This is a genomic window from Actinophytocola sp. KF-1, from assembly GCF_054661535.1.
In genome coordinates, this window is sequence record NZ_BAAFVK010000016.1 from 126348 (window position 1) to 183286 (window position 56939).

55 protein-coding genes (1 of these 55 only partly in view) are annotated in these 56939 nt (G+C 71.3%); 29 read left to right on the forward strand and 26 right to left on the reverse strand.

Features of this window, described 5'->3' with window-relative positions:
* Positions 1-296 precede the first annotated feature (296 nt).
* The gene (locus tag ACYQ77_RS38315; protein ID WP_459720936.1) at positions 297-995 is read left to right on the forward strand and encodes a 4'-phosphopantetheinyl transferase family protein; all 699 of its coding nucleotides are present in this window, start codon (positions 297-299) and stop codon (positions 993-995) included.
* Here ACYQ77_RS38315 and ACYQ77_RS38320 read toward each other — a convergent pair.
* On the reverse strand, positions 992-2119 hold the full coding sequence (locus ACYQ77_RS38320; protein WP_459720939.1) for an isochorismate synthase: 1128 nt from the start codon (positions 2117-2119) through the stop codon (positions 992-994). The genes ACYQ77_RS38315 and ACYQ77_RS38320 overlap by 4 nt on opposite strands.
* Before the next feature lie 109 nt (positions 2120-2228).
* A complete protein-coding gene (gene mihF, locus ACYQ77_RS38325; RefSeq protein ID WP_396107899.1) occupies positions 2229-2540 on the reverse strand; it encodes an integration host factor, actinobacterial type in 312 nt (103 codons plus the stop codon).
* A 267-nt stretch (positions 2541-2807) separates the two neighbouring features.
* On the opposite strand from mihF, the gene ACYQ77_RS38330 reads away from it, so the two are divergent.
* The 7 genes from ACYQ77_RS38330 to ACYQ77_RS38360 all read left to right on the forward strand — a co-directional run bounded on the left by ACYQ77_RS38330 (position 2808) and on the right by ACYQ77_RS38360 (position 9541).
* Complete coding sequence (locus tag ACYQ77_RS38330) at positions 2808-4445, forward strand: long-chain fatty acid--CoA ligase (RefSeq protein ID WP_459720942.1); 1638 nt, start codon at positions 2808-2810, stop codon at positions 4443-4445.
* Positions 4442-4831, forward strand: a complete 390-nt coding sequence (locus ACYQ77_RS38335; protein WP_459720945.1) for a PaaI family thioesterase — start codon at positions 4442-4444, stop codon at positions 4829-4831. The genes ACYQ77_RS38330 and ACYQ77_RS38335 overlap by 4 nt, the downstream gene beginning before the upstream one ends.
* A 63-nt stretch (positions 4832-4894) precedes the next feature.
* The gene (locus ACYQ77_RS38340) at positions 4895-5446 is read left to right on the forward strand and encodes a PadR family transcriptional regulator (protein ID WP_459720947.1); all 552 of its coding nucleotides are present in this window, start codon (positions 4895-4897) and stop codon (positions 5444-5446) included.
* Positions 5447-6140: 694 nt separating this feature from the next.
* A complete protein-coding gene (locus ACYQ77_RS38345) occupies positions 6141-7346 on the forward strand; it encodes a C39 family peptidase (protein ID WP_459720950.1) in 1206 nt (401 codons plus the stop codon).
* Between the two features lie 12 nt (positions 7347-7358).
* The gene (locus ACYQ77_RS38350) at positions 7359-8417 is read left to right on the forward strand and encodes a gamma-glutamylcyclotransferase family protein (protein WP_459720953.1); all 1059 of its coding nucleotides are present in this window, start codon (positions 7359-7361) and stop codon (positions 8415-8417) included.
* A gap of 4 nt (positions 8418-8421) precedes the next feature.
* Positions 8422-9039 (forward strand): DUF4232 domain-containing protein, encoded by a 618-nt coding sequence (locus tag ACYQ77_RS38355; RefSeq protein ID WP_459720955.1) that lies wholly within the window; start codon positions 8422-8424, stop codon positions 9037-9039.
* Positions 9040-9097: 58 nt separating this feature from the next.
* Positions 9098-9541, forward strand: coding sequence for a hypothetical protein (locus ACYQ77_RS38360; protein WP_459720957.1), 444 nt, complete (start codon positions 9098-9100; stop codon positions 9539-9541).
* On the opposite strand, the gene ACYQ77_RS38365 is transcribed toward ACYQ77_RS38360, so the two are convergent.
* Positions 9516-11156, reverse strand: coding sequence for an FAD-binding oxidoreductase (locus tag ACYQ77_RS38365; RefSeq protein WP_459720960.1), 1641 nt, complete (start codon positions 11154-11156; stop codon positions 9516-9518). The genes ACYQ77_RS38360 and ACYQ77_RS38365 overlap by 26 nt on opposite strands.
* 17 nt (positions 11157-11173) lie before the next feature.
* On the opposite strand from ACYQ77_RS38365, the gene ACYQ77_RS38370 reads away from it, so the two are divergent.
* Positions 11174-11773, forward strand: coding sequence for a TetR/AcrR family transcriptional regulator (locus tag ACYQ77_RS38370; protein ID WP_459720963.1), 600 nt, complete (start codon positions 11174-11176; stop codon positions 11771-11773).
* Positions 11770-13305 carry a glycerol-3-phosphate dehydrogenase/oxidase gene (locus ACYQ77_RS38375; protein ID WP_459720966.1) on the forward strand — a complete coding sequence of 512 codons (1536 nt, stop codon included), beginning with the start codon at positions 11770-11772 and terminating at the stop codon, positions 13303-13305. Before ACYQ77_RS38370 ends, ACYQ77_RS38375 begins: the two co-directional genes overlap by 4 nt.
* A 106-nt stretch (positions 13306-13411) precedes the next feature.
* Here the strand turns inward: ACYQ77_RS38375 and ACYQ77_RS38380 are convergent, their stop codons facing one another.
* Genes ACYQ77_RS38380 through ACYQ77_RS38390 form a run of 3 tightly spaced genes read right to left on the reverse strand, consistent with a single transcriptional unit; the run spans position 13412 to position 15619 of the window.
* Positions 13412-14833 (reverse strand): M15 family metallopeptidase, encoded by a 1422-nt coding sequence (locus ACYQ77_RS38380; RefSeq protein ID WP_459720969.1) that lies wholly within the window; start codon positions 14831-14833, stop codon positions 13412-13414.
* Positions 14830-15150, reverse strand: a complete 321-nt coding sequence (locus ACYQ77_RS38385; protein ID WP_459720971.1) for a type VII secretion target — start codon at positions 15148-15150, stop codon at positions 14830-14832. Before ACYQ77_RS38385 ends, ACYQ77_RS38380 begins: the two co-directional genes overlap by 4 nt.
* 31 nt (positions 15151-15181) lie before the next feature.
* Positions 15182-15619: a YbaB/EbfC family nucleoid-associated protein gene (locus tag ACYQ77_RS38390; RefSeq protein WP_459720973.1), complete on the reverse strand. Its 438-nt coding sequence runs from the start codon at positions 15617-15619 to the stop codon at positions 15182-15184.
* 188 nt (positions 15620-15807) lie between these two features.
* Here ACYQ77_RS38390 and ACYQ77_RS38395 point away from each other — a divergent pair, with 188 nt between their 5' ends.
* Positions 15808-16662, forward strand: a complete 855-nt coding sequence (locus ACYQ77_RS38395; protein WP_459720975.1) for an ABC transporter ATP-binding protein — start codon at positions 15808-15810, stop codon at positions 16660-16662.
* Positions 16659-17813, forward strand: coding sequence for an ABC transporter permease (locus ACYQ77_RS38400; protein WP_459720977.1), 1155 nt, complete (start codon positions 16659-16661; stop codon positions 17811-17813). Before ACYQ77_RS38395 ends, ACYQ77_RS38400 begins: the two co-directional genes overlap by 4 nt.
* A 557-nt stretch (positions 17814-18370) precedes the next feature.
* Here the strand turns inward: ACYQ77_RS38400 and ACYQ77_RS38405 are convergent.
* Positions 18371-19684, reverse strand: coding sequence for a citrate synthase (locus ACYQ77_RS38405; protein ID WP_459720979.1), 1314 nt, complete (start codon positions 19682-19684; stop codon positions 18371-18373).
* 91 nt (positions 19685-19775) lie between these two features.
* Positions 19776-20714, reverse strand: a complete 939-nt coding sequence (locus tag ACYQ77_RS38410) for a carbohydrate kinase family protein (RefSeq protein WP_459720981.1) — start codon at positions 20712-20714, stop codon at positions 19776-19778.
* An 83-nt stretch (positions 20715-20797) separates the two neighbouring features.
* Here ACYQ77_RS38410 and ACYQ77_RS38415 point away from each other — a divergent pair, with 83 nt between their 5' ends.
* On the forward strand, positions 20798-21943 hold the full coding sequence (locus ACYQ77_RS38415) for an acyl-CoA dehydrogenase family protein (RefSeq protein ID WP_459720984.1): 1146 nt from the start codon (positions 20798-20800) through the stop codon (positions 21941-21943).
* A gap of 136 nt (positions 21944-22079) precedes the next feature.
* Here the strand turns inward: ACYQ77_RS38415 and ACYQ77_RS38420 are convergent, their stop codons facing one another.
* From ACYQ77_RS38420 to ACYQ77_RS38445, 6 genes are all read right to left on the reverse strand, one after another.
* Entirely contained in the window at positions 22080-23297 is a 1218-nt protein-coding gene (locus ACYQ77_RS38420) for an amidohydrolase (RefSeq protein ID WP_459720985.1), read from the reverse strand.
* 11 nt (positions 23298-23308) lie between these two features.
* Positions 23309-24208, reverse strand: coding sequence for an aldose 1-epimerase family protein (locus tag ACYQ77_RS38425; protein ID WP_459720988.1), 900 nt, complete (start codon positions 24206-24208; stop codon positions 23309-23311).
* Between the two features lie 17 nt (positions 24209-24225).
* Positions 24226-25647, reverse strand: coding sequence for an APC family permease (locus ACYQ77_RS38430; RefSeq protein ID WP_459720991.1), 1422 nt, complete (start codon positions 25645-25647; stop codon positions 24226-24228).
* A 49-nt stretch (positions 25648-25696) separates the two neighbouring features.
* Positions 25697-26950 (reverse strand): MFS transporter, encoded by a 1254-nt coding sequence (locus ACYQ77_RS38435; RefSeq protein ID WP_459720993.1) that lies wholly within the window; start codon positions 26948-26950, stop codon positions 25697-25699.
* Positions 26951-27069: 119 nt separating this feature from the next.
* Positions 27070-27744: a pyridoxamine 5'-phosphate oxidase gene (gene pdxH / locus ACYQ77_RS38440; RefSeq protein ID WP_459720996.1), complete on the reverse strand. Its 675-nt coding sequence runs from the start codon at positions 27742-27744 to the stop codon at positions 27070-27072.
* A 129-nt stretch (positions 27745-27873) separates the two neighbouring features.
* The gene (locus ACYQ77_RS38445; protein WP_459720999.1) at positions 27874-28515 is read right to left on the reverse strand and encodes a TetR/AcrR family transcriptional regulator; all 642 of its coding nucleotides are present in this window, start codon (positions 28513-28515) and stop codon (positions 27874-27876) included.
* A gap of 236 nt (positions 28516-28751) precedes the next feature.
* Here ACYQ77_RS38445 and ACYQ77_RS38450 point away from each other — a divergent pair, with 236 nt between their 5' ends.
* Positions 28752-29333: a Uma2 family endonuclease gene (locus ACYQ77_RS38450; RefSeq protein ID WP_459721002.1), complete on the forward strand. Its 582-nt coding sequence runs from the start codon at positions 28752-28754 to the stop codon at positions 29331-29333.
* Positions 29334-29360: 27 nt separating this feature from the next.
* Here ACYQ77_RS38450 and ACYQ77_RS38455 read toward each other — a convergent pair whose 3' ends face one another.
* Genes ACYQ77_RS38455 through ACYQ77_RS38480 form a run of 6 tightly spaced genes read right to left on the reverse strand, consistent with a single transcriptional unit; the run spans position 29361 to position 33730 of the window.
* A complete protein-coding gene (locus tag ACYQ77_RS38455) occupies positions 29361-30044 on the reverse strand; it encodes an urease accessory protein UreD (RefSeq protein WP_459721005.1) in 684 nt (227 codons plus the stop codon).
* A complete protein-coding gene (ureG, locus tag ACYQ77_RS38460) occupies positions 30041-30727 on the reverse strand; it encodes an urease accessory protein UreG (protein WP_459721008.1) in 687 nt (228 codons plus the stop codon). Before ureG ends, ACYQ77_RS38455 begins: the two co-directional genes overlap by 4 nt.
* Positions 30717-31424, reverse strand: a complete 708-nt coding sequence (locus tag ACYQ77_RS38465; RefSeq protein ID WP_459721011.1) for an urease accessory protein UreF — start codon at positions 31422-31424, stop codon at positions 30717-30719. The genes ureG and ACYQ77_RS38465 overlap by 11 nt, the downstream gene beginning before the upstream one ends.
* Entirely contained in the window at positions 31424-33133 is a 1710-nt protein-coding gene (locus tag ACYQ77_RS38470) for an urease subunit alpha (RefSeq protein ID WP_459721014.1), read from the reverse strand. Before ACYQ77_RS38470 ends, ACYQ77_RS38465 begins: the two co-directional genes overlap by 1 nt.
* Positions 33130-33414 (reverse strand): urease subunit beta, encoded by a 285-nt coding sequence (locus tag ACYQ77_RS38475; protein ID WP_459721017.1) that lies wholly within the window; start codon positions 33412-33414, stop codon positions 33130-33132. Before ACYQ77_RS38475 ends, ACYQ77_RS38470 begins: the two co-directional genes overlap by 4 nt.
* On the reverse strand, positions 33401-33730 hold the full coding sequence (locus ACYQ77_RS38480) for an urease subunit gamma (RefSeq protein WP_459721020.1): 330 nt from the start codon (positions 33728-33730) through the stop codon (positions 33401-33403). The genes ACYQ77_RS38475 and ACYQ77_RS38480 overlap by 14 nt, the downstream gene beginning before the upstream one ends.
* A 234-nt stretch (positions 33731-33964) precedes the next feature.
* Between ACYQ77_RS38480 and ACYQ77_RS38485 the strand changes: the two genes are divergently transcribed.
* The 7 genes from ACYQ77_RS38485 to ACYQ77_RS38515 all read left to right on the forward strand — a co-directional run bounded on the left by ACYQ77_RS38485 (position 33965) and on the right by ACYQ77_RS38515 (position 42140).
* Positions 33965-35119 (forward strand): citrate synthase 2, encoded by a 1155-nt coding sequence (locus tag ACYQ77_RS38485; protein ID WP_459721022.1) that lies wholly within the window; start codon positions 33965-33967, stop codon positions 35117-35119.
* An 806-nt stretch (positions 35120-35925) separates the two neighbouring features.
* A complete protein-coding gene (locus ACYQ77_RS38490; RefSeq protein ID WP_459721025.1) occupies positions 35926-36759 on the forward strand; it encodes an ABC transporter ATP-binding protein in 834 nt (277 codons plus the stop codon).
* Positions 36756-37565, forward strand: a complete 810-nt coding sequence (locus ACYQ77_RS38495; RefSeq protein ID WP_459721027.1) for an ABC transporter permease — start codon at positions 36756-36758, stop codon at positions 37563-37565. Before ACYQ77_RS38490 ends, ACYQ77_RS38495 begins: the two co-directional genes overlap by 4 nt.
* Before the next feature lie 14 nt (positions 37566-37579).
* Positions 37580-38722, forward strand: coding sequence for a sensor histidine kinase (locus ACYQ77_RS38500; protein ID WP_459721030.1), 1143 nt, complete (start codon positions 37580-37582; stop codon positions 38720-38722).
* Positions 38719-39339 carry a response regulator gene (locus tag ACYQ77_RS38505; protein ID WP_459721033.1) on the forward strand — a complete coding sequence of 207 codons (621 nt, stop codon included), beginning with the start codon at positions 38719-38721 and terminating at the stop codon, positions 39337-39339. Before ACYQ77_RS38500 ends, ACYQ77_RS38505 begins: the two co-directional genes overlap by 4 nt.
* 81 nt (positions 39340-39420) lie before the next feature.
* A complete protein-coding gene (locus ACYQ77_RS38510) occupies positions 39421-40779 on the forward strand; it encodes a serine hydrolase domain-containing protein (RefSeq protein WP_459721036.1) in 1359 nt (452 codons plus the stop codon).
* A 188-nt stretch (positions 40780-40967) separates the two neighbouring features.
* Entirely contained in the window at positions 40968-42140 is a 1173-nt protein-coding gene (locus ACYQ77_RS38515; protein WP_459721039.1) for a Cys-Gln thioester bond-forming surface protein, read from the forward strand.
* A gap of 55 nt (positions 42141-42195) precedes the next feature.
* On the opposite strand, the gene ACYQ77_RS38520 is transcribed toward ACYQ77_RS38515, so the two are convergent.
* The 4 genes from ACYQ77_RS38520 to ACYQ77_RS38535 all read right to left on the reverse strand — a co-directional run bounded on the left by ACYQ77_RS38520 (position 42196) and on the right by ACYQ77_RS38535 (position 45663).
* Complete coding sequence (locus ACYQ77_RS38520) at positions 42196-43311, reverse strand: ABC transporter permease (RefSeq protein ID WP_459721194.1); 1116 nt, start codon at positions 43309-43311, stop codon at positions 42196-42198.
* A 65-nt stretch (positions 43312-43376) separates the two neighbouring features.
* Positions 43377-44051, reverse strand: a complete 675-nt coding sequence (locus tag ACYQ77_RS38525) for an ABC transporter ATP-binding protein (protein ID WP_459721042.1) — start codon at positions 44049-44051, stop codon at positions 43377-43379.
* Positions 44048-45112, reverse strand: a complete 1065-nt coding sequence (locus tag ACYQ77_RS38530) for a peptidoglycan-binding protein (protein ID WP_459721045.1) — start codon at positions 45110-45112, stop codon at positions 44048-44050. Before ACYQ77_RS38530 ends, ACYQ77_RS38525 begins: the two co-directional genes overlap by 4 nt.
* A complete protein-coding gene (locus ACYQ77_RS38535; protein ID WP_459721047.1) occupies positions 45109-45663 on the reverse strand; it encodes a hypothetical protein in 555 nt (184 codons plus the stop codon). Before ACYQ77_RS38535 ends, ACYQ77_RS38530 begins: the two co-directional genes overlap by 4 nt.
* Before the next feature lie 111 nt (positions 45664-45774).
* On the opposite strand from ACYQ77_RS38535, the gene ACYQ77_RS38540 reads away from it, so the two are divergent.
* The 5 genes from ACYQ77_RS38540 to sepH all read left to right on the forward strand — a co-directional run bounded on the left by ACYQ77_RS38540 (position 45775) and on the right by sepH (position 51571).
* Positions 45775-46443, forward strand: a complete 669-nt coding sequence (locus ACYQ77_RS38540; protein ID WP_459721049.1) for a response regulator transcription factor — start codon at positions 45775-45777, stop codon at positions 46441-46443.
* Positions 46443-47606, forward strand: a complete 1164-nt coding sequence (locus ACYQ77_RS38545) for a sensor histidine kinase (RefSeq protein WP_459721052.1) — start codon at positions 46443-46445, stop codon at positions 47604-47606. Before ACYQ77_RS38540 ends, ACYQ77_RS38545 begins: the two co-directional genes overlap by 1 nt.
* Positions 47607-47660: 54 nt before the next feature.
* Positions 47661-48785 carry a phosphoserine transaminase gene (gene serC, locus ACYQ77_RS38550; protein ID WP_459721054.1) on the forward strand — a complete coding sequence of 375 codons (1125 nt, stop codon included), beginning with the start codon at positions 47661-47663 and terminating at the stop codon, positions 48783-48785.
* 2 nt (positions 48786-48787) lie between these two features.
* Positions 48788-49624: a phosphoribosylaminoimidazolesuccinocarboxamide synthase gene (locus ACYQ77_RS38555; protein WP_459721057.1), complete on the forward strand. Its 837-nt coding sequence runs from the start codon at positions 48788-48790 to the stop codon at positions 49622-49624.
* Between the two features lie 129 nt (positions 49625-49753).
* Positions 49754-51571, forward strand: a complete 1818-nt coding sequence (gene sepH, locus ACYQ77_RS38560; RefSeq protein ID WP_459721197.1) for a septation protein SepH — start codon at positions 49754-49756, stop codon at positions 51569-51571.
* A 135-nt stretch (positions 51572-51706) separates the two neighbouring features.
* Here the strand turns inward: sepH and ACYQ77_RS38565 are convergent, their stop codons facing one another.
* Positions 51707-51952 carry a hypothetical protein gene (locus tag ACYQ77_RS38565; protein WP_459721059.1) on the reverse strand — a complete coding sequence of 82 codons (246 nt, stop codon included), beginning with the start codon at positions 51950-51952 and terminating at the stop codon, positions 51707-51709.
* 155 nt (positions 51953-52107) lie between these two features.
* Between ACYQ77_RS38565 and ACYQ77_RS38570 the strand changes: the two genes are divergently transcribed.
* The 3 genes from ACYQ77_RS38570 (at position 52108) to ACYQ77_RS38580 (ending at position 56900) form a co-directional block, all read left to right on the forward strand.
* Positions 52108-53892 (forward strand): ABC transporter ATP-binding protein, encoded by a 1785-nt coding sequence (locus ACYQ77_RS38570; RefSeq protein WP_459721062.1) that lies wholly within the window; start codon positions 52108-52110, stop codon positions 53890-53892.
* Positions 53893-53965: 73 nt separating this feature from the next.
* Positions 53966-55804, forward strand: a complete 1839-nt coding sequence (locus ACYQ77_RS38575) for an ABC transporter ATP-binding protein (RefSeq protein WP_459721064.1) — start codon at positions 53966-53968, stop codon at positions 55802-55804.
* Positions 55805-56483: 679 nt separating this feature from the next.
* Entirely contained in the window at positions 56484-56900 is a 417-nt protein-coding gene (locus tag ACYQ77_RS38580) for a DUF5959 family protein (RefSeq protein ID WP_459721067.1), read from the forward strand.
* On the opposite strand, the gene ACYQ77_RS38585 is transcribed toward ACYQ77_RS38580, so the two are convergent.
* Positions 56897-56939 carry the 3' portion of a DUF2537 domain-containing protein gene (locus ACYQ77_RS38585; RefSeq protein ID WP_459721199.1) on the reverse strand. The gene runs 536 nt beyond the window's last position, so only the last 43 of its 579 coding nucleotides appear in the window; the start codon falls outside the window, past its right edge; it ends in the stop codon at positions 56897-56899. The two genes, ACYQ77_RS38580 and ACYQ77_RS38585, sit on opposite strands and share 4 nt — an antisense overlap.

A 56939-nucleotide genomic window follows, 5' to 3' on the forward strand; every position in this document is an offset into this window, starting at 1 on the left:
CCAACCCCTCCCGGACCACGACCCAACGCGGGTGACCCACCAGCAAACAATCCCGGCCACAACCCCCGATCAGGCAACCGCACCCGCGACCCGATGACCCGGATGGCGGCATCCCCCGCGCGGCCCTCCCCGGGGCCCGCCATCCCCGGCTCCGACCCCACGCAGACGACCCACCCGCAAACCGATCCCGCCACAACCACCAATCAGGGAGTGCTCTGTTCCCCACGTGCGATCCCCATGCGGCGGGCTGACCGGACGCGAGTCAATGTCCAGCAGGGTTGCGGCATGATCGGGGTATGCGATGCGACGTGTGGTGGGCGCGCCCGGCCGCGGTGACCCCCGGTCTCCTCAACCTCCTCGACGACGTCGAGCAGACGCGCTTCGAGGGCTACCGCCGGGACGTCGACAAGCAGCGGTTCCTCACCGGCCGCGCGCTCATCCGCGGGGTCGCCGCCGCTGAGCTGGGGGTCTCGCCGAAGGACGTCCTCATCGACGCTTCCTGTTTCGACTGCGGCAAACCGCACGGCAAGCCGAAGGTCGCGGGGCTCGAGGTGTCGATCTCGCACTCCGGTGACTGGGTCGCGCTGGCGCTCACCGAGGCCACCCCGGTCGGTGTGGACGTCGAGGAGGTGCGGGACGCCGACGTCGACGGACTCGCCGGGATCGCCTTCTCCCCCGCCGAGCTGACCGCGTTCGAGAAGGTGCCGCCCGCCGACAAGAAGGGCGCCTTCTTCACCTACTGGTCCCGCAAGGAAGCTGTCGTCAAGGCCACCGGCAAGGGGATGTCCGTCGCGATGAGCAAGTTGACGCTCAGCGCGCACGACGACGTGCCCCGCGTCGTCGCGTCCAACGCGTCCGAGGTCGATCCTGCCGCCGTGCGCATGGCGGACCTCGATGCCGGCGTGGGCTACCGCGCGTGTGTGGCCGTCTTCGGCGCCGAGGAACCCAAGGTCACCGAGCGGGACGCGACCGAGCTGCTCCGCGGCCTCGGCTAACCCTCGAGGTGCAGGCCCATCGCGCGCAGCAGCGTCTGGAACTTCGCCGAGGTCTCCCTGACCTCCAGCTCCGGCACGGACGCGGGCATGATCCCCGCCCCCGAGTACAGCGTCATGACCGGTGGCCCGGACACCGGCTCGGTCAGCTCGCCGCAGCGGATGCCGACCACCCACTCACCGTCGCCGTCGGCGTCGCACCAGCCGATGGCGCCCGCGTAGAAGCCGCGGTCGAACGGTTCCAGCGCGGTGATCGTCGAGCGGGCCGCGCCGGCCGGCGTCCCGCAGACGGCCGGGGTCGGGTGCAGGGCGCTGGCCAGCCGCAACGACGTGATGCCGGGATCGCGCAGCTCGCCCTCGATGCGGGTGGACAGGTGCCACACCGCGTTCGTCTTGATCAGCGACGGCTCCGCGGGCACGTCGAGGGTGCGGCAGAACGGGCGCAGCCCGGCCGCCACGGCCTCCACGACCACGCGGTGCTCGTCGCGGTCCTTGGCCGACGCGAGCAGCGACGCACCGGCCGCGCGGTCGGCCTCGGGGTCCTTCTCGCGCGCGATCGACCCGGCCAGCGGGTTCGCGACGACGGTCGTGCCCGTGCGGGACAGCAGCATCTCGGGTGTCGCGCCCACGAGCGTCCGCCGCCCGGACGCACACGGCAGGTCGACGGCGTAGGTGAAGCCGGCGGCGTTGTCGGAGACGAGGTTGCCGAGCAGCGTGCGCAGGTCGACGGGGGCCGCCATGGTCAGCCGCAACGCTCGCGCCAGCACCACTTTCCGCAGCTCACCGGCCTGGAGCGACTCGACGGCCGCGGCCACCGCCTTCGCGTAGCCCGCCCGCGAGGGCACCGGCTCGACCGAGGCGGCGGCGCCGACGGGCCGTCGTGGCCGGGCGGCGAGCGGGCCGGACCAGCGGGCCGCGTCCGGCAGGACCACGTGCGGGGCGGCCTCGGTGTCGAAGGGGAGCGCGCCGACCGCGACCGGCACGTCCGAGTCGACGAGGAGCTTCGTGACCCGCTTGGCCAGCTCGTCCGGGTCGGTCTCGGTGACGACCTGCCGTTCGCCGGTCGCCAGCAGGGCCCGCTGCGGGGACGTCAGGAGGAACGAGCCGGGGCGGTAGTCCTCGATCACCCCTCCATCATGCCCGCGCGAACCGTCCCCAAACTCCCTCTCGGGTAGGATTTTGAACACGTTCAGTGCCCGCGGGCGCCAAACCCGCGGGCACTGAGGAAACCCTGTGTCAGTTGAGCGCTTCGATGAGCGCTGAGCGCTGGCGCTCGCCGAGGCCGGCGGCGCGGCGGTCCGGGTCGATACCGGTCTGCTCGAGCAGCGCGGCGACCTTGACGGCGCCGAGGCCCGGGACGGCCTTGAGCAGGGCTGCGACCTTGGTCTTGCCGATCGTCTTGTCTTCCTTGGCCTTGCCGAGCACCGACGCGATGGTCCGCTCGCCGGACTTGATCGACGCCAAGAGCTCGGAGCGCGCCTTGCGCGCCTCCGCCGCCTTGGCCAGCGCCTCAGCGCGCTGCTCTGGAGTCAACGTGGGCAGAGCCACCGTGGTGTTCCTTCCTAATCCGACTGCTGGCGGGTCCCGCGCAGGCCGACGACCAGGTGGTTCCTGGACCGCTCCCCCGCGGCGCCGCTGCCAGTAAACACATCTACGTCTCGCAACATACGCGCGACACGCGAAGACTTCTCGCTGAAACCGCAGGTAACCCACCTTCTGGGGGTCCGACACACTGCGTTACCCGTATTCACAGGGGCCGTTCCGGCACTACTGTTCGCCGTGACGTACCCACCAGTACACAGGAGCTGAACAGCGATGTTGGGCACCATGCAGGACGGGCAGCTGTCCATTGCGAACCTTCTTCGCCACGGCAGCCGCGTCCACGCGAGCGCCGAGGTCGTGACCTGGACCGGGACCGAAGCCCGCAGGTCGACGTACGCGGAGGTCGGCAGGGAGGCGGCGCGGCTCGCGCACGCGCTGCGCGGCCTCGGCGTCACGTCCGACCAGCGCGTCGGCACGTTCATGTGGAACAACACCGAGCACCTCGTCGCCTACCTGGCGGTGCCCGCGATGGGTGCGGTGCTGCACACGCTCAACATCCGCCTGTTCCCCGAGCAGCTGACCTACGTCGCGAACCACGCCGAGGACCACGTCGTGCTGGTCGACGGCACGCTGGTGCCGCTGCTCGCGAAGGTGCTGCCGACCTTCGAGACGGTCAGGCACGTCGTGGTGGTCAACGGCGACGCGGCGGCACTGCAGGCGCCCGAGGGCGTGACCGTGCACTCGTACGCGGAGTTGCTCGCGGACCAGCCGGACGAGTTCGAGTGGCCGGTCGTGGACGAGAACGCCGCGGCCGCGATGTGCTACACGTCCGGCACGACCGGTGACCCGAAGGGCGTCGTCTACACGCACCGGTCGATCTGGCTGCACTCCATGCAGGTCTGCATGACCGACTCCATGGCGTTGTCGCAGGCAGACCGGGCTCTGGTGATCGTCCCGCAGTTCCACGCGATGTCGTGGGGCCTGCCGTACGCGGCGCTCATGGTGGGTGCGTCGCTGATCATGCCCGACCGGTTCCTGCAGCCGGAGCCGCTGGCCGCGATGATCGCCGCGGAGAAGCCGACGATGGCGGGCGCCGTGCCGACGATCTGGCAGGGCCTGCTCGCGCTCCTGGACCAGAAACCGCAGGACCTGGCGCCGCTGGAGCGGGCCGTGGTGGGTGGCTCGGCGTGCCCGCCGTCGCTGATGGCGGCGTTCGACAAGCTCGGCGTGACGATCATCCACGCGTGGGGCATGACGGAGACCTCGCCGCTCGGTTCCGTGTCGCGGCCGCCGGCCGGCCTGTCGCCGGAGGACGCGTGGGAGTACCGGATCCTGCAGGGCCGGTTCCCGGCGTCGGTGCGCGCGCGGCTGATGGACGACGACGGCAACGAGCTGCCGTGGGACAACGAGGCGGTCGGCGAGCTGGAGGTCGCGGGCCCGTGGGTCGCGGCGTCGTACTACCGGGTCGAGCCTGGTCAGGAGGGTTCGGAGAAGTTCTCGCCGGACGGCTGGCTGCGCACGGGCGACGTCGGCGCGATCACCCCGGACGGCTTCCTGCGGCTCACGGACCGTTCGAAGGACATCATCAAGTCCGGCGGCGAGTGGATCTCGTCGGTGGACCTGGAGAACGCGGTGATGGCGCACCCGGCGGTGGCGGAGGCGGCGGTCATCGGCGTGCCGGACGAGAAGTGGTCCGAGCGCCCGCTGGTGGCGGTGGTGCTGCGGGAGGGCCAGTCGGCGACGCCGGAGGAGCTGAAGGACTTCCTCGGCGACAAGGTCGCGAAGTGGCAGCTGCCGGAGAACTGGACGTTCATCGACGAGGTGCCGAAGACCAGCGTCGGCAAGTTCGACAAGAAGCGGCTGCGCGCGGCGGCGTCGGACGGCTCGCTGGACATCACGCACCTGTCATGACCGCGGTCGACCTGGGCAAAGCGGTTCCGTTCGCGGCGCACCTCGGCATCGAGGTGCTCACCGCGGACAAGGCGGAGGTGCGGGGCAGGGTGGCGTACGCCCCCGAGCTGTGCACCTCCGGCGGGGCCCTCAACGGCGGGGTGCTCATGGCGCTGGCGGACAACGTCGGCGCCCTGTGCGCGTTCCTGAACCTGCCGGAGGGCGCGGCGGGCACGACGACGATCGAGTCGAAGACCAACTTCCTGCGCGCGGTGCGATCGGGTCACGCGACCGCGATAGCCCGTCCGCTCCACGTCGGGCGGCGGATCATCGTAGTCGAATCCGACGTTGTGGATGACGAGGAACGGCTGGTAGCCAGAGTCACACAGAGCCAAGCGGTGCTGTGATGCCCCATACGGGGTAGGCCAAATGGTCGGCATCGACCGTCGGCGGTAGGTATCGTCGGCCCCGTGCCGGAACCTCGCACCCGGAAGTTGACCGCGACGTCGTACGTCGTGCTCGGCATGCTGAGCTACTCGCCGGCGACGAGCTACGACCTGAAACAGTGGGTCGCGAACACCATCGGCAACTTCTGGGCGTTCGCCCACTCCCAGTTGTACGACGAACCGGCACGCCTGGTGGCGGACGGCTACGTGGCGGAGGAGGTCGAGGAGGGCGGCAGGCGACGCCGCACCTACTCGATCCTGCCCGCGGGCCGAGAAGCCCTGCGCGAATGGCTGTCCTCCCCGACGACCGACCAGACCGAGGTGCGGGACCTGGGGCTGCTGAAGCTGTTCTTCCTGAACTTCGGCACCCGCAAGGACCTGCTCCAACTGGCCCGCGACCGCCACGAGTCCCACCGCGCACGAGCCGACGCGTACGAGGAGCAGCGCGCGGAAATCGTCGACTACGCGGACCGGTGGCAGGTCAAGACCATCGAGCTGGGCATCCGCTACGAACGCTGCGTAGAACAGTTCTGGTCCGACTTCCTGAAGGAACTGGAAGAAGAAGACCAGGCCTGACCGCCGCCGAGAGCCGGTGCCCCCGCCTTTCATGACACTGCCGGAAGCCGGGCGCGAAGCGCCCGGCCCGCGAAGCGGGCTTCGCCCGCCCAAGCCGAGCGCAGCTCACCAAGGGGCTGCTGCCTGCCATCCCGTCGACCTGGCGAAGCCCGATCACACCGTGTCAAGGGGGCCCGAAGCACGACCCAACCCCATGCCCAAAGCCGCCGGGCCCCCTTGACGCGGTGTGATAGCCCGTGGGAGGTCGACGGGATGGCAGGCCGCCACGGACACCAGTCCTTGCCAACCCAAACCCGTGCCCGACCCGCCGCCATCCCGGAGACCAGCCCGTCCGGCGAGGACCCCCCGGAGGGAAAACCCAGGCAAGGCACACCACAAAACCCGGGAACACGAACCGCCACAACAGCGCTGACCTGCGAAAACACGTCCCCCCAGTACATACGGGCAGCCCCCGCCACTCCCGGGGGCACCCCGCTGTCCAGTCTACCGGGGTCCACCGACAGGGGGACGGAAGTCGATCTTGGCTGTGGACAACCACCCCACCTGTGGACAACCCCCATCACCACCATGCAACCGGGATCTGTTTACATGATCTAGCGCGCACTGGAAAATCGTTCGCATGCGCGCACACCCGTTACGTCTTGCCGCCGGGCTTGGAGTCGCTCTGGTCATGTCGTTGTCCTCTGTTCCGGCGATGGCCGAGCCAGCCGCGGACGACGCGCCCGTCGACTTCCACCAGTGGCGATCCACCTCCGACTTCCTCAAGGGCCGCTCCGAAGGCCTCCTCCCCACCCCGGGCGGCCTGGTCATCGCCCGCCCGGTCGGCACGGTCGAGCACACCGAGCCCGACCTCGGCACCACCCGCACCTACGAGTACGGCCGCTGGACCTCCCCGGCGTACCGGCAGGGCTTCGACGCCACGCAGCTCGTGGCCTCGTGGAACGCGAACACGCCCAAGAACACCTGGCTGACCGTCGAGATGCGGGGCACGACCGGCAACGGCACCACGAGCGGCTGGTACACGATGGGCCGCTGGGCGCTCGGCGACACCGACATCGTCCGCACGACGATCCCCGACCAGGAGGACGCCGTCGGGTACATCGACGTCGACACGTTCGTCGCCGAGCAGCCGATCGCGAGCTACCAGCTCCGCGTGACGCTCTACCGCGAGCGCGGCACCCGGGCGACGCCGAAGCTGTCCATGGTCGGTGCCATGACCTCGAACATCCCCGACCGCTTCACCGTCCCCGCGGGCCCGTCCGCGGGTGCGTGGGGCATCGAGCTGCCGGTGCCGCGCTACTCGCAGAACGTCCACGCGGGCGAGTACCCGGAGTACGGCGGTGGCGGCGAGGCCTGGTGCAGTCCGACCTCGACGGAGATGGTGGTCGAGTACTGGGGCAAGCAGCCCAGCGCCGGGGACCTGGAGTGGGTCGACCCGGAGATCGCGGACCCGACGGTCCCGCACGCCGCCCGCTTCACCTACGACCACGACTACGACGGCACCGGCAACTGGCCGTTCAACACCGCCTACGCCGCGTCGTTCGGGCTGAACGGGCACATCACGCGCCTGTCCTCGCTGACCGACATCGAGAAGTTCATCAAGGCGGGCATCCCGGTGATCACGTCGCAGTCGTTCCTCGCGAGCGAGCTGGACGGCGCAGGCTACGGCACGGCGGGTCACATCATGGTGGTCGTCGGGTTCACGGAGAACGGCGACGTCATCGCCAACGACCCGGCCTCGAGCAGCAACGACGCGGTCCGCAACGTCTACAAGCGCGACCAGTTCGCCAACATCTGGCTGCGCACGAAGCGCTACAACGCGTCAGGCGGCATCTCCGGCGGCCCGGGTGGCGTCGCTTACATCATCGCTCCGCCGTGGAAGAAGCTGCCGCGTCTCTGACACGGTAGGGGCGTGAGCTTCGCCGACGAGGAGTACCCGGCGGTGCCCTACCCGGGTCGCCGCCCGCCCTTCTCCTTCGTGCACGACGACGCCACCGGGTGGGAGCTGACCCCCGACCCGGTGGCGCCGTCGTGCTGGCGGGTCGACGACGCCGACCTCGACGAATGGCTCGCCGACCGGGACGGGCGCCCGCTCGCCGAGCGGGTGCCCGTGCTCTGCTACGGCTCCAACGCCTGCCCGTCCAAGATCACCTGGCTGCGGGACGCGCTCGGGCTCCCGGGCCCGGCCGTCCTGCTCGCCGCGCGCTGCACGGACCTCGCCGCGGTGTGGGCCGGCGGCCTGCGGGTGGTCGACGACCAGCGGCCCGCCACGCTGACCGCGATGCCCGGCAACGTCGAGGACCACGCGGTCTGGCTGACGACGCGGGAGCAGGTCGCCGTGCTCGACCGGTGCGAGGGCCGTGGTGAGCGGTACCGGCTCGCCCGGGTCGACACCGGCGAGGTCCGGCTGCGGGACGGGACGGTGGTCGACGGCCCGCTCGCGTACGTCGCCGCCGCGTCCCGCAGGCTGCCGCTGCTGGTGGACGGGAAACCCGTGCGCTGTCTCGACGTGCCGCAGTCCGGCGCCGCCGCGCTCACCGGCGAACCCGCGGACACGGACGGGCTCGCCGTGCGGGAGACAACGGGCGCGCCGGAACCGGCGGACTTCCCCGGCCGCGTGTTCGTCTACGGCACGCTCCAGCCGGGCGCGTCCGACTGGTGGCGGCTCGAGCCGCACGCGGCGGGCGAACCCCGCGCGGCGGCGCTGCCCGGCACGTTGTTCGACACCGGGCTCGGCTACCCCGCGCTACGACTGGGCGACGGGCCCGGCGTGTCCGGCTGGGTGGTCGACCTGGCAAGACCCGCCGCTGCACTGTCTATTTTGGATGAATACGAAGGTGCGGAGTACCGCCGCGTGCGCGTTGCGTTACCGGGTGGGGAACTCTGCTGGACATACGTGTGGGCGGGAAGTTTCGCAGGATTACGTATGCTGACGGCCCCGTGGGCGACCGCGGATCCGTCTCGGAGGTGAGGGCGTGGCCCGGCATGACCGACTCTGCGCGATCGCGGTGCTCGCGACCGTGCTGGTGAGCGGGTGCGGTGCCCGGCCGATCGCGGCGGGTGACTCGGCGACGAGGTTGACCAGCACCACGACCGAATCCCCGGCGCCGACCACGTCGTCACCGGCGCCGCCACCGCGGTTGACCGGCGGCGTGTCGTCGCCGCCCGCGCAGGAAAACCGCTGTACGGCGGCCATGTTGACGGGCACCGTCGAGACCAGGGACGCGGAAGCGGGCAGCAGGCGCGCGACCCTGGTGGTGCGCAACAAGAGTCAGCAGGTGTGCACGCTCTGGGGTTACGGCCGCCTCGACCTGCTGGACGCCGAGAAGAACTCCCTGCCGACCAACGCGGAGCGCAACCTCAACCCCGTGCCGACGCTCGTCCGGCTGCGACCGGGTGCGTCGGCCGCGAAAACCCTGCACTGGAGCGTGGTCGCGGCGGCCGACGAGCCCGCCGACGGCGAGTGCCAGCCCGCGGCGGCCAGCATCAAGGTGATCCCGCCGGACGAGGAGGCGTCGTTCGAGGTGGACTTCGCGTTCGGCCCGGTGTGCGACCACGGCAGGCTCGACACCAGCGCCTACTACCCGAAGTAGATCGCCTTTTTCACCCGTTTCCCTGGTCACGCGCACGTCGAACGGGCAGGCTTGCGCCATGAACACCGAGCCCGACCTCGCGACCCAGCAGACGGTGCGGCAACCGGTGCCCACCACCGTGGCGGAGCCCGTGCCGCAGGAACCGGCCGATCCGCTCGCGAAAATCATGATCACACCGCGCATGTTCGCGGCGGTGCTCGCGGTCGCCGCGCTGCTGCTCGGCCTGCTGCTCGCGTTGCTGCCCGTGCGGGTGGCGAACGCGGACCCGGCGAACCCGGGCCAGGTCACCTGCGGCAACACGATCGGCGGCGTCGAGACCGGACCGCTGGGCGCACAGCTGGACGAACCGGGCGACGAGGTGCTCGCGACGTACGTGAACACCTGCGAGAGCGCGATCGCCACCCGGCTCGCCTACTCGTGGCCGATGTTCTTCGCCGGCGCGCTCGCGATCGTGTGGTCGGGGGTCGTGCGCAGGCCTACCGCACCAGCTTCCCTGGGTTGAGCACGCCGTCGGGGTCGAGCGTGCGCTTGACGGCGGCGAGCACGTCGAGCCCCAGCTCGCCCACTTCCCTGCCCAGGTACGGCGCGTGGTCGACGCCGACCGCGTGGTGGTGCGAGATCGTCCCGAGTGAACCGTCCGAAATGGCCTCGCACGCGGCCGCTTTCGCGCGCTGCCACTGACCTTCCGGGTCGTCGGTGTCGCGCGGCACGATCGTCGTGAAGTACAGCGAGGCGCCGGTCTCGTACGCGTGCGAGATGTGGCACGCCACGATCGGCGTGCGGCCCGGCGCGGACAGCGACCCGGCGAGCGCCGAGCGGACCTCGTTGCGCAACGCGCTCAGCTTCGACCAGTAGGTGGCGGTCTCCAGCGTCTCGACGCAGACCCCCTTGTCCATCAAGGCGTCCCGCTGCCGGGGGCCGGCGAACCGGCCGTGCCGCCACGACTCCCCCGCCGGCGTGCCGAGCGACACCACGCGGTCGCGGCGCAGCACCCGCAGCGTCGCGCGGCGGCGGTGCGCGAGGTCCTCTGTGGACGTGGCCTCCCAGCCCAGGATCAGCAGGCAGGGTTCGAGGATTCCCCGTGCCCGCAGGTACTTCCGCACCAGCGCGGTCTTCCAGCCGCCGGAGAGCGTCAGCGCGACCTCCGTCTCCTGTGGATCGGAGAGCCGGGTGACGTCGGCGAGCACGCGTGCCTGCGCGAGCCCGCGCACGGCGGCGGCGCCGGCTTCCCAGCCGTCCACGACGAAACCCTCGTAGCGGCGCACCGTCGGCAGCTCGCGCACCCGCACGGTCACCTCGGTGATCACGCCGAACGCGCCTTCGCTGCCGACGACGAGCTGGCGCAGGTCGGGCCCGGCCGCCGACGCGGGCGCCACGCCGAGCCGCCACTCGCCGCGCGGTGTCGCGACCCGCACGCCCTCGACCATGTCCTCGAACCGCCCGTAGCCGGACGACGCCTGCCCGGACGACCGGGTGGCGGCGAACCCGCCGATCGTTGCGCGTTCGAACGACTGCGGCACGTGGCCCAGCGTCAGCCCGTGCTCGGCGAGCAGCCGCTCAGCCGCCGGCGCCACGACCCCGGCCTGGAACACGGCGAGCCGCGACACCGGGTCCACGGACACGAGCTTGTCCAGCCGCACCAGGTCGAGCACGACGACCGCGGGCTTGTCGCCGCGCAGCGCGGCGACCCCGCCGACCACCGACGTGCCGCCGCCGAACGGCACGAGCCCGATCCCGTGCGCCGCGCACACCTCGACGACCTGTTGTACCTCGGCCGGGTCCGCGGGCACCACGACCGCGTCCGGCACGGCGAGCGGCCCGGATCCCCTGTGCCGCAACAGGTCCAGATAGGACAGTCCGCCCGCGCGGCCGAGCCGGTCGGCCCGCCCGGTGAGCACGTGCCGGTCCCCGACCACCGCGCTGAGCGCCTTGTGCGCCTGCTCCGGCAGTGCGGACTCGGCGACGGTGAGGGCGGAGTCCGGCGCGGCGGGCGTCGGACGGGCGTCGAGGCCGGTGCGCGCCGCTAGCCACCGGGTGGCGTGAGGGGGCAGGATGGCGTCCTGCCCGCCGGCCGGCGTCCACCCGCCGCGAACGAGGTGGTCACTGTTGTTGGTCACGGAGTATAGTGTGACACATGACGTCTATCCGTCACACTCCGTCACCCAACCGTGTCGCTGACGATCTGCTGCTCGACGCGGCCATGGAGTGTGTGCTCGCCGTCGGCGTACGCCGGACCACGCTGAGCGATGTCGCGCGGACCGCCGGCGTGAGCAGGATGACGCTCTACCGCCGTTTCCCCGACGTGCGCGGGATGCTGTCGGCGCTGATCACCCGCGAGTTCGGCAAGATCCTGGCCGAGGCGAACGAGGCGGCGGCCGCCGAGCCGACGGCACGCGACCGCCTCGTGGTCGCGTCCGTGCACACCATCCGCGCGCTCGCCGCGAACCCGCTGATGCACGCGGTGATCGAGCGCGACGCCGAGCTGCTGCTGCCGTACATCATGGAGCGCATCGGCACGAGCCAGCGCATGACGGAGGACTACCTGCGCGCGCAGCTCGCCGCCGGGCAGGCCGACGGCTCGATCCGCGAGGCCGACCCCGCGATCCAGGCCCGCACGATCTTCCTGCTGCTGCAGCCGTACGTGTTCACCGTCCGCCCGTCGACGTCCGACCTCGACCTCGAGGACCTGCTGAGCGAGCTGGCCAGGCTGCTCGACGTGGCGCTGCGCCCGTGAGCGCCACGCCCGTGAACACCGCCCTGAACGCCGCCCGGCGCACCGAGGAGCTGGCCGAGCTGGCGGCGGGCGAGGTGGTCGACGTGCTGGTGGTCGGCGGCGGCGTGACCGGCGCGGGCATCGCGCTCGACGCGGCGGCGCGCGGGTTGTCGGTGGCACTGCTGGAGGCGCGCGACCTCGCGTTCGGCACGTCGCGGTGGTCCAGCAAGCTGGTGCACGGCGGGCTGCGCTACCTCGCGAAGGGCGACGTGGCGCTCGCGCACGAGAGCGCGGTCGAGCGCGGCATCCTCATGACGTCCACGGCCCCGCACCTGTCGCGCCCGCTGCCGCAGCTGATCCCCTTGCACGGCACCGTTTCCCGCGGCAGCGCCGCCTTCATGGCGGCCGGGCTGCGGGCGGGCGACGCGCTGCGGCGGGCGGCACGCACCCCGTCGGCGCTGCTGCCGCCACCGCGGCGGGTGTCGGCGCCGGAGGCGCTCGCTCTGGCGCCGGGCCTGCGCCCGGCGGACCTGCGTGGCGGGCTGCTGTCGTTCGACGGGCAGCTGACCGACGACGCGCGGCTGGTGGTCGCGCTGGCCAGGACCGCGGCCGGGCTGGGCGCGAAGATCGTCACGCGGGCGCCGGTGACCGCGCTGACCGGCACGTCGGCGGAGGTGCGGGACGGCGAGCGGCTCATCGAGGTGCGGGCGCGGACGGTGATCAACGCGACCGGCGTGTGGGCGGGCAAGCTGGTGCCGTCGGTGCGGTTGCGGCCGTCGCTGGGCACGCACCTGGTGGTGTCGGCCGAGGCGGCCGGGCTGGGCGGCGCGGCGCTGACCGTGCCGATCCCGGGCTCGCGGTCGCGGTTCGTGCTGCTGCTGCCCCAGCAGGACGGCCTGGTGTACCTGGGCCTGACCGACGAGCCGTTCGAGGGCGACATCCCGGACGAGCCCATGGCCCCGGAGTCCGATGTGGACTTCCTGCTCGACGTGGCGTCGTCGGTGCTGGCGCGTCCGCTGGCGAAGGCCGACGTGCTCGGCAGCTACGCGGGGCTGCGGCCGCTGCTCGACGCGCCGGGCCGCAGCGCAGACCTGTCGCGCAAGCACGCCGTGCTGACGTCACCGGAGGGCGTGCTGACGATCGTCGGCGGCAAGCTCACGACGTACCGCCGCATGGCGGAGGACGCCGTGGACGCGGCGGTGGCGAAGGGGAACCTGACGGCCCCGAGGTCACGCACCAGGCGGCTGCCGCTGGTCGGCGCGGCCCCGCGCACCACGCTGTCCACAGTGGACGCACCGGCGCGGCTGGTCGCCAAGTACGGCACGGAAGCCGAGCAGGTGGCCGCCCTCGACCCGGCACCGCTGGCGCCGAACCTGCCGATCACGGCGGGGGAGGTGGAGTGGGCGGTCCGCGTGGAAGGCGCACTGGACGCCGACGACGTGCTGCACCGCCGCACCCGCATCGGCCTGGTGGCGGCCAACCTGACCGCCGTCCAGTCCCACGTCACCCAGCTGGTCACCAACGCACGCGAGTCGCGCTCTCGCGCAGTATGAGTTGTACGTTTCGTGCAGGTGCCCGGCCGGGCGGGCCTGCACGAAACGTACAACTCGGTGTGCGTGAGAGCGCGACTCGCGGTGTTCTGGCGCGTGACTCGCCGGGTTACTGCTGGGGTTGCTGGGCTGCGCGGAGGCGGGCCGCCACCGCGGCGACCTCCTCCTGGCTGCCGACGATCTCGAAGTGCATCTCGTCGGCGCGGCCGCGGTAGTCGCCGCCCCAGCGCACCACGTTGTCGACCTCGGCCAGGATGCGGCGGATCTCCGCGGTCTGCTCCGGGGTGAACGTGTCCCGCACGGCCAGCGGGTGCCGCGTCGCGTTGAGGTCGATCGCGGTGCCGCTCGCGTGGTTGGAGACGGCCTCGCTGCCGCGCACGTTGCGGTGCGCGTAGCCCCAGTCGTCCCGCTCGCCGCGGTCGGAGTTCATCGAGATGTCCTCGACCCGCGAGCTGACCTGGCTGGCGACGTGGATGAGCACGTCACCAGCGGGGCCCTGGGCGACCCGCAGCCGCACGTCCGTGCCCGGGACGGTGCGCGTGACGAGCGGCGGGTTGACCGGCCACCCGTTCTGCGACCGGGGACCGTCGTGCTGGTGGTCCGTCTCCACCGCCGGGCGCACCTGCGGGATCGGCACGTTCTGCGGCAGCGTCTGCGCCTGCGCGAGCTGCAGCTGGCCGACGTCGTTCGGCTGGTAGTACTGCCCGTTCGGGTTGTACTGGACCTGCTGCGTGCTCGGCGTGACCTGCTGCTGACCGCTGGCCTTGCCGCCGATCATCTCGACCAGCTGCTTGACCTGCTGGACGACCTGCATGATCTGCTGCACGACCTGGATGATCTTCTGCAGCGTCTGGACGACCTTCTGGATCTGCTGGACCAGCTTGGCGCCGGTCTGCACGGCCTTCTGCGTCGACTGCGCGATGCCCAGCGCGATCGACGCGCCGAACGACAGCCACGACTTCGACAGCGCCTCGATGCAGATCTGGATGATCTTCTGCACGGCCTCGCTGATCAGGTCCATCACGACCTTGCGGGCCTGCGCGACCGCCTGCCCCGCCTGCGTGATGGCCCCCGACACGGCCTTGCTGGCCTGCGCGAGCGCCTCGAGGCCGCTCGCCTGGTTGCCGCTCGCGGTGCGGTAGCTGTCGCCCGCGCCGCCCGTCCACGACCGCGTCTGCGTGGTCGACGCGTTCCGGTACTGGCCCGCCACCTGCATCAGGTTCGACGACGCGGCGCCCCACGACTGCGCCGAGCCGGTGACCGCGCCCGCGTTGCCCTTGAGGATGTCGAACGGCTCCCGCAGGAACGACACCGCGCCGAGCACCCAGCCGAGACCGGCCGAGCTGATCGCGCCGAGCGGGTCGCCCGCGATGTTGAGCACGTCCATCGCCACGTTGGTCACGCCCATCGCGGAGCCGAGGACGTCGCCCTTCTCCATGGCGTCGGCGGTCGACTTGATGTGCGAGAACAGGTTCTGCGCCTGGTTGGTGGTCCCGCCGGCCGTGCGCGGCTGGGTAAGGGTCTCGGTCACCTGGCTACTTCCTCCCCGGCCTCTTGCACGGTGAACACGTGCACGTGGTGTTCCTCGGTCGCCTGGTAGTCGTTCGCGACCTGCACGAGGCCGGACTGCACCTGGTCGACCGTCTGGCTCGCGCCGTTCATGGCCTGCCGCACCTCGCCCGCCGCGCTCGTGATGGCCGACGCGAAGAACTCCGCGATCTCGCCGAACGCGCCACCCGACACGTTGTCCTGCGCCGCACCGGCGACCGAACGCACGCCGGCGGCGATCGAGCCGACCGTCTCCGCGTGTGTTCGCACCTCGCCTACATGAACGTTGAAATCACCCATGGGATCCGCCGATCGCTCTGTGGACTTGCCTCTACTTGATCACTTCTGGCGGGTTCTCGAAGTACTCGTCGTCCGACCTCGTGTCACGGTGCGCGGTCAGGTCCATCGGCTGGTCCTTGCCGTCGCCCGTGTAGCCCTCTGGCAGGTACTCCTTCACCGCCTCCAACGCCGCGCCCTCGCCGACGAACTTGGTCATCACGTCCACGACCTGCTGGCCGACGTCCCGCTGCGCCGCCCTGCTGGTCTCGAGGATGACCCTCGCGAGGTGCTCCGGCTCGAAGTCACGCGCACCAGGACGCAGCACCAGATCGGAGAGCGCACCGCTGGCGGTCACCCTGACCGTCACCTCGCCGTCCTGCGAGGTGGCGGACCCGCCAACCTTGCGAAGCGCCTGCTCCGCCTTCTCCGCGCTGGCCGCAGCCGCCTTCAACTTCTCGTCGTACTGCGCGAACCACTTGTCCGGGTCCATGCGTCGTTACTCCAATGGTCCTTCGTGGATCATCTGCATCCACGCCAGAACCTACGCGTTTCGACGCGTGCGAAGGACGTAGTTCCGCGAACAATTTTCAAAGGTAATCCCCCGGGGACGGCCCGTAATCTTCCGTGGTCGCCGGGCCTGGATACTGGTATCGGACACCAGTCGAGGGAGGGCACGGCGTGCTGGAGCTGGACCGGGTCACCAGGCGCTCCGGCGAGCGGGTGACCTGCCAGGACGTCACGTTCACCGTTCGGCACGGCGAGGTCGTGGGTCTGGCCGGGGCCGGGGCGACCACCGTGCTGCGGCTCGCCGCGGGCCTGCTCCGGCCGGACGCCGGCGAGGTCCGCAGGAGCGGCGACCGCGTCGGCTACCTGCCCGCCGCGGGTGGCCTGTACCCGCGGATGCGGGTGCTCGACCAGCTCGTCTACGTGGCCCGGCTGCACGGTGCGGACATCTACGAGGCGCTGCGGGACGCCGAGCTGTGGGCGGCCCGCTTCGGGCTGCGGGACCGCAGAGGCGACCGCGTCCGGCAGCTCGACCCGGTCGAACGCGCCCGGCTGCGGTTCGCGGCCGTGCTCACCCCCCACCCGGACCTGCTGGTGCTCGACGACCCGTACGCGGGCCTCGACCAGGCCACCGCGGACCTGCTCACCTCGGTGCTCAGGGAGCGGGCGGCGGGCGGCGCGACCGTGCTGGTGGCCTGCGACGACCCCGAGGTGGCGGCGCGGCTGTGCGACCGCGCCCTCGTGCTCCACAATGGACGCGTGGTGGCGGAGGGCGCGGTCGGCGAGCTCCTGGCGTCGGCGCGGCAGGAGCTGCTGGTGGACGTGCCGTCGGCGCGCGCCGACTGGGCCGCCGCCCTGCCCGGCGTCACCGTGCTCGCGGTCCACAACGGACTGTTCCGGCTCGCGCTCGCCCCCGGCACCGACGACCAGGCGGTGCTCGCCGCGGCGCTCGCGACCGGCCCAGTGCACGGCTTCACCCGGATCCGGCCCCGGCTGGCGGAGCTGTTCGACGTGGTGACCGCCGGATGAGCGCAGCCAGGACCGTGTCGCTGGTGGCACGCCGGGAACTCGCCGCACGGCTGCGCACCAGGTCGTTCGTGCTCGCCACCGTGCTGTCGGCGCTGGTGCTGGCCGGCTTCGTGCTGACGCAGAGCACCGTGTTCGACGACCGGCACCGCGAGACCATCGGGCTGAACGGCCAGGCGATCGCCGTGTCGTCGCAGCTCGTGGAGGAAGCGCGGCTGGCGGGACGTGACGTGCGCACCGTGGAGGTGACCGACCTCGCCGACGGCCGCGCGCGGGTGGCGGACGGCGGGCTCGACGCGCTGGTCAGCGGCGCCCCGGCGGCGTTGACCGTGCTCGTGTCCACGGGCCTGGACGACGAGTTGCGCGGGGTGCTCAACGGGCTGGTGCGCCAGCAGGTGCTGCGTGGGCAGCTGGCGGCCCTGGAGGACCCGACCGACCTGGACGTCGACAAGCTGCTGGAGACGGTCGCCGAGGCGCACGTGACCGTGCGGGTGCTGTCGGCGCCCGAGCCGCACCGGGGCGAACGGCACGCGGTCGCGTTGGTGGTGGTCGCGTTGCTGTACCTGGGGTTCCTGCTGTACGGGTCGCTGGTGGCGCAGGGGGTCGTGGCGGAGAAGTTCGGCGGGGTGGCGGAGTTCCTGCTGCCGGTGGTGCGGCCTGCCCAGCAGCTGGGCGGCAAGGTCGCCGGGCTGGGGCTCGTCGGGTTGGTGCAGCTGGTCGTCGTCGGCGTCGTCGGACTCGTGGTGGCCGTCGCGTCGGAGGTGCTGGATTCCGCCGGAATCGCCGTGGCGGCGTTCGCGTGGGGGCTCGTTTGGTACGTGCTCGGGTTTTTGTTGTACGCCACGGTATTCGCGGTGGTCGGGGTGCGGGTTTCCCGGCAGGAGGACGTGCAGGCCGCTTTGACGCCGGTGACTGTTGTTTTGCTGGTGGCTTTCGTGTTCGGGTTCGCGTTGTTGTCGCGTGATCCGTCCGGGGTGCTGACGGTGGTGTTGTCGTTGGTGCCGCCGTTGTCGCCGCTGATCATGCCGGGGCGGTTGGCGCTCGGGGCGGTGCCTTTTTGGCAGGTTCTGTTGTCGGTCGTGCTCACCGTTGTGGTGATCGCCGTTCTGGTGCGCTTGTCGGCCCGGTTGTACCGGAAGGCTTTGCTGCCCTGACGGGGTTGTCCACAGGTGGTCCGGTTATCCACAGGTGGGCCTTGTGGCCCGGGTGTTGTCGGTGGGTACCGGTAGACTGGACAGCGGGGTGCCCCCGGGAGTGGTGGGGGCTGCCCGTACGTACTGGGTGGGGCGTTTTCGCAGGTCAGCGCCGTTGTGGCGGTTCGTGTTCCCGGGTTTGGTGGTGTGCCTTGCGCGGGGTTCCCTCCGGGGGGTCCTCGCCGGACGGGCTGGTCTCCGGGATGGCAGCGGGTTGGGCACGGGGTTGGTTTGGCAAGGACTGGTGTCCGTTGTCTGCCTGCCATCCCGTCGACCTCCCGGAGGGCTATCACACCGCGTCAAGGGGGCCCGGCAGCTTTGGGCATGTGGGCGCGTCGTGCTTCGGGCTCCCTTGACACGGCGTGATCGGGCTTCGCCAGGTCGACGGGATGGCAGGCAGCAGTCTCTTGGTGGTGAGCTGCGCTCGGCTTGGCGGGCTGGTGCGTCTGATGCATTGAAGGGCCCCTTCGGAACGGGTTCGTTCCGAAGGGGCCCTTCAATGTGTTTGTGCGCTGTGTCTAGCGGCCCGACATCGGGACGTAGTCGCGTTCCGTGTGTCCGGTGTAGACCTGGCGTGGGCGGCCGATCTTCGTGGCCGGGTCGTTCATCATCTCGCGCCAGTGGGCGATCCAGCCCGGCAGGCGGCCCAGCGCGAAGAGCACCGTGAAGAACTTCGTCGGGAAGCCCATCGCGCGGTAGATGAGACCGGTGTAGAAGTCTACGTTCGGGTACAGCTTGCGCTCGACGAAGTACTCGTCCGCGAGCGCGTGCTCCTCCAGCTGCTTCGCGAGGTCGAGGAGGCTGTCGTCGCCGCCGAGGCGGGTCAGGATGTCGTCGGCGGTCTTCTTGATGATCGCGGCGCGCGGGTCGTAGTTCTTGTAGACCCGGTGGCCGAAGCCCATCAGCTTGACGCCCTGCTCCTTGTTCTTCACCCGCTTGACGAAGTCACCGACGTCACCGCCGTCGTCGCGGATGCGCTCCAGCATCTCCAGCACCGCGCTGTTCGCGCCGCCGTGGAGCGGGCCGAACAGGGCGTTGATGCCCGCCGAGATGCTCGCGAACAGGTTCGCCTCCGACGAGCCGACCAACCGGACGGTCGAGGTCGAGCAGTTCTGCTCGTGGTCGGCGTGCAGGATGAACAGCAGGTCCAGCGCACGGGCCAGGTCGGGGTCGACCTCGTACGGCTCGGCCGGGAAGCCGAACGTCATGCGCAGGAAGTTCTCCACCAGCCCCAGCGAGTTGTCCGGGTACAGGAACGGCTGGCCGACGCTCTTCTTGTACGCGTAGGCCGCGATCGTGGGCAGCTTCGCCAGGAGCCTGATGGTGGAGATCTCCACGTGGTTCTGGTCGAACGGCCACAGGCTGTCCTGGTAGAACGTGGACAGTGCCGACACCGCCGACGACAGCACCGGCATCGGGTGCGCGTCGCGCGGGAAGCCGTCGAAGAAGCGCTTCAGGTCCTCGTGCAGCAGCGTGTGGCGGCTGATCTTCGAGGTGAACTCGTCCAGCTGGGCCTGCGTCGGCAGCTCACCGTAGATGAGCAGGTAGCTGACCTCGATGAAGGTCGACTTCTCGGCCAGCTGCTCGATCGGGTAACCGCGGTACCGCAGGATGCCCGCGTCGCCGTCGATGTAGCAGATCTCAGACGAGCACGACGCGGTGTTGACGAACCCGGGGTCGAGCGTGACGAGCCCGGTCGTCGACAGCAGTTTGCTGACGTTGATCCCGTCCGACCCCTCGGAGGCGCGCGCGACTGTCATCTCGTACTCGCCGCCCGGATAGCGCAGGGCGACGGGTTCCGCCGCGCCGTTGTCTTTCTGCCCGTCAGGCATGCGTGTCCCTCTCAACAAAATCGTCTTGTGTTCTTAACGCTAGTGCGCCCAGCGCCGGTGGGTAAGGCCGAACGGTGTGGGACACCGCACTTTACGGCTGAACGGCCAGCTCAGCAGCGTAAGGCGGTTCCGCACCGGCCCGGGAAACCGTGATCGACGCGGCTCTCGCGGCGAACGTGAGTGCGTCACGCCACGCTTCCGAGTCCACCGTTCGAAGTGTTTCCGGAGTGGTTATGCCGTTGTTGTGCAGCCATGACAACAACGCTCCGTGCACGGTGTCACCCGCACCGATGGTGTCGACCACGGTCGCGGGCTCGGTGGGCACCTCGACCTCGACGCCGGCGGCCGTGTGCACGGCGATCCCGTCCGCGCCCCTGGTCAGGACCACCGCGGCCGGACCGCGGCCCAGCCACTCGGCCACGGCCTTGCCCGCGTCGCCGTCGGCCAGCCACTCCGCGTCCTCGATGGACAGTTTCAGCAGGCCGGTGTCCGGTAGCCACGACGCGAACCGCGCCCGGTGGGCAGTGGCGTCCGTCACCATCGCGGGCCGGATGTTCGGGTCGACGACCGTGAGCCCCCCGCGCCCGCTGTGGTCGCGCAGCAGCTGTTCGTAGCGGCTCGCGCCCGGCTCGAGGAGCAGCGAGAGTGTGCCCAAGGACACGATCTCGACCTCGGGCGGCAGCGGGCCGGGGTGAGCGACCTCACGGTCGGCCGTGCCCTCGACGTGGAAGGAGTAGCGCGCCGACCCGTCGGCCGCGATGCCGGCGACCGCCAGCGTCGTCGGCTCCGGTCCTCGTTGGACCATCCGAGTGTCCACACCGGACAGTTCGAGGCGGCGGAGTAGCGCGTCCCCGAAGGAATCCGTCGACAGCCGCGACAGGAACCGGACGGGCGCGCCGAGCCGCCCGGCCGTGATCGCGACGTTGTACGGCCCGCCGCCGGGCAGCGGCAGGAGCGGGCCGAGTTCGCCGGGCACCGTCCCGGGCGCGGGCACGAGGTCGACGAGGGCCTCGCCACCGACAACGATCATGACTTTTTCCTCACCTACGCGACAGTAGGACGTCATACTGTTTTACGGCCTCGTTCAACGCATGGACCTGCGGAGGAGACGGCATGCCGGCCGAGCGACTGCTCCCCACCCGGGAAGCGGAAGACCTCATCAAGCTGACCAGGGAGATCGCCAGGGACGAACTGGCACCCCGGGCGTCGGAGTACGAGGAGGAGGGGCGGTTCCCGAGGGAACAGTTCCGGCTCCTCGGGCGCAGCGGGCTGCTCGGTCTGCCGTACCCGGAGCAGTGGGGCGGCGGTGGCCTGTCGTACGAGGTGTACCTGCAGGTCCTCGAGGAGATCGCGACCGCGTGGATGTCGGTCGGCGTCGGCCTGTCCGTCCACGTGATGTCGTGCTTCGCGCTGGCCGAGTACGGCACGGACACCCAGCGCGCGGAGTGGCTCCCGGCCATGCTGGGCGGCGAGCTGCTGGGTGCGTACGCGCTGTCGGAGCCGCAGGCGGGCTCGGACGCGGCGGCGCTGTCGTGTCGCGCGGTGCTCACGGGTGACAAGTATGTGGTCAACGGCGTGAAGGCGTGGATAACACACGGTGGCCAGGCCGACTTCTACACGACGATGGTCCGCACGTCCCCCGATGGTGGCCGCGGCATCTCGTGCCTGCTGGTCCCGGCGGACACCGCGGGCCTGACGGCGGCCCCGCCGGAGCGCAAGATGGGCCTGACCGGCTCCCCGACCACGCAGATGATCTTCGAAGGCGCCGAGGTGCCCGCGTCGCGCCTGCTCGGCGCCGAGGGGGCGGGGCTGCGGATCGCGCTGTCGTCGCTGAACTCGGGCAGGCTGGGCATCGCGGCGTGCGCGGTCGGACTGGCGCAGGCGGCACTGGACGAGGCGGTGACGTACGCGCAGGGCCGCTCGCAGTTCGGCAAGCCGATCATCGCGTTCCAGGGCCTGGAGTTCCTGCTGGCCGACATGGCGGCCGCGGTCGAGTCGGCCAGGGCGACGTACCTGGAGGCCGCCCGCCGCCGCGACCGGGGCCTGCCGTTCAAGCGCCAGGCGTCGATCGCGAAGCTGGTCGCCACGGACGCGGCGATGAAGGTCACGACGGACGCCGTCCAGGTCCTCGGTGGCGCGGGCTACACCCGCGACTTCCCCGTGGAGCGCTACATGCGCGAGGCGAAGGTCCCCCAGATCTTCGAGGGCACGAACCAGATCCAGCGCATGGTCATAGCCCGCGAACTCCGCAAGTCCTGACCCCGCGAGTCCCGCTCTCGAACATCGCGAGTCACGCTCTCGTGCACACCGAGTTGCCGGTTTCGTGCATGTCCCCGGCCGGGGCATGTGCACGAAACCGGCAACTCGCTATGCCTGAGAGCGTGACTCGCGAGGTTCAGCGTTGGTCTTCGTAGTACGGGGAGGCGGTCACGCCGCGGTTGGCGGACTCGTCGAAGTGGTAGACCGAGCGGCCGTTGACGAAGACGCGGACCGCGCGGCTCATCACGTCCAGGGGGTCGCCGGACCACAGGACGATGTCCGCGTCCAGGCCGGGCTTGAGCGCGCCCACGCGGTCGTCGAGCGACATGATCCGGGCCGGGTTGACCGTGATCGAGCGCAGCGCCGTCTCCGAGTCGAGGCCCTCCTTCACGGCGAAGGTGGCCTGGTGGACGAGGAAGTCGATCGGCACCACCGGGTGGTCGGTGGTCAGCGCGATCGCCACGCCCGCCCGGGCGAGGATGCCCGGGTTGCGCAGCGACCGGTTGCGCACCTCCACCTTCGACCGGCCCACGATCAGCGGGCCGATGATCACCGGGATCCCCTTCTCCGCCAACAGGTCCGCGATCAGGTGGCCCTCGGTGCCGTGGTTGACGATCAGCTTGTAGCCGAACTCCTCCGACAGCCGGATGGCCGTGGCGATGTCGTCGGCGCGGTGGCTGTGCTGGCACCACGGCAGCTCGCCCTCGAGCACGCGGACCAGGATCTCCGACGTGTTGTCCCGCTCGAACGGCTTGCCCTCCCGGATCGCCCACTCGCGGGCCTCCCGGTAGTCCTGGGCCTTCGTGAACGCGTCGCGGATCACCGCGGCGACCCCGAGCCGGGTCGACGGCAGCTTGTCCTTGTCGCCGTAGACGCGCTTCGGGTTCTCCCCCAGCGCGCTCTTCACGCTGACCGGCTGGCGGACCAGCATGTCGTCGGCCGTGCGGCCCCACGACTTGACCGCCACCGTCTGCCCGCCGATGGGGTTGCCGGACCCCGGCTTCACGACGACGGTCGTGACCCCGCCCGCGAGCGCGTCGCGGAAGCCCTCGTCCGCCGGGTTGATGCCGTCGAGCGCACGCAGCCGGGCGCCGTTCGGGTCGGTCATCTCGTTGACGTCGACACCGGCCCAGCCGTCGCCCTCCTCGTAGACGCCGACGTGGCCGTGCGCCTCGACGAAGCCGGGCAGGACCCAGGTGCCGGACGCGTCGACGATCTCCGCGTCGTCCGGCACGTCCACGTCGGCCTGCGCCCCTACGGCGACGATCACACCCTCGTCCACCAGCACCGTGCCGCCCTCGATGGGCTCACCGTCGACCGGGACGACATATCCACCAGTAATCGCGATGCTCACGGGATCTCAACCTACGCGCCCAGGGGCCTGATGCCCCAGCGCCCCGTCCACGACTCGTCAGCGGACAGCCACAGCAGGTCGACGCCGGTGTTGAGCGCGTTCGGCGGGCACGTCATCGGCTCGATCGCCACCGCACGCGCGCCCTTGCCGGGGAACTCGCCGGGCGTGAACACCTGCACCCAGCCGAACGCGGGCTCGGCCCACACCTCGACGCCGCCGCGGTCGTGTTTCACCGAGTGGTGCACCAGTCCGTCGTCACCCGGCTTGCAGCCGCCGAACGCGGTGTCCAGCTCCACGTCCCGCAGCGGCCTGCCCGTGCTGAAGTCGTAGTCCGTGCCGGTGACGTCGATCGGGTCGCCGTTGGGGATCATCGTGTCGATGTCGACGGGCAGCACGGTGCGCGCGGCCAGGGTCAGCACGCAGTCGTCGACGTCGATGTCGCCCGGCCGCGGGTACGGGTGCGTGCCGACGCCGAACGGCATGTCCCGCTCACCGCGGTTCTCGACGTGGTGGGTCACGGTGAGCCCGTCGTCGGTCAGCTCGTAGGAGATGCCGGTGCGAAAGGGGAACGGCCATCCCGGCGCCCCGTCGACCGCCACCCGCAACGTCACCGACGCCGTCGTGTGCTCGACCACGGTCCACGGCGCGCGCCGCACCAGGCCGTGGATCGCGTTGCCGCGCGCGGCTTCCGTCGCCTCGAGGTGGTGTGTCTCGCCGCCGCGGGTCCACGTCGCGCCGGCCACCCGGTTGGGCCACGGCACCAGCACCGCGCCCGCACCCATCGGTGGTTCGTCGTCATAGGTCTCGACGTAGGGCACGCCGCCCACCTCGAACGCGCGCAGCCCCGCGCCCGCGGCCGTGACGACCGCCCGCGCGGGGCCGTGCGTGATCTCCAGCTGCTCTCCTGTCATGCCAGGAGAGCCTACGGTCAGTCCTTGAGCGCCTGCGGGTCGAACTCCTTCACCACGTCCTGCTCGCCGCGCGACCGCAGCACCAGCCAGTTGACCAGCCACAGCACGACGCCGAGCGCGATCAGCCCGAGCCCGATGTAGTAGTCGCGGGCGGTCTTGCCGGACAGCCCGGGCAGCACCAGGTAGAGGCACAGGACGGCCGCGAGCACGGGCGCGAACGTCGGCGCGCGGAAGTGCTTGTGGGACACGGGGTCCTTGCGCAGCACGAGCACGGCGATGTTGACCACGGTGAACACGCACAGCAGCAGCAACGCCGTGGTGCCGCCGAGCGCGCTGACGCCGTCGGTGCCCGCGAAGATCAGCAGCAGGACGGCGATGCCGCTGGTGACGATGATCGACACCCACGGCGTGCGGCGGAACGGGTGCACGGTGCCGAACACGCGCGGCAGGATCCGCTCGTTCGCCATGCCGTAGAGCAGGCGGCTCGCCATCAGCATGTTGATCAGGGCGGAGTTGATGACCGCGAACACGCCGATCCACTCGAAGACCCACCTCGGGAAGCCGGGCGCGCCGACGTCGATCACCTTGAGCAGCGCGCCGGACTCGGCGGCCTCCAGCTCACCGGCGGTGAGCAGCAGCGACGACGTGATCGCGACCAGCACGTAGATCACCGCGGCGGTGGCGAGACCGCCGAGCAGCGCCTTCGGGAAGACCCGCGGCGGGTCCTGGCACTCCTCGGCCATGTTGACCGAGTCCTCGAAGCCCACCATCGCGAAGAACGCGAGCGAGGTGGCCGCGGTGATGGCGAGCAGCCAGCTCGTGTCCGAGGTGTTGATCTCCAGCAGCCTGCCCGGTTCGCCGTCGCCCCTGCCGACCGCGAACAGGCCGACGCAGATGATGATCGCGAGGCCGGACAGCTCGATGAGCGTGAGCACGACGTTCGCCTTCACCGAGTGCGCGACGCCGATGAAGTTCACCACCGCGAGCAGCCCGATGAAGATCACCGCGACGACGATCTTCGTCGTGTCGGAGACCTCGAAGTCGAACGCGGCGGGCAGGTAGGTGCCGCCGAACGCCATCGCGGCGGCCGACGCGGACGTGATGCCCGAGCACATCACCGCGAACGCGACGAGGAAGGTCACGAACGGTTTCTTGAACGCCTTGTTCGTGTAGAGGGCGGCGCCCGCGGCCTTCGGGTACTTCCCGACCAGCTCCAGGTAGGAGAACGCGGTCAGGAACGCCACGACGAAGGCCAGCAGGAACGGCAGCCACAGCGCACCGCCGACCTTGCCGGCGACGGTGCCGGTCAGGGCGTAGATGCCCGTGCCGAGGATGTCGCCGATCACGAAGAAGTACAGGAGCTTCGAGCCCATGACCCGCTTGAGCGTCGACTGCTCCTCGGACGCAGCTGTGTTCTCGGTCACCATGACCGTGAGCATGCCGGATCTCGTCCGCTTCGACCAGATCAGGACGTTACTTGTTCACCAACTATCCGGTGGCGGCCCGGTAACGCCAGAACGCGGGGAGGCACGCCACCGCGATCACGGTCAGGACGATCACCAGCACGCCGCCGCCCGTCGCGGCCACCGCGGTGCCGACGCCGGCGGCCGCCCAGCCGTGCGCGAGGTCGGCGATCCGCGGCCCGCCCGCGACGACGACCGTGAACACGCCCTGCATGCGGCCACGCATCTCGTCGGTCGCGGCGGTCTGCAGGATGGCGCTGCGGTAGACCATGCTGACCATGTCGGCGGCCCCGGCGACGACCATGCACGTGACCGCGAGCCACAGCTGTCCGGCCAGGCCGAACCCGATGATCGCGAGCCCCCACACGACGACCGCGACGGTCACGCCGACGCCGTGCCGGGAGACGGTCGACAGCCACCCGGAGAACAGGCCGAAGATCAGCGCGCCGATCGGGATGGACGCGTAGAGCAGGCCGAGCGCGAGCCCGCCGCCGTGCGGGTCGCCGAAGGTGCGCTCGGCCATCTCGGGGAAGAGCGCCCGCGGCATGCCCGCGACCATGGCGATGATGTCCAGCAGGAAACTTGCCAACAGGACGTTCTTCGCGGCGACGTAGCGGAACCCGTCGACGATGTCACTGATCCCGGCCCGTCGCTTGACCCCGTCGAGCGGCGCCATCGTCGGCAGCCCGGACACGATCAGGGTGGCGGCGACCAGGACGACCGCGTCGACCAGGTAGAGCACGGGCAGCCCGGTGAGCGGCATCAGCGCGCCGGCCAGCAGCGGCCCGAACACCATGCCGAACGAGCCGACGGTGGCGGTGAGCGCGGTCGCCGGCGCGATCAGGTCGGGCGTCACCAGCCGGGCGACGGCCGCGGTGCGGGTGGGCATGTTGATCGCGACGAACGCCTGCTGGACCGCGAGGAGGCTCAGCACGAGCCACACGTTCGCGCCGACGACCGCCTGCACCCAGAAGGCGACGGAGGTGGCGGCGACGCCGACGTTGGTCACGAGGATGACCGTGCGCCGGTCGAACGCGTCCGCGAGCGCGCCGCCCCACAGCCCGAAGATCAGCAGCGGGACCAGTCCGAACGCGCCCGCGAGGCCGACGAAACCGGACGAGCCGGTCAGGTCGTAGATCTGCTTGGGCACCGCGACGACGGTGAACTGCGATCCGATGGAGACGATCGCCGTGGAGACCCAGAGCCGCCGGTACGCGGGTATGCGCAACGGCCTCGTGTCGATGGCGACCCTGGACCGTCTGGCTGTTGCTACCCCCACGCCGCAGAGCTTAGGCCCGCTAACGACCTCACCGCGCGTGAGTTTCGCGACGCCCGAATGCGACGAAAGGCGCGTTCCCGGCGTTGAGTGCCGCGAACGCGCCTTTCACATCAGGTCGGTCAGGGGCCGACGCGCTCAACGATCCAGCCGTCTCGGGTCAGCTTGAAGCGGAGGCGGTCGTGCATGCGGTCGCGGCGGCCCTGCCAGAACTCGACGACCTCGGGGCGGATGCGCCAGCCACCCCAGTGCGGGGGTACCGGCACCTCCTCGGCGTCGGCGAAACGGCGCTCGACGTTGGCGAGCGCGTTCTCCAGCGTGTGGCGGTCGCGGACCACGATGGACTGCGGCGACGCCCAGGCGCCGAGCTGCGAGCCGCGGGGCCGCGACGCCCAGTAGGTCTTGGTCTCGGCCTGGCTGACCTTCTCGACCGTGCCGCGGACGGTGGCCTGGCGGTGCAGCGAGTACCAGGGGAACGTCGCCGAGGCGAACCGTGTCGCCATCAGGTCGTGGCTCTTGGCGGAGGTGTAGTTGGTGAAGAAGACGACCCCGCGCTCGTCGAGGCCCTTCATGAGCACGGTCCGTGACGACGGGATGCCCTCGGCGTTCGCGGTCGCGAGGACCATGGCGTTGGGTTCGGGGGCGCCGGCCCTGATGGCGTCGTCCAGCCACGCCTGGAGCTGCTGGTGCCAGTGCTCGGCCAGCTCACCCTCGCTCAGGGTGCCCTCTTCGTAAGACACGCGCATCGTCGGCAGGGCGACGGCGATGTCGGGCGTGGCAATGTCGGCGTCCGCCATCCTTGAACTCCTCGACGCGTAGGGGTCACCTCACGTTTCGAAGGTACGGGTTCCCGACCGGCGGCGAAACCACACGGCGGGTGACGACGCGCACTTGAATCGATCTCGAAACACGCCGTTCGCGCGAAGCTACGCCGGACGGGTGATGGCGGCGATGAAGATCTCCCTGATCTCGGTGGCCACGGCGTCCGCGGGCAGGGGTGGCTCGTGGGTCTGCCACTCGCGGACCAGGCCGGTGACGGCGCCGACCAGCGCGATCGCGGTCAGCCGGTAGTCGCGCACCGGCGCGAGCCCGGCGGCCGCCGCCCGGTCACACTCCGATGCGATGAAGTCGACGTAGCGTTTGAACCAGTCCTGGTGCTGCCGTTCCATCGCTTGACTGATTCCCGGCGCTTCGACGTAGTTCAGTCGAGGATAACGGGGGTCGGATGTGACAGCCGAGACGAATGCGTCCACCAATGTCGTGATTCGGGTGAGCGCGTCCGCGTCGGCGACCGAATCCAGTACCGGAAGCATGCGCTTCATGGCGATCGTGTTGATGTGCGCGTGCAGTTCCAGGAGCAGCGCTTCCTTGCTCGCGAACTTCTCGTAGAAATTCCTGGTGGAAACGCCGGCCTTCGCGCACAGATCGGCGATCTTCGTCTTGTGATAACCGCGGGTGGTGAACTCGTCGAGTGCCGCTTCGAGGAGCCGTTCCCGGCGTTCCGCGCGTCGCTGCTCGGTATCCACTCCGCGGTACATCCGGCCGTGCGCTCCCGCGCCCTGAGCCATCGAACCTCTCCTCGGCCCTTGTCCAAACAGGTCCAGATTCTGAAATCGGTAATTACCAGTGTGCCTGTTTCTCCCGGAGTGGCTCTCCGAGACGAACCGTTTTACACCCAACGGGTTCAACGGTCGCGAGGGGTGCCAGTGACGCGATCAAGCGCGGTCGCGTGAATACGCGCCCGGATGATTCCTCCGATCTCGGGCAACCCCCGTGAGCAGCGACGATGCTCTACGATGACCACATGAGCGTGCAGCCGTGGCCCGATCACCTCCTGACCCTGGAGGAGTGGGACGCGTTACCCGAGGACACCTCGCGTCATTACGAACTGGCCGAAGGAGTTCTCGTCGTGGCCCCGCGGCCCGCACCCCACCACCAGCGAGCCGCCGGCAATCTCATGGTCGACCTCAACCGGCAGCTTCCCCCGACCCTCGCCGCGACCCAGGACGTCGAGGTCGTCGTCGAGTCGTCCTTCCCCGCGACCGTCCGGGCACCGGACGTGCTCGTCGTGAGCGAGAGCCTCTTCCGGCGCAACCCGCCCCGTGTCGACGCGGCCGAGGTCCTGCTGGCGGTCGAGATCATCTCGCCGGGCACGCGGAGGACGGACCGGGTCCTGAAGGCCGCCGAGTACGCGGCCGCGGGCATCCCGCACTACTGGGTCATCGACCTGACCGAGCCCGCGAGCATCACCACGTGCACGCTCGTCGGCGCCGAGTACGAGGTGACCGAGAAGGCGACCGGACCCGTCACCCTCTCCGAGCCCGCCACGATCGCCGTCGACGTCAGCAGGCTCATCGAGCGGGATTACGCGACCCGCGCGCTCTGAAGGATCGGGGCGGACTCGCGGCGGGAACTACCGGTTCGCGCCGAGGAGCGCGGCGGCACCGAGTCGGCGTGCCGCCGTGACCGCGTCGTCGGCCAGTGACGTGGTGAGGGTGCCGCCCGCGGCCAGGCGCGTCCTGGACCACCACGGGCCGCTCGCCGTGTCCCGTTCGTCGTGTGTGGACAGTTCGGTGGCCATGACCCGGTTGCCCAGCAGGACTTCCGGGGTGACGTGGAGTGTCTGCCGCAGCACCGGGTACCCGCAGCGGGTCAGGTCCGTGGTCGTCGTCAGCTCGCCGGGGCGCTCGCCGTCGCGGCCGAGCACGACGGTCTCCCGCGTGTGCAGGTGCGCGTCCGGTCCCAGCTCGGCGACGAACACCGACGTGTGCCGGGCCCGCCGGGTGATCACCGTGGGTTCGGGCAGGTAGGCGAGCCGCGCGCCCTCGGCGAGCACCACCCGGACCGTGGTCCGGCTGGGTTCGCCGTGCGGGCCGGGCAGTGCGACGGTCGCGGCGATGCCCGCGAGCGTGAGGCACGCGTGCGGCCCGAGCCTCACCGTGAGCGTGAGGTCGTCGCCGCCGAGCGGGCTCGCCGCGGAGTTGACGAGGTGCACCACCGGCCGGCCGCGGACCGGGACGAGGGTGAGCGGGGACGCCGAGCGGAGCGTGCGGACGACGCCGCCGCGCTCGACCTCCAGCAGTGCTTCCGCCTTCACACCAGCTGTTTCCGCACCCAGTCGGCCACCTCGGGGGCGTCCGGGGTGGCCACGAGTGACTGCCGGACCACGGGCAGGCCGCCGCGCACCCGGTCCGCGTCCCCGGACATGACGTCGAGGTCGGCGCCGACGAGCGGCGCGAGGTCGGTCTTGTTGATGACGAGCAGGTCGGCGGTGGTGACCCCGGGCCCGCCCTTGCGCGGCACCTTGTCACCCCCGGCGACGTCGACGACGAAGACCTGCCGGTCGACGAGCCCGCGGCTGAACACGGCCGTCAGGTTGTCCCCGCCGCTCTCGATGATCACCAGCTGGAGGCCGGGGAACCGCTCGGTGAGCGTGTCGACGGCGTCGAGGTTGGCGGTGATGTCGTCGCGGATCGCGGTGTGCGGGCAGCAGCCGGTCTGGACGGCCTCGATGCGTGCCGGGTCGAGCACCCCCGCGCGGCGGAGGAAGTCGGCGTCCTCGGTGGTGTAGATGTCGTTGGTGACGACGGCCAGCTCCAGCTCCTGGCCGAGCGCCCGGCACAGCGCGGCGACGAGCGCGGTCTTGCCGCTGCCGACAGGCCCGCCGATCCCGATCCGCAACGGCCGGTCACCCGCGGGCGCCAGCGCCGGGTGCGGGTCGGGCTCGGCGGCGGTGGGGTCGAAGTTGACCGGGTGCTCGTGGTCGTGGTCAGCTCGCAAAGAGACGCACCTCTTCTCGGTGGTGGCGGTCGTGTTCCTCGGCAAGGACGTCCAGCCCGGGCGAGCCGGGAGCGGGCAGGTCGGCAGGCGCACGAACCTCCGCGGCGACGGCCGCGACCTCGGCGATCTCCGGCCCCAGCGCGGCGACGACCGCGTTGACCCGCAGCGGGTCGAGGCCGAGCAGCCGGACACTCGCACTGGCGGGCCCGGTGACGGCGAGGTAGGCGGCGGCCAGGGCGGCGTCCTCGGGCACCCCGACGAGCGCGCCGAGCAGGATGGCGTGGTGGGGCCGCGGCACCGCGGCGAGCAGTTCGGCTCCCGCACTCACCGGCAGGTCAGCGTCCGAACCCACCGACGACACCGCCATCCCCGGGTCAGCGCCCAGCGAGAGCATTGCCTTCGCGGCGCGTGCTGTGGCGCGTCCCTGCGCGCGCGATGCCGCCCGCTGCGCCGCCGACGGTGTGCGCGCGTCCAGCTCCGCGTCCAGCACCAGCCAGTCCACGCCCGGCCGCGCTGCCGCCGCCGCGAACGCCGCCGCCAGCGCACCCGCCGTCCGCAAACGATTGCGCAGGAACCCCGGCAGGTCGGCTTCCGTGCGCACCAAGCCCCGCGACGCGGCCTCCTCCAGCCCGCCCGAGTGCACGTGCCCACCGCCCGGGAACCGGGAGTCGGCCAGCAGCAGCGCGGTGACGTTCATCAGACCAGGAAGTACCGCTGCGCCATCGGCAGCTCCTCGACCGGCGCCGGCTCGATCAGCTCGCCGTTGACGTGCACGGCGAACGTGTCCGGGTCGACCCGGACGTCCGGCAGGTCCGCGTTGTTGACCATGTCCGCCTTCGTGATCGCCCGCGGGTTCGACAGCGCCGCCAGCGGGGTCGCCGTGCCCAGGTCGAGCCCGACCGCGGACGGGGCGACGAAGTGCAGGCTCGACGCCGACGCCACCCTCGGCGCCGCCCCGTACATCGGCCGGGCCAGCACCGGCTGCGGTGTCGGGATCGACGCGTTCGCGTCGCCCATCGCCGCCCACGCGATGAACCCGCCCTTCAGCACCAGCGACGGCTTGACCCCGAAGAACTTCGGCTCCCACAGCACCAGGTCCGCGAGCTTGCCGACCTCGACCGAGCCGATCTCGTGCGCCATGCCGTGCGCGATCGCCGGGTTGATCGTGTACTTGGCGACATATCTACGGGCCCGCACGCTGTCGGCGGCACCGTCCCCGGGCAGCGCGCCGCGGCGGCGCTTCATCACGTGCGCGGTCTGCCACGTCCGGATCACCACCTCGCCGATCCGGCCCATCGCCTGCGAGTCCGACCCGATCATCGAGATCGCGCCGAGGTCGTGCAGCACGTCCTCGGCGGCGATCGTCGTGGGGCGGATTCTGCTCTCCGCGAACGCGAGGTCCTCGGGCACCGACGGGTTCAGGTGGTGGCACACCATCAGCATGTCGAGGTGCTCGTCGATGGTGTTCACGGTGTGCGGGCGGGTCGGGTTCGTCGACGACGGCAGGATGTTCGGCAGCCCGACGACCGTGATGATGTCCGGCGCGTGCCCGCCGCCCGCGCCCTCGGTGTGGTAGGCGTTGATGGAGCGGCCCGCGATCGCGTCCACAGTGGACTCCACGAACCCGCTCTCGTTCAGCGTGTCGGTGTGGATCGCCACCTGCACCCCGGTCTCGTCCGCGATCCGCAGGCACGCGTCGATCGCGGCGGGGGTCGTGCCCCAGTCCTCGTGCAGCTTGAACCCGCCCGCGCCCGCGGCGACCTGTTCCCGCAACCCGTCGAGCGAGACCGTGTTCCCCTTGCCCAGCAGGAGAACGTTCACCGGCTGGCCGTCCATCGCCTGCAGCATGCGCGCGAGGTTCCACGCGCCGGGCGTCACGGTCGTCGCCTTGCTGCCCTCCGCGGGCCCGGTGCCGCCGCCGATCAACGTGGTCAGCCCCGACGCCAGCGCGGTTTCCGTCAGCTGCGGGCAGATGAAGTGGACGTGGCAGTCGACCCCGCCCGCGGTCAGGATCTTCCCGTCGCCGCCGATGACCTCTGTGGACGGTCCGATCACGAGCGCCGGGTCGACACCGTCCATCGTGTCGGGGTTGCCCGCCTTGCCGATGCCGACGATCCGCCCGTCCCGCACGCCGACGTCGGCCTTGACCACACCCCAGTGGTCGAGGACCACGACACCGGTGATCACCAGGTCGGGTGCGCCGTCGGCACGCGTGGCGAGCGACTGTCCCATCGACTCGCGGATGACCTTGCCACCGCCGAAGATCACCTCGTCGCTGGCACCACTCGGCCCCATGGCCCGGTCCTCGGTCACCTCGATGAGCAAGTCGGTGTCCGCCAAGCGGATCCGGTCCCCGACGGTCGGCCCCAGCAGCGACGCGTACCGCGCCCGGTCGACGTGGGTCATCGCAACCCCGGCACGACACGGCGGCCAGCCAACGGCACCAGCGACACCTCGCGTTCGACGCCGGGTTCGAACCGGACGGACGTCCCGGCGGGGATGTCGAGCCGGTGCCCCTCGGCGGCGGCGCGGTCGAACGACAGCGCGGGGTTGGTGGCCGCGAAGTGGTAGTGCGAACCGACCTGCACGGGCCGGTCGCCGGTGTTGCGGACGACGAGCGTCACGCGTGGCCGCCCCGGGTTCAGCTCGACCGGCTCGGCGGCCGGGAGGATCTCACCTGGAATCACGGACCGGCTCCTCCAACGCGATCGGGCTGTGGACGGTCACGAGCTTGGTGCCGTCCGGGAACGTGGCCTCCACCTGGACCGAGTCGATCATCTCGGGCACGCCCGGCATGACCTGCGCTCGCGTCAGCACCGAACGCCCGCTCGCCATCAGCTCGGCGACCGACCGCCCGTCCCGCGCGCCCTCGATCACGTGTTCGGTGATCAGCGCGACGGACTCGGGGTGGTTCAGCAGCACACCGCGCGCGAGCCTGCGGCGGGCGACGTCGGCGGCGAAGAGAACCAGCAGCTTGTCGCGTTCCTGCGGGGTCAGGTGCATGGAAGGTGTCTACCACCGGATGCCGCCGTGTTCCGTCCTGGAAACGCACGCGTTACGCGCTGGAGACGCCGCGGTTCTGAATCGTTCTCCTTAATCGTGACCGAAACCACCGGTCGGGACAATTGCCACGGCGGTAGAAATAGGAGGAACCTTGGTTGACCGCGCGGTGCCACGACGGGTGTGCGCAGACCGCGCGAGGTAGGTCGGGGACTGGCGGAGAGGCTGGATATAACGATGCACAGCGCGGTGCGGCAGGTCGAGGACACTCCCGCGAAGGCGGAGCCGGACGACGGTTTCCGCCCGGGGTTGGAGGGCGTCGTCGCCTTCCGCACGGAGATCGCCGAACCCGACCGGGACGGCGGCGCGTTGCGTTACCGGGGCGTGAACATCGAGGACCTGGCGGGCAAGGTCACCTTCGGCGACGTGTGGGCGCTGCTGGTCGACGGTCGTTTCGGCCAGGGCCTCCCGCCCGCGGAGCCGTTCCCGATCCCGGTGCACACCGGTGACGTGCGGGTGGACGTGCAGGCCGCGCTCGCGATGCTCGCCCCGATCTGGGACTACAAGCCGCTGCTGGACATCAGCGACGCGGAGGCCCGCGAGCAGCTGGCGCGCGCGTCGGTGATGGCGCTGTCGTACGTGGCGCAGTCGGCCCGCGGCATCGGCCGCCCGGCGGTGCCGCAGAAGCGCATCGACGAGTGCGCCACGATCACCGAGCGCTTCATGACCCGCTGGCGCGGCGAGCCCGATCCCGCGCACGTACGCGCGGTCGACGCGTACTGGGTGTCGGCGGCCGAGCACGGCCTGAACGCGTCGACCTTCACCGCCCGCGTGATCGCGTCCACGGGCGCGGACGTCGCGGCCGCCATGTCCGGCGCGATCGGCGCCATGTCGGGCCCCCTCCACGGCGGCGCCCCGGCCCGCGTCCTCCCGATGATCGAGGAGGTCGAGAACGTCGGCGACGCCCGCAAGGTGGTGTCGAACATCCTCGACCGCGGCGACCGCCTGATGGGCTTCGGCCACCGCGTGTACCGCGCGGAGGACCCGCGCGCCCGCGTGCTGCGCCGCACGTGCCAGGAACTCGGCGCCGCGAGGTACGAGGTGGCGGCCGAGCTGGAGCAGGCAGCACTGGCGGAACTGCGCGAACGCCGCCCGGACCGCGCGATCGAGACCAACGTCGAGTTCTGGGCCGCGGTGATCCTCGACTTCGCGCAGGTGCCACCCCACATGATGCCGGCGATGTTCACCTGCGCCCGGACCGCGGGCTGGTGCGCGCACATCCTGGAGCAGAAGCAGACCGGCCGCCTGGTCCGCCCGTCCGCGAAGTACATCGGCCCCGGCCCACGCCGCCCGGACGAGGTCGAGGGCTGGGACACGGTCAACCACTACTGACCGCACCCAGGTGGGCGAGCCCACGACACCCCGGGGCTGCTGCCTGCCATCCCGGAGACCAGCCCGTCCGGCGAGGACCCCCCGGAGGGAAACCCACAACAAGGCCAACCACGAAGCCCGGGACCACAAACCGCTGACCTGCGAAAACCGAAAGAAGCCGCGGCCCCGGTACATACGGGCAGCCCCCACCACTCCCGGGGGCACCCAGGTGGGCGCGAGCCCACCACCGGACGGGCCCCACCACATGCACAGCCCGCACTGCGGGGGCACAAGCCCACCACACCACAGGGCTGCTGCCTGCCATCCCGTCGACCTGGCGAAGCCCGATCACACCGGGTCAAGGGGGCCCGAAACCCAAAACACCACGTACCAAAGCCGCCGGGCCCCCTTGACGCGGTGTGATAGCCCGTGGGAGGTCGACGGGATGGCAGGCAGACCACTCAACAGCAGTCCTTGCCAACCCAACCCCGTGCAAGACCCCCGCCATCCCGGAGACCAGCCCGTCCGGCGAGGACCCCCCGGAGGGAAACCCACAACAAGGCCAACCACAAAGCCCGGGACACAAGCAGCTGACCTGCGAAAACCGAAGAAAACCCCGACCCCAGTACATACGGGCAGCCCCCACCACTCCCGGGGGCACCCCGCTGTCCAGTCTACCGGTGACCACCGACAGAACCCGGGCCACAGCCGCGACCTGTGGACAACCAAGGCACCTGTGGACAACCCGACGTCCACCGATCGGTTGACAGGCGGAATCAGTCGCGCGGGCGTCCCGTGAGCGCGGCCCCGCGGGACACGATTCCCCCATGACCGCCATCAAGGTTCGGGGGTTGCGCAAGTCCTACCGCGGCGTCACCGCGGTGGACGGCGTCGACCTCGACATCAGGCAGGGTGAGGTGTTCGCCCTGCTCGGCCCCAACGGGGCAGGCAAGACCACCACGGTGGAGATCCTGGAGGGTCACCGCACCCGGGACGCGGGCGACGTCGACGTCCTCGGCGCCGACCCGGGCACGGCCGGCCGGGCCTGGCGCGCACGGCTGGGCATCGTCCTCCAGACGGCAAATGACGCCGCCGAACTGACCGTCCGCGAGAGCGTCCGCCACTTCGCCGGCTACTACCCCGACCCCGCGAACGTCGACGACGTGATCGAGCAGGTCGGGCTCGCCGCCAAGGCGGGCGCGCGGGTGAAGGCGCTCTCCGGCGGGCAGCGCCGCAGGCTGGACGTGGCGCTCGGCGTGATCGGGCGGCCGGAGCTGGTGTTCCTCGACGAGCCGACGACCGGGTTCGACCCGGAGGCGCGCCGCCAGTTCTGGGAGCTGATCAGGAACCTGGCGGACCGCGGCACCACGATCCTGCTCACCACCCACTACCTCGACGAGGCCGAGGCGCTCGCGCACCGCGTCGCCGTCATCGCGGGCGGGCGGATCGTCGCCGAGGGCACGCCCGCCACGCTCGGCGGCCGGTCGACCGCCAAGGCGACGGTCAGCTGGCTCGGCCCGGACGGGCGCGAGACCCGGCTGACCGACTCGCCGACCGCGCTGATCCGCGAGCTCTCCCACGGCGGCGAGCTGCCGGAGCTGACCGTGACCCGCCCCAGCCTGGAGGACACCTACCTGAGCCTGATCGGAGCACCGCGATGACCACCGCCGCCCTGCCGTCCACCGCGGGGCTCGGCCTCTCGAGGGGTGGGGTCGAGCTCAAGCAGTTCTTCCGGGCGAAGGAACAGGTGATCTTCACCTTCACCTTCCCGGCGTTCATCCTGGTGCTGCTCGGCTCGATCTTCGACGAGGCGTACCCGGGCGGCGTCACCGCGGGCCAGGTGTTCTCCGCGAGCATGATCGGCGCGGGCATCGTGGCCACGTCGTTCCTCAACCTTGGCATCGGCGTGGCGCTGAACCGCGACGACGGCACGCTGAAACGCCTGCGCGGCACGCCGATGCCCGCCGCCGCCTACTTCGTCGGCAAGGTCGTGCTGGTCGCGGTCGCGAGCCTCGCGGAGGTCGTGCTGCTGCTGGGCGTCGGCATGCTGATGTTCGACGTCGCGCTGCCGACGGAACCGGAGCGCTGGCTCACGTTCGTGTGGGTGTTCGTGCTCAGCATCGTCAGCTGTTCGTTGCTGGGCATCGCGATCAGTTCGGTCGCGAACTCGGCGCAGAGCGCGTCCGCGGTCACCAACCTGCCGTACGTCGGGCTGCAGTTCATGTCCGGTGTGTACATCCCGGTCAGCCAGCTGCCGGACTGGATGATCACCGTCGGCGCGCTCTTCCCGGTCAAGTGGGCGGCCCAGGGGTTCCGCTCGGTCTTCCTACCGGACAGCATGGTGGTTCAGGAGGCTGCTGGTTCATGGGAACTCGGGAAGACGGCGCTGGTGCTGGGCGTCTGGTGCGTGATCGGGCTGGTGCTGTGCCTGCTGACGTTCCGGTGGAGCAACAAGCGCGGGGGCTAGACGCGTGGGACCGCATGTTCTGGCTGTGGGACGTGTTCTTCGCGGTCGGCTCGGTCGCGCTGGTCGTGGCACTGCTCCAGCAGGACGGCGCCACGGCCACCGACAAGGCCGTCGCCGTCGGCGCGCTCGCCACCATGAGCGTCTGGTACGCGCGCTACGGCAGGCCGAACATCGTCGCGCCGGTCCAGTCCGCGGCGCGGGGCCGGATCTTCATGGGCGTCAACCTGGCACTGCTGGTGCTGGGCGTCGCGTTCGAGCCCGCGATGTCGTTCGCGTTGTTCGCGGTGTGCCCGATGGCGTTCATGTCGCTGTGCCTCGCCGAGGCCATCGCCTACGTCATCGGCGTCAACCTGGTGCCGGTCGCGGCGGTGCTGGCCGAGGACGGTGTCGACGCGGCCGTGCGCCAGCTGGTGCCCGGCACCCTGTTCCTGATGCTGTTCTCGGTGCTGATGGGCACGTGGATCGTGCGGGTCGTGACGCAGAGCCAGGAACGGGCCGAGCTGATCGAGGAGCTGGAGCAGAGCCGTGAGGAGATCGGCAGGCTCTCCCGGGAGGCGGGGGTCGCCGCGGAACGGGCCCGGCTCGCCGCCGAGATCCACGACACGCTCGCCCAGGGCTTCACGAGCCTGGTGACGCTGGTGCAGGCCGCGGAGTCCGAACTGGACAGCGACACGGAGAAGGCGCGCAAGCACCTCGCCCTCGCCGCCCGCACCGCGCGGGAGAACCTGACGGAGGCCAGGTCGCTCGTCGCCGGGCTGATGCCGAGCGCGCTCGGCACGGGTTCGGTCGACCAGGCCATCCGGCGGCAGTTCGAGCGGTTCGCCGAGGAGACCGGGATCTCGGTGACCTACCGGGCGTCCGGGGACAGCGCCGGGCTGCCGACCGTGCTGGAGGTGGTGCTGCTGCGGATGGTGCAGGAGTCGCTCACCAACGTCCGCAAGCACGCGAAGGCGCGGAACGTGACGGTTTCCTTGCGGGTGGACGAGGAGAGCGCGACGCTGCGGGTCGCCGACGACGGTGTCGGCTTCGACGCCGGCGTGCCGGTGGACGGTTTCGGCCTGCGCGGCATGCGGAACCGCGCGGCGCAGGTCGACGGTACCCTGGCGGTCCACAGTGGACCTGACGGTACGACGGTCGAACTGGAGGTGCCCCGGTGATCCGGGTGATGCTCGTGGACGACCACCCGGTGGTGCGCGAGGGGCTGCGCGGCATGCTGGAGGCCGAGCCGGACCTGGCGGTCGTCGCCGAGGCGGGTTCCGGCGAGGAGGCGGTCGCGGTCGCGCGGACCGTCGACGCGGACGTGATCCTGATGGACCTGCGGATGCGCGACCTCGACGGCGTCGGGGCGACGGCACGGATCCTCGCGGAACACCCGTCGACGAAGGTGGTCGTGCTCACGACGTACGAGACCGACGCCGACATCCTGCGCGCGGTGGAGGCGGGCGCGGCCGGGTACCTGCTGAAGGACGCGTCACGCGCGGACCTCGCGAACGCGATCCGCGCCGCGGCACGCGGAGAAACCGTGCTGGCACCGTCGGTAGCGGGCAGGCTGGTGAACCGCGTCCGCGGGCCGGTGCGGCAATCGTTGTCGGCACGGGAAGTCGAGGTGCTCCGGTTCGTCGCGAAAGGTCTGACGAATGCGGACATCGGGCGGTCGCTGCACATCTCCGAGGCGACCGTGAAAACCCACCTGCTGCGCGCCTTCGCGAAGCTGGAGGTGTCCGACCGGACCGCCGCCGTGACGACCGCCATGTCACTGGGCCTGCTCCCATGACCGGCGCCCGGCCGGCAGCGGCAAATGGTAACGGTCCCACACAGGCGCGATCGTGAGCTTTGTTCGGTAAGAATGCGAGCCATGCTGCAGACCACCGAGTTCGCACTGCTCCGACGTGTCGCCGCCGAACAGGCGGAGAACCGGGCACCGTCGCTCGTCGCCGCCGTGGTGCGGGGCGGCGAGGTGCTGTGGAGCGGTGCGCGCGGCGAGGTCGCCGGGGCCACGCCGACCACCGACACCCAGTACCGCATCGGCTCGATCACGAAGACGTTCATCGCGGTGCTGGTCATGCGGTTGCGGGACGAGGGCAGGCTCGACCTGAACGACGCGCTCGACAAGCACGTGACGGGGACGCCGTTCGGCCACCTGACGATCGCGCAGCTGCTGTCGCACACGGGTGGCCTCATGTCGGAGTCGCCGGGACCGTGGTGGGAGCGCAGCCTGGGCGGCGACTGGCCGACGTTGCTGGACCGGGTCGACGAGGACGTGATCAAGCACCGCGCCGGGGAACGGTTCCACTACTCCAACATCGGCTACGGCACGCTGGGCCAGCTGGTCGCGGAACTGCGCGGCATGTCCTGGGTGGACGCACTGAACACGGAGATCCTGGCGCCGCTGGAGATGGGCCGCACCACCCCGATGCCCGAGGCGCCGCACGCGCTGGGCTGGGCGGTGCACCCATTCGCGGACGTGCTGCTGCCGGAACCGACGCCGGACGCGGGCGCGATGGCCCCCGCGGGCCAGCTGTGGTCGACGGCGGCGGACCTGTCGCGCTGGCTGCGTTTCATCGCGGGCGACACCGGCACGGTGCTGCACCCCGACACGGTGGAGGAGATGCGCGCGCCCGCCGCGGTGGAGGACGGCGCCGCGTGGACGACGGGCTACGGCCTCGGCTTCCAGACGTGGCGGGACAACGGCCGCAGGCTCGCGGGCCACGGCGGTTCGATGCCGGGCTTCCTGGCGAGCGTGGTGGTGGACCCGGCGACGACGACCGGTGCGCTGGCACTGACGAACGCGACGGCCGGCGTCGGCGTGTCGGGGCTGACGACGGACCTGCTGAAGCTGGTGGACGACTACGAGCCCGCGCTGCCGGCGGAGTGGCGTCCGCTGCCGGAGGTGTCGCAGGAACTGCTGGCGCTGACGGGCCAGTGGTTCTGGGGCCCGGCGGCGTTCGTGCTGCGGTTGATGGCCGGCGGCTGGGTGGACCTGCGCCCGGCGTCGGGCAGCGGCCGCGGGTCGCGTTTCCGGCCTGCCGGGCAGGGCACGTGGATCGGCCTGGACGGTTACTACGCGGGGGAAACGCTGCGGCTGCACCACCACGAGGACGGTTCGGTGAGCCACCTCGACCTGGCGACGTTCATCTTCACCCGCACGCCCTACGACCCGAAGGCACCCATTCCCGGCGGCGTCGATGAGCGGGGCTGGCGTCCCGGCGACTGACCTCGCCCGGCGCGCCTCGAGCGGGCTTCGCTCCCGTCCGAACGGGGAGCCTCATCACGCGGGCCGCGCTCCGTCAAATCCGCGAAATCCCGCGTCCGGGCTTCCTTTTCGGACCCCGCATCAAGATCGTTGACTCGCCTTGTAGAGTGCCGCTGATCGTCTGTCGGGGATGGACTCATAGGAGTGTCATGCCCAACAGAACCGGGGCTGCCATCGTCGGGGCGGCTGCCCTGCTCTTCGCCACCGCGGCGCCCGCCGCCGCCGATCCGGTCACCGGCAAGGTCGACCCGGCGTCGCACGTCATCGGCTACCAGGTGAACGTCGGCGACGGCTGGCTCGCCACGATCCCCACGAACCTGCTCGGGTTCGAGCTCTCCGACGGCACGAAGCTCGGCATGTACTGCGTGGAGATCCACACGGACATCGACGAGAAGCACGACATGGTCGAGCGGCCCTGGGACGACTACCCGAACGCGGAGTCCCCGTTCAACACGAACCGGGCGAAGATCAACTGGGTGTTGCACCACGGGTATCCCGCGAAGAGCCTCGAGGCGCTGTCCACGCAGTTCCCCGACGCGCACGACGGCATCGACGCGCTCGAGGCCATCGCCGCGACGCAGGCCGCCGTGTGGCACTTCAGTGACGGTGTCGACCTCGACGAGGAGGACCCGCTGTCCGGCGACGGCTCCGACGCGGAGGACGCGGCCGACGCCTGGGCGCTCTACACGTACCTGATCGGCGACGACAACAAGGGCCTCGGCGAGCAGCCGACCCCGACCCTGTCCGTGAGCCCGGCGACGCTGTCCGGCACGGCGGGCGAGCGGATCGGCCCGTTCACCGTCACCACCTCCGGCACCATCGAGGCGCTGACGGCGAACCTGCCCGACGGCGTGAAGATCACCGACGCCGACGGCACCGAGCTGGCCGCCGCCACGGTCGCCGACGGCACGGAGCTGTACGTGGACGTCCCGGCGGGCGCGGCGGACGGCGCCGCCGACTTCGAGCTGACCGCCTCCGCCGCCGTCGACACCGGCAGGCTGTTCGTCGGCCGGAACTACGACGAGCACCCGACGCAGTCGCTGATCGTCGCGAAGGCCGAGAAGACCACGCTCACCGCGGGCGCCGGGGTCGAGTGGACGGCCGCCCCGACCACGCCGCCGACGTCGACCACCACCACGACGACGACCACGACGGTCCCGCCGGCCACGACGACGACCGAGAACACCCCGGCCCCGCAGCCGAAGAACGACGACCTCGCCGAGACCGGCGCGTCGATCTTCGCGCCGGTGCTGATCGGCCTGGTCCTGGTGGGCGCGGGCCTCGGCGCGGTGCTCGTCGTCCGCCGCCGCAAGAAGGCATGACGTGGTGCGCTGGTGGCTGGGGCCCCGTATCCCCCAGCCACCAGCGCCGGCATGGCTACGCCAAAGCTTCCGTCGGTGACAGCCGCGCCGCCCGCATGGCCGGGTAGGCGCCCGCGAGGGCGCCGACCACGGCCGCCACCGCCACCCCGCCCAGCAACGCCACCGGCGGGAACACCGCCGGCCAGTCCCGGGTGAGCGCGTACCCGGCGGTCACGCCGACCCCGACGACCACCCCGACGACCCCGCCGAGCAGCGACAACAGCACCGACTCGGCGAGGAACTGCCCGCGCACCTGCCGCCGCGACGCCCCGAGCGCCCGCCGCAGGCCGATCTCCCGCCGCCGTTCCAGCACCGAGATCACCATCGTGTTCGCGACCCCGACCCCGCCGACCAGCAGCGCCACCCCACCGAGCCCGAGGAAGAGCGCGCTGAACGACGTCTCCGTGTACCGCTGGGCGGCGAGTGCGTCCGACGGCCGCGACACCCGCACCTCCCCGGGCGCGGACGGGTTGATCGTCGCGCCCAGGACGCCACGCACGTCCTCCACGTACGCCTCGTCGGCCCGCACGTAGATCGTCGTCGGGTGCCCGTCGAAGCCGAGGTTCCGCGCGGTGGGCCACCCGATGAGCGCGGCCCGTTCGATCTCGGGCGCGAGCGGCATCGCCGACAGCACCCCGGCCACGGTGAACCACCGGCCGCCGAGCCACACCTGGTCACCCGCGCTCGCGCCGAGCCGCGTCGCGGCCACCGAGCCCAGCACGACCGCCGGGAAGTTCTCCGTGACCGGCGACAGGAAGCGGCCCTCGTGGAGGCTGCCCCGCAGCACCTTCAGCAGGTCGGTCCGCGCCGCCAGCACCGCGACGCCGGACGTCTCCTCCTCCGGCACCCGGTCGGTGCGCCGGACTGTGGCCTCGACGACCCCCGTCGCGGACACCGCGGTGACCGGGTCGATCCGCGCCACCATCGGCACCGCGGTCGGCGGCAGCGACGCGTCCTCACCCATGAGCGTCCGGCCGGGGGAGGCGGTGAGCAGGTTCGTGCCGAGCGTGGCGAGCTGGTCGCGCAGCGCCTGCCTGCTGGACGCGGGGATGGACACGACCGCCACCATCGCGGCGATGCCGATCCCGATGCCGAGCGCGGACAGCACCGCACGCAACGGCCTGGTCCGCATGCCGTGCGCGCCGAGCCTGCTCACGTCGGCGGGCCCGAGGCGACGGGGCTTGGGAAGGAGTGTCGTCACAGCGGCACCAGCCCCGTGTCCAGGCGGACCGCGCCGTCCAGCACTTCGATCCGCCGCGGCAAGGCGGCCGCCACCTCGCGGTCGTGCGTGACGATGACGACCGTCGAGCCGGCGTCCCGCAGGTCCAGCAGGAGCCGCAGGATCTCCGTCCCCGTGCGGCTGTCCAGGTTCCCCGTCGGTTCGTCCGCCAGCACCAGCGCGGGCTCGTTGACGATGGCCCGCGCGATCGCGACCCGCTGCCGCTCCCCGCCGGACAGCTCGGACGGCAGGTGCCACGCCCGGTGCGACAGCCCCACCTTGTCCAGCGCGGCCAGCGCCAGCCCGCGCCGCTCCCGCCCGGGCACCCCCGCGTACGTCAGCCCGGTCGCCACGTTGTCCACCGCCGGCTGCCCGGGGGTGAGGAAGAACTGCTGGAACACGAACCCGATCCACTCCGACCGCAGCGCCGACAGGCGGCGGTCGGACAACCGGCCCACGTCGTGCCCGTTGATCTCCACGGCACCCGACGACGGCCGGTCCAGCGTGCCCATGAGGTGCAGCAGCGTCGACTTGCCCGACCCGGACGGCCCGACGACCGCGACCAGCTCCCCCGCGCCGATCGACAGCGTCACCTCGCGCAGTGCCCGCACCCCGCCCGGGTACGTCCGCGTCACCTCCCGCAGCGCGATCACGACGTCGTCACCACCTTCATGCCCTCGGTGAGGCCGTCGCCGGACACCTCGACCAGCCCGTCCGCGAACAACCCGGTGCTGACCGGAACCAACTTCCCCGACGGCAGCTCGACCGCGTACCCGCCCTCGGCGAGCGCGAGCAGCGCCCCGACCGGCACGGCCAGCACGCCCTCGCGCGCCCCGGTGGTGACGACGACCTCGACCGAGCCGGAGTCCGCGGCGCCGACCGCCTTCATGTCGCCGATCGCGATGGTCGCCGTGTAGCCGGCGTCCTCGTCCGGCCGGTCCGCCGCGGGCGCCTGCGCCACCGCGGTGACCGTGCCCGGCACCTGCTTGCCGCCGACGGTCAGCGTGACCTTCGTGCCGACGGGCGCGAGGTCCTGCTGCGACGCCTCGAGCGCGGCGGTCACGGACCGCAGCGTGCCCGTGTAGTCGAGGATCGGCCCGGTCGCCTCGCCGCCGAGGGCGGCGGTCAGCGTGGCGACCCGGATCCTGCCGGGCACCACGACGACGTCGCCCAGCTCGACGGCCCCCGTCTCGTCGACGCCGAGCGACTCCTGCCAGTCCTCGATCGCGGCCGCGGTGCCGGCCGTGAACTCCTCGTCCGGCGTGCCGAACCCGGAAAAGCCCAGGTCACGAAGGTTCTCCTCGACCAGCCGCACGTCCGGCCCGTCGGTCATGCCCTTCTTGACCGGCCGGTACAGCGGCAACGTGCCCCGGAACAGCACGACCGGTTTCGCATCCACCTCGTAGACCACGTCACCGCGGTCCAGCACGGCGCCCTGTTTCGGCAGCGCGGTCACCGTGCCGGGGCGGCGGCCGTTCAGGGTCAGTGCGGTGCCGTAGCCCAGTTCCCCGGTCAGCACCTCCTTCTCCACCAGGTCGGTCCTGGTGACGGTCGCCGTCGCGGGCGGGTCCGGTGGCTCGGCGGCAGCGGCGGGCCGGTTGCCCAGCCTGGTCACGGCGACCGCCGCGCCGACCCCCAGCACCGCCAGCACGGTCAGGCCGGTCACCACCCAGCGCACCCGCCGCCTGCGCCGTGGCGTCTGCGGGCCGCTCACTTGCCACCACCCGTGGCCCCGGAGCCCTCCTCGTGGGAGGACACCGATCCCCTGCCGTCGGAGCACTCCGCCATGGCCTTGCGCATCTTCTCGTCGTCCGGCCCCGCGCCCTCGATCTGGATGCCGGGGTTGTCCATGGTCGGGTCCTTGACGTCGATGCCGTGGTCACGCAGGCACTGCGCCTCCTTGCGCATCCGGTCCAGGTCCTCCGGCGACGGCTTCGGCGGCTCACCGCCGTTGGGCATCAGGTGCCTGCACTCCTTGTCGGCCTTGTCGACCTTCGCCTTGTCGCCGCCGTTGATCGAGAGCCCGACGCCGCCGTCCTGCGACACCTCCGGGTCCGGCATGTCGACGCCGTGCTCACGCATGCACTTCGCGTACGCCCGCATCTGGTCCACGGCTTCGTCCGGGTCGTCGGCCTGCTCGGCCGAGGTCGGCGTGTTCGTCCCGGATATCGACGCGACCCCGTCCCCGTCCTTGTCCCCGGTCGCGCAGGCCGTGGCCAGCGTGCACAGACCGGCCAGCAGCGCGAGCCGCCATCGTGCGCCCATCTCGGGCCTCCCTTCGCTCGATGGCTGCGATTTCTACGGACCGGCCGATTCGGCGGCGCTAAGCGAAACCGCTTATCCCGGCCTTATGCCCCGGCGGCGCACACTGTCCGCATGCGGGTGCTGGTCGTGGAGGACGAGCAGCTCCTCGCGGACTCCGTCGCCGAGGGGTTGCGCAGGCTGTCGATGGCCGTCGACGTCTGCTACGACGGCGACGCCGCGCTGGAGCGGGTCGGTGTGCACGCCTACGACGTGGTCGTGCTCGACCGGGACCTCCCCGGCACGCACGGCGACGACGTGTGCCGTGCGCTGGTGCGGGCGGGCGGCGAGGCGAAGGTGCTGATGCTGACCGCCGCCACCGAGGTCATCGACCGGGTCGCCGGCCTGCAGCTCGGCGCCGACGACTACCTCACGAAGCCGTTCGCGTTCGCCGAGCTGGTCGCGCGGGTGCAGGCGCTGGGCCGGCGGGCCATGCCCGCCCTGCCGCCCGTGCTGGCACGCGCGGGCGTGGTGCTCGACCGGCCACGTCACCAGGCGTCACGGGACGGGCGGCACCTGCCGCTGTCGCGGAAGGAGTTCGCCGTGCTCGAGGTGCTCATGCGGGCCGAGGGCGCGGTGGTCAGCGCCGAGGACCTGCTCGAGAAGGCGTGGGACGAGCACGCCGACCCGTTCACCAACGCCGTCCGGGTGGCGGTCATGACGCTGCGCCGCAAGCTCGGCGACCCGCCGGTCATCGAGACCGTGCCCGGCGCGGGCTACCGGATGTCCGGGACGTCACCGTGATGCTCTCGGTGCGGACCCGCCTCGCACTGACCTTCGGCGGGCTGTTCCTGCTGGCGGGCGTCGTCCTGTTGCTCGTCAACTACGCGCTGGTCAGCCAGGCCCTGCCGCAGCCCGGCTCCTACGCGCAGAGCGTGGTCTCACCGCCCGGCAAGGAGGGCATGACCATCACCTACCAGCAGGTCGAGGGCTCGGTCAGCGGCTACCGCGAGTCCGCGATCCAGACCGTGCTGTGGATCTCCGGCATCGCGCTGGTGCTGGTCGGGGTCATGGCGGCGCTGCTCGGCTGGCTCATGGCGGGCCGTGTGATGCGTCCCGTCGAGCGGATCACCGCGACCGCGCGGCGGCTCGAGGCCGAGCGGCTGGACCGGCGGATCAACCTCGACGGCCCGCACGACGAGCTGAAGGAGCTGGCCGACACGTTCGACGGCATGCTCGACCGGCTCGCCGCCTCGTTCGACAGCCAGCGCCGGTTCGTCGCCAACGCTTCCCACGAGCTGCGCACCCCGCTCGCCGTGCAGCGCACGATCGTGGAGGTCGCGATGGCCGACCCGGCCGCGAGCCCTGACCTGGTGCGACTGGGCACGCACCTGCTCCACACCAACGAGCGAACCGAGCGCCTGATCGAAGGACTTCTGGTGCTCGCACGCAGTGACCGCGGGTTGACCGGCCGGCAGCTCGTCCGGCTCGACCACGTCGTGGCGTCCGTGCTCGACGGGGCGCGGCGCCTGTCCGACGAGGCGGGGGTGGTGGTGGCGTCCCGGCTCGCGCCGAGGGTCGTCGCCGGCGACCCCGTGCTGCTGGAAAGGCTGGTCACGAACCTCGTCCACAACGGGATCCACTACAACGAGCCGGGCGGCTCCCTGCTGGTCGAGGTCGGCGAGTGGCCGGCGCTGGTGGTCGCCAACAGCGGCCCGCACGTGCCGCCGGACGCGGTCGCGGGCCTGTTCGAGCCGTTCCGCAGGCTCGACGCGGACCGCACGTCGCACCGGGCGGGCGCGGGACTGGGCCTGTCGATCGTCCGCTCGGTCGCGCACGCCCACGACGGCGAGGTGACGGCGGTGCCGAATCCCGGCGGCGGCCTGCGCGTGAGCGTGAAGTTGCCGTTCCAGCAGGTGGGAGTAAGCGACCCCCCCGTCGCGCTCGGGGCGCATGGAGGAGACTGAAGGCGGCAACGGCGCCTGCAGACACCCCTCACCACGTGGAGAGAAGCCGTCCCGATGACGCAGACCTCGACCGACCTCGTGCTTCCCGCCGACCTCAAACCCGCCGACGGCCGCTTCGGTTCCGGCCCCTCCAAGGTGCGCCCCGAGCAGCTGGCCCGCCTCGCCGCCGACGGCGCGGCCGTCATGGGCACGTCCCACCGCCAGAAGCCGGTGAAGTCCCTGGTCGGCCGCGTCCGCTCCGGGCTGCGGGACCTGTTCTCCCTGCCGGACGGCTACGAGGTCGTGCTCGGCAACGGCGGCACCACGGCGTTCTGGGACGCGCTGGCGTTCGGGCTGGTCCGCGAGCAGGCGCAGGCGTTCACGTTCGGTGAGTTCTCCTCGAAGTTCGCCAAGGCCGTGACCACGCCGTTCCTCAAGGAACCGGTGGTCACCAAGGCCGAGCCGGGCACCGCGCCCGAGATCGTCTACAGCGCGGGCGCCGACGTGGTCGGCTGGGCCCACAACGAGACCTCGACCGGTGTCGCCGTGCCGGTGGCCCGCCCCGACGGCGCCGACCAGGCGCTGGTCGCGATCGACGCGACGTCCGCGGCCGCCGGTCTCCCGGTCAAGGCCGAGGACTACGACGTCTACTACTTCGCCCCGCAGAAGGGCTTCGCCTCCGACGGCGGCCTGTGGATCGCGCTGATGAGCCCGGTCGCGCTGGAGCGGATCGGCGAGATCGGCGCGAGCGGCCGCTGGGTGCCGGAGTTCCTGTCGCTGCCGACGGCGCTCGAGAACTCGCTCAAGGACCAGACGTACAACACGCCCGCCATCGCCACGCTGTACCTGATGGCCGAGCAGATCGACTGGATGCTGGGCAACGGCGGTCTGGCGTGGACGACCGGCCGGTCCGCCGACTCGGCGGCGCGCCTGTACGAGTGGGCGGACGCCTCGTCGTTCGCGTCGCCGTACGTGGCCGACCCGGCCCACCGGTCCAACGTGGTCGGCACGATCGACTTCGCCGAGGGCACGGACGCGGCGGCCATCGCCAAGGCGCTGCGCGCGAACGGCGTCGTCGACGTCGAGCCGTACCGCAAGCTGGGCCGCAACCAGCTGCGCGTCGCGATGTACCCGGCCGTCGAGCCGGACGACGTCACCGCGCTGACGAAGTGCATCGACTGGCTGGTGGAGCGCATCTAGTCATGCAGCACGTGTACAGCGGCAAGGTCCGCGAGATCTACACGGACGGCGACGACCTGCTGCTGGTGGCCTCGGATCGGGTGTCGGTGTACGACGTCGTGCTGCCGACCCCGATCCCGGACAAGGGCGCGCTGCTCACGCAGCTGTCCGTGTGGTGGTTCGGCCGGCTCGGTGACATCGTGCCGAACCACCTGGTGTCGGCGACGGACGTGCCCGCCGAGTTCGCGGGCCGCGCGATCCGCTGCCGCCGCCTGGAGATGGTGCCGTTCGAGTGCATCGCCCGCGGCTACCTCGCGGGTTCCGGCCTGAAGGAGTACCAGGCCACGGGCGCGATCTCCGGTGTCGAGCTGCCGCGCGGCCTCGTCGAGGGCTCCCGCCTGCCCGAGCCGGTCTTCACGCCGACCACCAAGGTCTCCGACGGCGGCCACGACGCCCCGGCCACGTTCGACGATGTGGCCGCGGCCGTCGGCCTGTCCACGGCGACCCGCCTGCGCGACCTGACCCTCGAGGTCTACGCGCGCGGCGCGGCGCGGGCGGCGGAGAAGGGGATCATCGTCGCGGACACCAAGCTGGAGTTCGGCACGGACGACGACGGCGAGCTGACGCTGGCCGACGAGGTGCTGACCCCGGACTCGTCCCGGTTCTGGCCCGCGTCCGAATGGGAGCCCGGGCGCCCGCAACACGCGTACGACAAGCAGTTCGTCCGCGACTGGGCGGCCGGCACCGGCTGGGACAAGAACCCGCCCGCGCCGGAGATCCCGGCCGACGTGGTGACCGCCACGCGGGCCAGGTACGTCGAGGCGTACGAGAAGATCACCGGCTTGACCTGGCGTGCGTGAACCCGAACCGGCAAGATCGGTGGGAACAGAGGCACGTTACTCGGCGCGCCTAGCACGTCAAGGCGACCCGCCGATCTAACGTGGGCAGCTGGCGAGGTGAAGTCTGTTCTGACGCTCGAGGAGGCCGCGATGCGTGCGCTGCGGGTCGTCGGACTCGGAGAGGATGGCAAGATCGTCATCCTCGAGTCCGACCGCGGCGAGCGCTTTCAGATCCCCGCGGACGAACGTTTGCGTGCGGCGGCCAGAGGAGACATCACCCGACTCGGCCAGATCGCCATCGAGCTGGAGAGCCAGATGCGTCCTCGTGAGATCCAGTCCCGCATCCGTGCGGGAGAGTCAGTTGAGCAGGTCGCGGCAGCGGCCGGCGTGCCGCCCGAGCGGGTCGAGCGGTTCGCGTACCCGGTGCTGCTCGAGCGATCCCGCACTGCTGAGCTGGCCCAGCGGGCGCACCCGGTCCGCGAGGACGGGCCGGACGTCCAGGAGCTCGGCGAGGTCGTCGCGCAGGCGTTCGCCGCCCGCGGCCAGGACTACGGCGCGGCCGTGTGGGACTCGTGGAAGGGCGAGGACGGCAAGTGGGTCGTCCAGCTCACGTGGACCGCGGGCCGCTCCAACAACCACGCGCACTGGTCGTTCCACCCCGGCGCCCACGGCGGCACGGTCACGCCGCTGGACGACCACGCCCTCGACCTGCTGGACCCGAACCCGAACCGCGGCCTGCGCACGGTCCGCCCGGTGACGGAGCTGGCCGCGCAGGCACTGCAGGTGGCGGAGCCCCGCCGCCAGGCGGTCAACGGCGGCGAGCCCCCTCGGCGCGTCGAGGAGCCGGACTACGTCCAGGACTTCGAGCTGACCGACGACGCCTCGGCCCCGGTCGGCCTGGTCGAGCAGCAGGAACTGCCGGTCGGCGACCCGTACGACCGCGGCTACCCGCGCGACTACCGCCCGGAGCGCCGCGCCGAGCCGGAGTCGTACCGCGAGCCGTACCGGGGTGACCGGTACCGCCAGGAGTCGGAGCAGTACCGCCCGGCCGAGCCCGCCCGCCGGTCCGAGGACGCCGACCGCCGCCCGGCGGAACCCGCACGTCAGGAGAGCGCGGCGGAGTCCGTCCGCGAGCCGGAGACCGCACGGGTGGCCGAGCACCCGCGCCGCACCGAGCCTGCCCGCCAGCCCGAACCGGCGAGCCGGCCCGAGCCCACCCGGCAGCCCGAGTCGTCGCGCCAGGCCGAGTCGTCGCGCCAGGCCGAGCCGTCTCGCCAGGCCGAGCCGTCGCGCCAGACCGACCGCGCACCCGAGCCCGCCCGCCAGACCGAACCGACGCGCGAGGTGGAGCGCGCCCCCGAGCCCGTCCGCCAGGCGGAGCGCGCGCCGGTCCGCGAGCCCGCCCGCCAGAGCGAGCTCACCTACGAGTCCGAACCCGCTCACCAGGCGGAACCCGCCCGCGAGGCGGAGCCCGCCCGCGAGCAGGCCCGCGAGACCGAGGCCGCCCGCCACACCGAGCCGGTCCCCGCGCCCGAGCCTGCCGAGCGGCCGGAACCGGCCGCGGCGACGGCGACGAACGAGGCCCCGGCCACCCCTGCTTCCCCGCCGTCCCCACCGGTGAAGGAACCCGCCCAGCCGCGCTCAGCGCGCCCGACCATGCCGACCATCCCAGAAGAGCAGGCAGTTTCCGCGACGCGCACCTCCTCGCGCCCGGCGGAAACGCCCGCCCCGGCCGCGGCGAGCACCGCCTCGCCGGCAGCGAGCCCGGCCGCACCAGCAGAAGAAGAGGAGCCCGCGCGCTCAACCATGCCCGCGACCGAAGAAACCACAGAGGAAACCCCAGCCGCGAAGGCGGACCCAACCCCGCCCCCGGCTCCGGCCACCCCACCCCGCAAGAAGGGCCGCAAGGCCCGCCCGAGCGTCCCCAGCTGGGAAGACGTCCTCCTGGGCACCCGCAGCAACCGCTGACCCCCGCGAGTCACGCTCTCGAACACCGCGAGTCACGCTCTCGCGCACACCGAGTTGCCGGTTTCGTGCACATCACGACCTGCACGAAACTGACAACTCGATGTGCCTGCGAGCGTGACTCGCGGTGTTCGGGGGTCAGACGCGGCCTGCTCGTGGGACCTCGTTCAGCAGGTGCAGCGGCCAGCCCTGGTGTTCGCACCAGTCCTCCGCCTCCTCGCGGCTGAGCCACGTCGTGCCGCGGGGCCGCTCCGTGCGCAGGCGGGTCCACCCGTCCGGCGCGAGCACGTGCAGCGCCCCCTCCCGCAGCGCGAGCAACCGCCCCTCCGGGAACGCCATCGTCGCCTGGGTGCGCAGGAACCGCACCTCTTCCGGTCGCGTCATGTCCGAATGATCCCGCAGCCTTGACCTCCACCGCACTGGAGGTCGCACGCTGGCGGGAGACAGCTTCGACGTTTCGCCACCGCAAGCTCCGCGAAAACCAGATGCCGCGCAGGGGACCACTCGCCTACCGTCGAGAGCGGCACCGTGGGGAGATCATGAGCACAACTCAGTCACATCAACCTGCCCGCAGCACGAACATCGCAGCTCTGCGGCGTCTCGGCGCCTACCTCCGACCGGTCCGCGGCCGCATGATCGGCTCCGGCACCGCGGTCTTCGGCTCGATGCTCTGCGGGCTCACCATCCCGCTGCTGATCCAGCGGATCCTCGACGGCCCGGTCGCCGGCCGGGACACCACCCAACTCACCTGGCTGATCATCGCCATCGCCGTGCTGGGCACCGGCGAGGCGGTGCTGTTCTACACGCGGCGGCGCCTGATCGCCGGTCCCAGCACGTCGGTGGAGGCGCGGCTCCGGGACGACCTGTACCACCACCTGCAGCGCCTGCCGATCGCCTTCCACGACCGGTGGCAGTCCGGGCAGCTGCTGTCGCGCGCGGTGTCGGACCTGTCGACGCTGCGCCGGTTCATCGCGTTCGCGTTGATCTTCCTGGTCGTCAACACGGTCACGCTGGTCGTCGGCCTCGTCGTCCTGTTCGTCCTGTCGCCGGTCCTCGGCATCATCTCGCTGGCGTGCGCGGCGCCGCTGGTGCTGATCTCGACGCTGTACGAGTCGAAGTACGCCGTCCTCGCGCGCCGCGCGCAGGACCAGAACGGCGACCTCGCCACGACCGTCGAGGAGTCGGTGCTGGGCATCCGCGTGCTGAAGGCGTTCGGCCGCGGCCGCCACCTCGCCGACCGGTTCGCCGCCGACGCCAAGGCGCTGCGGGCGACCGAGCTGCGCAAGGTCCACGTCATCGGCCTGCTCTGGGCGGCGATCATCGTGCTGCCGGAGATCGCGATCGGCGGGCAGCTGCTGTTCGGCACGTTCGCGATCGTCGACGGCACGATGACGGTCGGCACCCTGGTCGCGGGCGTCACCGTCGCCACCTACCTGCGCTGGCCGACCGACTCGATCGGCTGGCTGCTCGCCGAGACCAACCAGGCCGCGACCGCCGCCGCCCGGTACTGGGAGGTGCGCGACGCCGAGGTGACGATCACCGACCCGCCCGCGCCACGCCCGCTGCCGGCGCCGCTGCGCGGGCACGTGCGGTTCGAGAACGTCCGCTTCGCCTACCCCGGCAGCGACGAGGAGGTGCTCCGCGGCGTCACGCTGGACCTGCGCCCGGGCGAGACGGTCGCGCTGGTCGGCGCCACCGGCACGGGCAAGACGACGTTGACCGCGCTGGTCGGCAGGCTCGCGGACGTCACCGGCGGGCGGATCACCGTGGACGGCGTCGACGTGCGCGACCTGGCGCTCGCCGACCTGCGGACCGCGGTCTCGACCGCGTTCGAGGAGCCGGTGCTGTTCTCGGCGAGCGTGCGCGAGAACGTGGCGCTGGGCGCGGCCGACGCGACGGAGGCCGACGTGCGCCAGGCGCTGCGGGTGGCGTCGGCGGACTTCGTCGAGGACCTGCCGTGGGGCCTGGACACGCGGATCGGCGAGCAGGGCCTGTCCCTGTCGGGCGGTCAGCGGCAGCGGCTGGCGCTGGCCCGCGCGGTCGTCGGCAGGCCCGCGGTGCTGGTGCTGGACGACCCGCTGTCCGCATTGGACGTCCACACGGAAGCGGAGGTGGAGCACGCGCTGCGCAGCGTGCTGACCGACGTGACCGCGCTCGTGGTGGCGCACCGCCCGAGCACCGTGCAGCTCGCCGACCGGGTCGCGATGCTCGCCGACGGCCGCATCGCCGCGGTGGGCAGGCACTCGGAACTCCTCGCCACGAACCGGGAGTACCGCGCCCTGCTGTCCACGATGGACGACGAACCGAGCGAGGTGGTCGCGTGAGCGGAGCTTGCGGAGCGAACCATCGGACACAGGGCGACCGCGAGCGGCCGCTCGGAGCCTGCGAGGAGCGGTCGTGAGCACCACGACGACGGAAGAGGAATGGCGGGGTGTAGCGGCCGAGGACAACGAGGAGATCGACGCGCTCGTCGGCGCCCGCCTGCAGGCGCGGTCGCGGCTGTTGCTGACGTCGCTCGTGCGCCCGCGGCTGGGCATCGCGCTGCTGGCGTTCGGCCTCGTGGTCCTCGAGAACGTGCTGATGCTGGTGGGTCCGCTGGTGATCGCGATCGCCATCGACACCGGCATCCCGGACGCGGTGGACGGCGACACGACGGTGCTCGCCTGGTGCGTCGGCGCCTACCTGCTGTCGGGCGTCGGCGCCGCGGGCACGAGGTTCGCGTTCCTGAAGGTCGCGGGCCGGTTCGGCCAGGACGTGCTCCTCGACCTGCGGCAACGGGTCTTCCGGCACGCGCAGCGGCTGTCGATCTCGTTCCACGAGAAGTACACGTCCGGCAAGGTCATCTCCCGGATGACCAGCGACATCGACTCGCTGCACGACCTGCTCGAGGACGGCCTGGACGGCCTGCTCACCGCGGTCCTGTCGGTGTTCGGCATCGCGATCGTGCTGCTGGTGCTGGACGCGCCGCTGGCGTTGATCGTGCTGGCGGGCCTCGTGCCGCTGATCTGGGTGACGCGCTGGTTCTACGTCCGGTCACGGCACGCGTACCGCGACACCCGCGGCGCCATCGCGAAGATCATCGTGCAGTTCGTGGAGACCATGAACGGCATGCGCGCGGTCCAGGCGTTCCGCCGCGAGCCCCGCAACGAGACGATCATGGCGAAGCTCGACGACCGCTTCCGCGCGGCCAACAAGGAAGCCCTGATCGTGGTCGCCCGCTTCACGATGACCGTGCGGTGGGTGGGCAACGTGACGCTGGCGGTCGTGCTGGCGATCGGCGCGGTCCGCGTGGTCGACGGCGGTTTGGAGCTGGGTGTGCTGACGGCGTTCATGCTGTACCTGCGCCGCTTCTACGACCCGCTGGACGAGCTGGCGATGTTCGCGAACTCGTACACGTCGGCGATCGCGGCACTGGAGAAGATCTCCGGCGTCCTGGAGGAGGAGCCGACGGTCGTCGAACCAGCGGACCCGAAGCCGCTACCGCCCAGGACGACAGGCCGGGCGATCGACTTCGACCAGGTGGAGTTCCGCTACTCCCCGACCACCCCGGTGGTCCTGCCGAGGTTCGACCTGCACATCCCCGCGGGCCAGACGGTGGCGCTGGTGGGTGCGACGGGAGCGGGCAAGTCAACACTGGCGAAGCTGGTGGGCCGCTTCTACGACCCGTCGCAGGGCGAGGTGAAGATCGACGGCGTGGGCCTGGCGGAGGTGGCGGACGAGGCGCTGCGCCACGAGGTGGTCACGGTGACCCAGGAGAACTTCCTGTTCGCGGGCACGGTGGCGGACAACATCGCACTGGGCCGCCCGGGAGCCACCCGAGCGGAGATCGAGTCGGCGGCAGCCGCGGTGGGCGCACATGAGTTCATCGCCGCACTTCCCGACGGCTACGACACAGACGTCCGCAAACGCGGCGGCAGGCTGTCGGCGGGCCAACGGCAGATGGTCGCGTTCGCGAGGGCGTTCCTGGCGGACCCGTCGGTGCTCGTACTGGACGAGGCAACGTCAAGCCTGGACGTGCCGACAGAGCGAGCCGTGCAGCGGGCCCTGGAGTCGGTACTGGCGGACCGCACGGCGCTGATCATCGCCCACCGCCTGTCCACGGTCCTGATCGCCGACCGAGTACTGGTGGTCGAGGGCGGCAGAATCGTGGAGGACGGCTCCCCGGAGGAGCTGATCGAGGGCAGAGGCGGCCGCTTCGCGGCACTGCACCGCACGTGGCTGGAGTCCCTGGCCTGACGCGAGAGCGGTTGCGCCGGATCCACGCGGCATTGGAGAAGGGCTGGCACCCAGAAGCACGAGGCGGCACCTTCACACCGCCAACCTGACCAGCACCAGGTGAAAGCCTCCGAACGGGCGCGAGCCCACCACACCACAAGGGACTGCCTGCCATCCCGTCGACCTGGCGAAGCCCGATCACACCGGGTCAAGGGGGCCCGAAGCACGACCCAACCCCGCACCCAAGCCGGCGGGCCCCCTTGACGCGGTGTGATAGCCCGTGGGAGGTCGACGGGATGGCAGGCAGACCACTCAACAGCAGTCCTTGCCAACCCAACCCCGTGCAAGACCCCCGCCATCCCGGAGACCAGCCCGTCCGGCGAGGACCCCCCGGAGGGAAAAACCCACAACAAGGCCAACCACCAAGCCCGGGACACACAAACCGCCACAACGGCACTGACCAGCGAAAACCGAAAGAAAACCGCGGCCCCAGTACGTACGGGCAGCCCCCACCACTCCCGGGGGCACCCCGCTGTCCAGTCTACCGGTGACCCCCGACAGGGGGACGGATGTCGATCTTGGCTGTGGACAACCCAGGCACCTGTGGACAACCCCCACAGCGCACAACCGAAATGTCAGCCCCCTCTGGAAGACTGGACTGCCGGGGGCCGGAGGCCGGAACACAACCTGGGGAGCGCGCATGGCCGACGGCCCGATCGACCTCATCCGCCTGGAAGGGCACGGCAACAAGATCGTCCTCCGCATCACCGGGCCGCTGCCCGACATGTCCGGACCGGCGCTGGCGGGCGAGTTCCAGGTGGAGACCCCGTTCGTCCGGGGCAGCCTGCACGCGTGGTTCTCCCCCGCCGACCTCTGGGAGTGGCGCGACGCGCTCGACGCCCTCGACGCGGGCGAGGACGTCGTCTGGCGCGCGGACATCCCCGGCGCCTCGGTCTTCGTCGAACGTGTCCCCGGCCAGGACCTCGCCCTCTTCACGATCAAGGACGACGAGGCCGCGGCCACGGCGGTGACGGTGACCGTCCCCATGCCCGACCCGTGGTTCGACGACGCCTACGAGCGCCTCGACCTCGTCTGGAAGACCTGGCCGCAGGACTAGAACAGCACGAACGGCAGCGCCAGCCACGCGACGCCGATG

Coding starts and splice junctions, on each gene's coding strand:
- ACYQ77_RS38315 (WP_459720936.1), top strand. CDS start 297: ATGCGATGCGACGTGTGGTGGGCGCGCCCGGCCGCGGTGACCCCCGGT.
- ACYQ77_RS38330 (WP_459720942.1), top strand. CDS start 2,808: ATGTTGGGCACCATGCAGGACGGGCAGCTGTCCATTGCGAACCTTCTT.
- ACYQ77_RS38335 (WP_459720945.1), top strand. CDS start 4,442: ATGACCGCGGTCGACCTGGGCAAAGCGGTTCCGTTCGCGGCGCACCTC.
- ACYQ77_RS38345 (WP_459720950.1), top strand. CDS start 6,141: ATGGCCGAGCCAGCCGCGGACGACGCGCCCGTCGACTTCCACCAGTGG.
- ACYQ77_RS38360 (WP_459720957.1), top strand. CDS start 9,098: ATGAACACCGAGCCCGACCTCGCGACCCAGCAGACGGTGCGGCAACCG.
- ACYQ77_RS38370 (WP_459720963.1), top strand. CDS start 11,174: ATGACGTCTATCCGTCACACTCCGTCACCCAACCGTGTCGCTGACGAT.
- ACYQ77_RS38385 (WP_459720971.1), bottom strand. CDS start 15,150: ATGGGTGATTTCAACGTTCATGTAGGCGAGGTGCGAACACACGCGGAG.
- ACYQ77_RS38390 (WP_459720973.1), bottom strand. CDS start 15,619: ATGGACCCGGACAAGTGGTTCGCGCAGTACGACGAGAAGTTGAAGGCG.
- ACYQ77_RS38400 (WP_459720977.1), top strand. CDS start 16,659: ATGAGCGCAGCCAGGACCGTGTCGCTGGTGGCACGCCGGGAACTCGCC.
- ACYQ77_RS38405 (WP_459720979.1), bottom strand. CDS start 19,684: ATGCCTGACGGGCAGAAAGACAACGGCGCGGCGGAACCCGTCGCCCTG.
- ACYQ77_RS38410 (WP_459720981.1), bottom strand. CDS start 20,714: ATGATCGTTGTCGGTGGCGAGGCCCTCGTCGACCTCGTGCCCGCGCCC.
- ACYQ77_RS38415 (WP_459720984.1), top strand. CDS start 20,798: ATGCCGGCCGAGCGACTGCTCCCCACCCGGGAAGCGGAAGACCTCATC.
- ACYQ77_RS38425 (WP_459720988.1), bottom strand. CDS start 24,208: ATGACAGGAGAGCAGCTGGAGATCACGCACGGCCCCGCGCGGGCGGTC.
- ACYQ77_RS38430 (WP_459720991.1), bottom strand. CDS start 25,647: ATGCTCACGGTCATGGTGACCGAGAACACAGCTGCGTCCGAGGAGCAG.
- pdxH (WP_459720996.1), bottom strand. CDS start 27,744: ATGGCGGACGCCGACATTGCCACGCCCGACATCGCCGTCGCCCTGCCG.
- ACYQ77_RS38445 (WP_459720999.1), bottom strand. CDS start 28,515: ATGGCTCAGGGCGCGGGAGCGCACGGCCGGATGTACCGCGGAGTGGAT.
- ACYQ77_RS38450 (WP_459721002.1), top strand. CDS start 28,752: ATGAGCGTGCAGCCGTGGCCCGATCACCTCCTGACCCTGGAGGAGTGG.
- ACYQ77_RS38465 (WP_459721011.1), bottom strand. CDS start 31,424: ATGAACGTCACCGCGCTGCTGCTGGCCGACTCCCGGTTCCCGGGCGGT.
- ACYQ77_RS38470 (WP_459721014.1), bottom strand. CDS start 33,133: ATGACCCACGTCGACCGGGCGCGGTACGCGTCGCTGCTGGGGCCGACC.
- ACYQ77_RS38480 (WP_459721020.1), bottom strand. CDS start 33,730: ATGCACCTGACCCCGCAGGAACGCGACAAGCTGCTGGTTCTCTTCGCC.
- ACYQ77_RS38485 (WP_459721022.1), top strand. CDS start 33,965: ATGCACAGCGCGGTGCGGCAGGTCGAGGACACTCCCGCGAAGGCGGAG.
- ACYQ77_RS38490 (WP_459721025.1), top strand. CDS start 35,926: ATGACCGCCATCAAGGTTCGGGGGTTGCGCAAGTCCTACCGCGGCGTC.
- ACYQ77_RS38495 (WP_459721027.1), top strand. CDS start 36,756: ATGACCACCGCCGCCCTGCCGTCCACCGCGGGGCTCGGCCTCTCGAGG.
- ACYQ77_RS38500 (WP_459721030.1), top strand. CDS start 37,580: ATGTTCTGGCTGTGGGACGTGTTCTTCGCGGTCGGCTCGGTCGCGCTG.
- ACYQ77_RS38510 (WP_459721036.1), top strand. CDS start 39,421: ATGCTGCAGACCACCGAGTTCGCACTGCTCCGACGTGTCGCCGCCGAA.
- ACYQ77_RS38515 (WP_459721039.1), top strand. CDS start 40,968: ATGCCCAACAGAACCGGGGCTGCCATCGTCGGGGCGGCTGCCCTGCTC.
- ACYQ77_RS38520 (WP_459721194.1), bottom strand. CDS start 43,311: ATGCGGACCAGGCCGTTGCGTGCGGTGCTGTCCGCGCTCGGCATCGGG.
- ACYQ77_RS38535 (WP_459721047.1), bottom strand. CDS start 45,663: ATGGGCGCACGATGGCGGCTCGCGCTGCTGGCCGGTCTGTGCACGCTG.
- ACYQ77_RS38540 (WP_459721049.1), top strand. CDS start 45,775: ATGCGGGTGCTGGTCGTGGAGGACGAGCAGCTCCTCGCGGACTCCGTC.
- ACYQ77_RS38545 (WP_459721052.1), top strand. CDS start 46,443: ATGCTCTCGGTGCGGACCCGCCTCGCACTGACCTTCGGCGGGCTGTTC.
- serC (WP_459721054.1), top strand. CDS start 47,661: ATGACGCAGACCTCGACCGACCTCGTGCTTCCCGCCGACCTCAAACCC.
- ACYQ77_RS38555 (WP_459721057.1), top strand. CDS start 48,788: ATGCAGCACGTGTACAGCGGCAAGGTCCGCGAGATCTACACGGACGGC.
- sepH (WP_459721197.1), top strand. CDS start 49,754: ATGCGTGCGCTGCGGGTCGTCGGACTCGGAGAGGATGGCAAGATCGTC.
- ACYQ77_RS38565 (WP_459721059.1), bottom strand. CDS start 51,952: ATGACGCGACCGGAAGAGGTGCGGTTCCTGCGCACCCAGGCGACGATG.
- ACYQ77_RS38570 (WP_459721062.1), top strand. CDS start 52,108: ATGAGCACAACTCAGTCACATCAACCTGCCCGCAGCACGAACATCGCA.
- ACYQ77_RS38580 (WP_459721067.1), top strand. CDS start 56,484: ATGGCCGACGGCCCGATCGACCTCATCCGCCTGGAAGGGCACGGCAAC.